Here is a 55,619-nt window from a genome sequence, read left to right as displayed (position 1 = left end):
CGGACTTCCACAATCCCACCGGGTTCTGCCTGGACGACGCGGGCCGCGCCGAGCTGGTGCGGATCGCGGGTGACACCCGGATGACGCTCGTGATCGACGAGACGATGACCGATCTCGGCCTGGACGCCCCGACGCCGACGCCGGTGGCGCGGTTCGCGATCGGGGCTCGCGCCGACGTCGTCACCATCGGATCGATGTCCAAGGCGTTCTGGCCCGGGCTGCGGATCGGCTGGATCCGGGCGGACGCGTCGACGATCAACGGGCTGCTCGCCGTCCGTGCCGCCCTCGACCTGGGGACCGCGGTGCTCGAGCAGCTCGCCGCCGCGGAACTGCTCTCCGAGCCGGACCGGGTGCTGCCGGCGCGACGACACCGGCTGTACGGGCAGCGGGCGGCGCTGCTCGACGCGCTGGCCGCCGAGCTGCCCGACTGGCGCTGCGATCCCGGCCCGGGCGGGATGGCGCTGTGGGTGCAGATGCCGCAACCGCTGTCCACGGCGGTCGCCGCGACCGCGCCCGCGCACGGCGTGCAGCTGGCCGCGGGGCCGCGGTTCGGTGTGGAGGGCGCCTTCGAGCGGTACCTCCGGTTGCCGTACGCCCTGGACGAAGGCGAACTGCGGGTCGCGGTTCGAGGTGTCGCCGCGGCCTACCACGCGCTCAGCGGCGGGGCCCGAGTCGCCGCCGCGGTCCCCGTCGTCGTGTGACGGGGCGCGCGGGCTCACGGGTCGCCATCGAATGCGTGACGACCCGTGAGCTCCCCGCCGGTGTTGTCGGTCAGACGCGACCGAAGTACGCGTCCTTGAGGACCGCGATGTCGTCGATGTCCGATGCCGGTGCGTCCATGACGACCTTGCCGATGTCGAGGACGGTGACGTGATCGGCGACGCTCATCGCCGCCTCGACCGCCTGCTCGACGAGGAGGACGGCCAGGCCGGTCTCCTTGAGCAGCTGGACGCGTTCCATGACCTCGTTGACGATGACCGGGGCCAGACCTCCGGACGGTTCGTCGAGAAGCAGCAGCGTCGGGTTGGCCATCAGGGCCGCGCCGATCGCCAGCATCTGCTGCTGGCCGCCGGACATGGAGCCCGCCAACAGGTTCCGCTTCTCTCCGAGGATCGGGAACATCTCGTAGATACGGTCCACGTCGGCCCGGAGGGCGCTGCGACGCTTCTTGCGGGTGTAGCCGCCGAGCAGCAGGTTCTGCTCGATGGTCTGCTTGTGGAAGACCCGCTTGCCCTCCTGCACGTAGGCCATGCCGCGACGCACCCGCTGGTGGGCGGACACTCCGGAGATGTCCTGGCCGTCCATCTCGATGCTGCCGGAGTGGATCTTGTTCAGGCCGGAGATGGCGCGCAGGGTGCTCGTCTTGCCTGCACCGTTGCGTCCGAGCAGTGCGGTGACCTGGCCCGGGAAGACGTCGAACGAGACGTCCCACACCACCCGCAGGTCCCCGTAGCCGGACTGCAGATTCCGTACGCTCAGAACCGGTTCCATCACTTCACCTTCTCCAGCTCCACCGCGGCTCCGCCGTCGGGGTCGATGCCGAGGTACTCGCTGAGCACTCGCGGGTGATGCTCGATCTCCTCGGGCGGACCGGACGCGATGACCTGACCCTGCGCCAGCACGACGATGGTGTCGGCGAGCGAGAGCACCAGGCGGAAGTTGTGTTCCACCAACAGGACGGTGGCGCCGGCGTCGCGCAGCGCCCGGATGAGGACAGCGAGCCGGACGAGCTCGTCCTCGTCCATGCCGGAGGCGATCTCGTCGAGCAGCAGCACCCGGGGCTCCGCGATCACGGCACGCGCGACCTCGAGCATGCGCCGCATACCGAGGGGCAGTGAAGTCGCGACCTCGCCCTTCAGGTGCGACATCCCGACGAGTTCGAGGACCCGCTCGGCCTCGTCGACGTCCGCCTTCGAAACCTTCCGGAAGCTCGGCAGTCTCAGCACGGCCGAGAGCATCGAGGCGCGGTCGGTCATGTACCGGCCCGACGCGACCGCCTCGAGGACAGTGACGTTCTCGGGGATGTTCGGGGTCTGGAACGTGCGCGCCACGCCCTCACGGGCGACCTTGTGCGGAGCGAACGTCTGGACCTCGGTGTTTCCGATGACGATGCGACCCGCGTCCGCGGTGTAGAAGCCGCAGATCATGTTCAGCATCGTCGTCTTGCCGGAACCGTTGGGGCCGATCAGCGCGGTGACCTGGCCTGCTTCGGCGCGAAGCGTCGCCGACTCGAGGGCCTGGTTGCCGCCGAACGCCTTCGAGATGCCGTCGACCTCGAGCGTGGATCCGGCGATCGGCGCCACGACGGGCACCTCGTTCGGATCCCGCGGTGCCCCCCGCTCCGCCACCCCGATGCCGGCCTTGCGGTCGAGCCTGGCCGCCAGATTCCGGAACACCTTGGTGAGGCCGCCCGAGAGCAGCACGCCACCGAGGATGAGGAAGCCGCCGTAGAAGATCAGCGAGTATTCCTGGAACGCGGTCGACTGGTTGGGGCCGAACTGCATGACGGCCGCGCCGATCACCGCGCCGTAGACACTCGCCGACCCACCGAGGATCGACGCCGCCAGCACCGCGGTCGCGAACGTGAACCCGAACGCCTCGGGGGAGATGAACAGGTCGGTGTTCGCGAACAACGCACCCGCGAGTCCGGCGGGCAGGGCGCCGATCGCATATCCGAGCAGCTTCATCCGGTACACCGACACGCCCTGCGACTGGGCGAGGACCGGCGACTGCTTGAGCGTGCGGAACGCGATGCCGTGGCGGGAGACCACGAGATTCCGCATCACCACGAACCACAGGATCGTGACCGCGACGACGACGTAGTAGAAGTCCTTGTCGACGTCCTGCCCGAACAGCGTCGGAGGCTCCATGCCGGACAGGCCGTTACGGCCGCCGGTCTTGCCGCCGAAGATCGCGAGGATGTCGGGCACCAGCAGGATCAGGAAGAACGACGTCATCGCGAGCGACCAACTGCCCAGTCGCAGACCGGGAACGCCGGTCACGATGCCCACCACCAGTGCAACCGCACCCGCGGCCACCAGTTGCAGCAGGATCTCGGTGTGCCCGGCCTGCGACATCAGACCGGCCGTGTACGCACCGGCCGCGTACATCGCGGCCTGACCGAGCGCGAGTTCACCCGCGTACCCGAGGCTCAGGTTGAGGCCACTGACCACCAGGGCCAGGATGCACGCGAGCTGGAGCTGACGCGTGTTGGTCGCGTCCAAACCGAGGATCGGCGCGAGGAACACCACGGCGCCGAAGACGAGCGCGAAGATCCAACTGGGGATTGCGCGGAGAGTCCGCCAGATCTGCATGGCTACACCACCCGTTCTTTCACCGTGCCGAACAAGCCGGCCGGTTTCACCATCAGGATGACGATCAGCACCAGGAACACCGCGATGTTGCTGTACTGGCTACCCGCCCACAGCGCCGTGAACGACTCGACCAGGCCCACGGTCAGGCCGCCGATCAGCGCACCCGGCAGTGACCCGAACCCGCCGATCGCGAGTGCCACGAACCCCTTCAGCGCCAGCGCGGCACCCAGCGTCGCAACCGCAAAGGTCTTGGGGCCCACGAACAGTCCCAGCACACCGGCGAGCGCGCCGGAGAAAGCGAACGCGCCCATCGCGATGCGGCGCACGTTCACACCGCGAAGCATCGCGGCCTCGCGGTCCTCCGAGACGCCCATCAGAGCCAGTCCCGTCATGGTCCGCTTGCTCAGCTGACCCAGCACGATCACCAGCACGATCGACAGCACCAGCAGGGCGATCTCGACCGGGTAGGTGCGCCCACCGAGGAGAGTGATGGGGTCGTTGGAGCCGAAGAACGGAACCGTCAACGGTTCACTGCCCCAGATCAACTGCGTCGCACCGTTGAGCAGCGTCGCCACACCCAGTGTCGTGACGAGTTGGTTCTGATGGTCCGCGACCGGTCTGATCGCCACCACTTCCTCGATCGCCGCGAGGATCATGACGGTCACGGTGGCCATGACGGCGACCACCAGGACGGGCAGTTTCAGCGTCACCAGACCCGTGTATGCGACGAACGTGCCGACCATCATCAACTGCGCCTGAGCGAAGTTGAACGTGTTCGACGAGACGAACACGATGTTGTACCCGATCGCGACGAGCACGTAGACAGCGCCGAGGGCGAGCCCCGACCACAGAATCGTCACCGCGAGTACCTCTTCCGCGTCGAACGGGGAACGACGATCCTCGAACTCATGCCTGCGGGTTTCCGAACTGACCGTTGACCACCTTGGTGGGCGCGATGAACTTCATCTCGTCCTGCGCCGGGTTCGGGCCGTGGTTGTCGGCGGTGAAGTTGTAGCGCGACAGGAAGGCGGTCTTGGCGCTCTCCTGGACCTCTTCGGTCTCGAGTGCCTCGGCGAGCTTCTCGGCGTCGGTCGTGGTGCCCGCCTTCTCGGCTGCGGCGGCGACGAGCGGGAACGCGTCGTAGTTGTCGGCGATGATCAGGGTCGACGAGATCGTGCCGAGCGAGGCCATCGTGTCGACCATCTGGTTCACGGCCGCGTTGTCCGGGTCGTAGACGGTGCTCGTGAAGACCTGCGAGACAAGGTTCTTCACCTCCGGCGTGCCGAGGACGCCGTTGGGCGGCTCGTTGGCGACGAGGCTGGTGCTTGAGACCGAGGTGTTGCCGATCAGCGGGACGTCCCAGCCCAGTCGCTGCATGCTCTGCAGGACGTAGCCCAGCGGTGCGCCGTACGCGTCGAGCGCGATGGCCTTGGCGCCGGCGTTCTTGAGCGACTGCAGCTGCGCGGTCATGTCCAGCGCGGTGGCTTCGTACTCCTCGTTACCGGCCTGCTTCAGGCCCGCCTTCTCCAGCGCCGAAGTCATCTCCTCGCCGAACAGCTCGCCGTACGCGGTGCTGCCGTGGATGACGCCGATGTTGTCGTAGCCCTTCTCCTTCGCGTGGCCAACGATGCCGCGAGCGTTGTCGGTGGCACCGGGAGCGAGGTCGAAGTTGAGCGGGAACTTCGACGGGTCCGTCGAATCCGGCGTGGGTGCGACGTTGAACGAGAGGATGTCGTTCTGCTTGAGGATCGGCAGCACGGCGGCGCCCACGGAGGACGGACCGGAGTTGAGGACCAGGTCGGGCTTCTGCTTGTTGATGGCCTCGCGCACCTTGGTGACCGCGATGGTGGCGTCACCGGCATCGTCGACGACGGTCAGCTCGATCTGGCGACCGCCGATGCCGCCGACCTGGTTCTGCACCTCGACACCGGCCTTGGTCGCCAGGATCGACGTCTGCGCGTTGGCCGCGAGCACGCCCTGCGCGCTGATGCCGCCGGTGACGAGGACGCGGTACGGCTGATCGGCACCGCCGGACTCGGCGGAGTCGGCACTGCCGCACCCCGCGAGAGTCAGAACGGACGCTGCAGCAACCGCTGCGACGACAACTGGACGCCGATTTCCCATGACTGCCCTCCTAGGACACCCGAAAAACGCCGAACCAAGCATTTGCTTGGTTCGGTTGGATATGTTGTGGCCAGGACGGAAGCGATCCTCTGACCGGTTCCGCCTCCCGGCTGTGAAACAAGCTGATTTATCGAACGCTCGCTCAGGCGGCAGCGTATTTGCGAGACGCGAGGGGCGTCAACAGGACTCGCCGGTTCACTCGAGGCGACCGGGGACCGGGTAGCTGCGCAGGGACATGCCGATCTGCCCGGACAGGATCAGTTCGTCGATCGTCTCCTGCAGCCTGCGGCACGTGGGGACACAGGCGCGCCCGTTCGTGGTTCGTGACTCGGCGAATTCGGGACACGCGCTGTCAGCGTCCTCGAGCCACTGGATGCTGGTGTGTGCCTCGCTGTACTTCTCGACGAGGACGCGGTTGCTGCAGCTGTTGCAGCGGACGCTTTCCATGATCGGACCTCCCTGGTTCGATTCGTGACGGTAGTCACAGTTCGGCGATTCGCGCGCCTTCGATTCCGTGGAGTGGGACAAGTTCTCCCGGTGAGCGGGTCGAAGTCGCCGAGCCGCCGGCGGCACCGACCTGGGCTGTTAGTCTTCGGTCATGTCCGAGACCGATTCCGCCGCACCGGCTGCCGACGACGGCTACCCGTCGCTGCCCGCCACCAGTTGGGCGGTTCTCGGCATGCTGACGTACGGCGAGGGGCTCACCGGATACGACCTCAAGAAGTGGGCGGACTGGAGCATCGGCTACTTCTACTGGAGTCCGTCGATCAGTCAGATCTACGCCGAGCTGAAGAAGCTCGAGAAGCTCGGTCTGGTCGAGTCGGAGATGGTCTCGGAGCCGGGCGAGCGCGGCCGGCGGATCTACCGCATCACGGCACGGGGGACGCGTGCGGTGCGGAACTGGTCACGCGATTCGCCGGTGGAGCAGCCCGTGCTCAAACACGGTCTGATGCTGCGGTTGTGGATGGGGCACCTGAACGAGCCCGAGCAGCTCAAGGCTCTGGTCCGGTCGCACATCGAGAACATGGAGTCGATGCGCGAGCAGGCGAAACTGCACGGCGACCACGCGACGCGTGAACCGTCCTGGGCGTTCTCGAAGATGAGCCTGATCTGGGCGGAGCGCTACTTCCAGGCGGAGATGGACCTGGCCCGGCAGATCCTCGACGACATCGACGATGCCGCCGAGACGTACTCCCGGGTGCGGGAGCGTGACGAACTGGGCAACCCGATCCCGGAGGTGGCCGGGTCCTGGCGTGATGTCGAGGATTTCGTCCAGGGCCTCGAGCGGCGCGAGCGGAACTGACCGCCCAGCACCACTCGAGGCGGGCAATCACCGACCGTCGGCGCCCAGCACGTCGGTCAGGTCCTCCCACAACTGTTTTCGCGCCACCTGCGTGACCGACAGTGCTGCGACCGTCATGAACCCGTGGAACAGGTCGTCGTACCGACGATGGGTGGTGGGTACACCCTCTGACGTGAGCCGCGCGGCGTAGGCGTCGCCCTCCGAGCAGAGCGGATCGCGACCGGCGGTGACGATGACGGCGGGGGGCAGTCCGGCGAGGGTCTCGGCGCGGGCGGGGGAGACCAGCGGGCTGTCGGCGCCGCCCGGCGCGTACTGCTTCCAGTACCACTGCATCGCCGCGCGGGTGTTGAAGTGGCCCTCCGCATAGGTGCGGTACGAGTCGGTGTCGAAATCGTCGTCGATGACCGGGTACAGCAGGGCCTGCGCGGCGAGCGCCGGACCGCCACGATCACGCGCGGCCAGCGCGACGGTGGCGGCGAGGTTGCCGCCGGCGCTGTCGCCCGCGACGACCAGCCGGGACGGATCCCCGTCCAGTGCCGCACAGTTCGCCTTCGTCCACATCAGTGCGGCATATACGTCCTCGAGTGCCGCCGGCGCCGGGTGCTCCGGTGCGAGGCGATAGTCGACGGACACCACGACGGCGCCCACGCCGTTCGACAGGGCGCGACACAGGCCGTCGTGGGTGTCCAAGTCGCAGAAGACGAATCCGCCGCCGTGTGCGAACACGACCACCGGACGCGGTTCGGTGGCTTCGGCTTCGGGCTGGTAGACACGGGCCGGGATCGGCCCAGCGGGTCCGTCGATGTCGATGTTCCGGACCGATGCCACCGGTTCGGGGTTCGGGACCGGCTGGAGACGGGCCCGGATCGCGGCCCGCGCCTGGGAGCCGGTCATCTGCTCGACGCGCGGGAATCCGGTGTCGAGGATCTCGAGCATCGACTGGACCTCGGGGTCGATCGGCATGGTGTTCCTCGATCGGTTGGGGTGGTCAGGCGGACCGCACGCGCTGGCGGAGCGCGGCGGTGGGCAGGCTCTGGAGCCGGTTACGGTGCGTGATCGGTGCCGCGCCGCTGCTGTGCCCGTTGAGTGTCTGCAGGATCGCGTTGGCGGCCATCCGAACCGGGGCGGTGTGACGGTGATCGAACTTGAGGTGGCTGGAGGGGCCGCAGATCGACAGGGCCGCGACCACATCCCCCGCCAGGCCGATGGGGACGGCGATGACGCTGATGCCGCCGGCGATCTGGCTGACCTCGTACGCGACACCGACCTCCCGAACCTTGCGGAGTTCGGGGGTGAACCCGGCGAGGTCGTCGGTGCGGCTCGGGGTGAAGGCGAGCAGGGCCTTGCCGATCGCGGAGCTGCGCGCCGGGTAGCGGCTGCCGACCCGGGTCGGCAACTCGGTCGCGAGTCGGCCGCCGATCTTGTCGAGGTAGAGCACGTCGTTGCCGGCCAGGACGCCGAGATGTACGACGTACCCGGTGACGCGGTGGAGTTCCTGCACGATGGGTCTGGCCGCGGCATGCAGGCGGTTCTGGTGCACCGCGAGCGAGCCGAGCTCCATCAGTCGGGTGCCGAGCTCGTAGTCGCTGCCCTCGCGGCGTAGCCACCGCATCTCGACGAAGCGTTCGAGCATTCGATGCGCCGACGACCGCGGCAGGCCGGTCCTCTCGACGACTTGGGCAAGGGTGAGCCGGCCGGGGCCGTCGAAGGTGTCCAGGACGAGTGAAACCCGTTCGAGGATCGAGGTCGGGGTGGCGTCCGCGGTGGTTGCTGCGGTCATCGATGTCTCCCTCACTTCTGTCGAACATCGCTGCTATACCCACCTGACATGGGTATTTCGATTAGAAATAATGACACAGGTTCGACGATTTGTGAAGTGGATCACCTGCGCTCGGGAAATGCCGAAAGGGGGAACCCTCCGTCCGCGGCAGGACGGGGGGTTCCCCCTGGTGGGAGAGAGTGCGGTTGTGGATGCGGTTCGCTACATCGCGGCGAGCGGTTCGCTGCCGGACCAGTCGTGGCCCCAGTAGCTGTCGGCGGTGATCTCCTCGGCCGTGTAGAAGGTCTCGTCGACCAGCTTGCCGTCGGTGCCGAACTCGATGTCCCAGCCGCCGGGTGCGCGGACGTAGAAGGACACCATCTTGTCGTTCGTGTGGCGGCCCAGCGTCGACGACACCGAGAAGCCGTCCTTCACGACACGATCGAGTGCCTGGCCGACGGCGTCGAGCGTGTCGACCTCCACCATGAGGTGGATCAGGCCGGGGGCGCCACCGTGCGGTGCCGGGATCAGCGCGAGGCTGTGATGACGCTGGTTCACGCCGAGGAAGCGCAGGCGCACCGGGCCGAACTCCGGGGGAGCCGGCAGACGGAACGCGCCGCGCGGCAGGAAGCCCAGGACCTCGGTGTAGAACTCGAACGTGCCGTTCACATCGGTCACCGGCAGCACGACGTGGCCGAGACCCTGCGCCCCCGTCACGAACTTCGCGCCGAACGGGGTGACGACCGGACTGTGATCGAGGACGGGGCCGTGGAAGACCTCGAGCGTTGCGCCACTGGGGTCTTCGAAGGTCACGACCTCCTCGACGCGGCGGGCGTCCGCCTCCTCGACCGAGAGCGGCTTGACCGCAACGCCGGCGGCCTCGACGGCAGCCTGGACGCGGACCAGTGCGGCGTGGTCACGAACCTCCCAGCCGACGGTGACGACGCGGTCGTCGTCCCCCGGCACGACCACGATGCGTGCGCTGCGCTCGTCCAGGCGCAGGTACAGGGCGTTCTCGTCCGGTCCGGTGCCCTCGGCGAAGCCGAGGACGTCGAATGCGAACGTGCGCCAGCGCTCGATGTCGTTGGTCTGGATCTTCACGTAGCCCAGGCCGCGGACGTCTGTTCCGAAGCCGCCGACATTGGGGTTGGTCATCCGTTGTCTCCGTACTTGATTCGAGTTGTGTTGGATCCGGCGGATCAGATCATCGCCCGGAGCGGACCCTGCGGGTCCACGCCCAGGCCGCTCAGGGTCGCGGCGTGGTAGACGGTGCCCGGGACGTGGATCGCGTGGTGCAGACCGGCGTGTGCGTCACGCCAGAAGCGCTGCATCGGCTTGTCCATACGCAGTGCGTTGCCACCGCAGCGCGCGTAGACCTGGTCCATCGCGGTGACGGCCTGCCAGGCCGCGTTGACCTGGGTCTCGCGACCGGCCGCGCGCTGCTCGAAGGTCGGGGTCTTCCCTGCGTCGACGAGGTCCCACATGCGATCGACGTTGGCCAGCAGTGAATCCCGGGCCGACCGCAGCTTCGCGGCGGCCTCGCCGATCGCGAACATCGTGTACGGGTCGTCCTTGACGGCGGTGCCCTGCGGGTTGATCCGCTCACGCTGGTACTCGTTGGCGTGATGCAGCAGACCCTCACAGATGCCGATCGTGGCCGAGGTGATGCCGAGCGGGAACATGGTGGACCACGGCATCAGGTACACGGTCTCGGTGCGGCCGTACTTGCGGACGGCGGTGCCGTCGATGACCTCGTCACAGTCCATGACCCGGTAATCGGGCACGAACGCGTCCTTGACGACGACGTCCTTCGAGCCGGTGCCACGCAGGCCCATCACGTCCCACGAGTCCTCGATGATCTCGTAGTCGGTGCGGGGAATGATCACGTGCAGCATGCGGGGCGGCATCTCCATGCTGCCGTCTGGGTTGCACGCCATCGCGCCGAGGAACGCCCAGTCGCAGTGATCGGTACCGGAGGAGAACGACCACTTGCCGGAGAACTTGTAGCCGCCGTCGACGGGAACACACATGCCGCCGGGCATGTACGGGGAGGCGAGCCACGTGTCCTGGTCCTCGCCCCAGACCTCCTGCTGCACCTTGGGATCGGCGAACGCGAGCTGCCACGGGTGCACACCGACGATGCCGTGCACCCAGCCGGCCGACGGGTTCAGCGACGCCATCCGCATGACGGTTTCCGCGAACTCTCGCGGATGGACCTCGAGACCGCCGTGCTCCTTGGGCTGGAGCATCCGGATCGAGCCCGCCTCCTTCATGCGCTTGGCGGTCGCGTCGGCGACCTTGCCGATGCGCTCGGCCTCGACGCCCTCGACGAAGATGTCGTCGGCGGCGGCCTCGATGCGGGCCAGAACTTCGTAGCTCATGTTGTGTTTCCTTCTGGTGGTGGGGTTCTACGGCCGACTACGAGGTCGCCGCGGAACCTTCGGACTGCTTCGCGAGGTTCTCCGTGACTTCCTTCTGCCAACTCGCGATCGCCCGGGTGGTGTCGATTTCGAACTCGAAACGCTTGGTCATGTCCTCGGTGACGTTCTCGACGTCCGTGTAGAACTGCTGGTACCAGCGGCGCAGCTGGTACACCGGGCCGTCCTCCTCGGACAGCAGCGGGTTGTCGATGGGGGCCTTGTTCTTCCAGATCTCGACATCCTGCTCGAAGCCCATCTCCACGCCCTCGGCGAACTGCGCGGCCATACCGGCCGCCTCCTCGTCCGACAGGCCCGGCAGCTTCTTGACGATCGCGCCGTACTGCAGCACGAACTCGTTGTTCGACACCGGGTAGTGGCAGTTGATGAGGACCGTCTCGATGGTCACGCCGTTCGCGTCCGATTCGAGCCAGTCGATCATGTACGAGGGGCCGAAGTACGTTGCCTCCGAGCGCAGCTCGGCGTTCGGGTCGTCGTAGTTGGTGCCGGAGATGACGTCCTCGCGACCGGTCGAGTGCATGTACTGGGTCGCGGTGTGGCCCTCGAAGACGTTCTTGAAGTAGCGCGGGAACGAGTAGTGGATGTAGAAGAAGTGCGCCATGTCCACGACGTTGTCCACGATCTCGCGGCAGTGCGAACCCTTGATGCGCAGGGTCTTCCAGCTCCAGTCCGTCCACTCGTCGCTTCCGTAGCCTGCGATCTCGGGAATCGTCACGTCGGCAGGCGGGGGGTTGCCCTGCGGGTCGTTCCACACGTACAGCTGGCCGTTGCGCTCCAGCGTCGTCCACGCACGGGTCCTCGCCAGCGGGGGCACGCGGCGGGCATACGGGATGTCCGTGCACTTGCCGTTACCGCCCCAGCGCCAGTCGTGGAACGGGCACGCGATCGAGTCGCCCTTGACCTCGCCCCGGCTCAGATCGCCACCCATGTGCCGGCAGTACGCGTCCAGGACGTTGAGCTTGCCGTTGCTGTCGGCGAACACGACGAGCTTGGTGCCGAACGCCTCGATCGGATGAGGCTTCCCGTCCTGGAAGTCCCGGAGGAGTCCGATGCAGTGCCAACCGCGGGCGAACCGCGTGGGGGCGGCCGCGGCCTCGATCTCGCGGATCTCGTTCTGGTCGGCCGAGCCGTTCGTGGAAGTGGTGTCGAGTGACATGGGGGTCCTCCGTGCCATCAGGGGGCTGTCCTGTGATCCGCCTCATAGAACTCGGCGGCGGTGTCCGGCGGAAGGGGGTTCTCCCGCTGGATGGAACCGCCCGGGCATCGTCGGCGAAGGGCAGGTCCGTGTGGCGAGCACGCCCTCGCGGGCCGGTCCGCGGCACCGGGGTCGGGCCTCCCATCACGCGGGAGGACCTCTGCCGCCGCTCCCGATGCGGTGGCAGCGTCGCGACTCGGCGAAGGGAGTGACCATGACACGAATGTCCGGCAAGGTTGTGCTCGTCACGGGCGCGGGGAAGGGGATGGGCCGCACACACTCGGTCCGTCTCGCTGAGGAAGGCGCGGACATTCTCGCGTTGGACCTGCCCGGGCGGCAGTCCGAGGCCGATCTGGCCGAGACGGCCCGCCTGGTGGAGGAACTGGGGCGGCGCGCGGTCGTCGGCACCGCCGACATCCGTGAATTCGACGCCGTCACCTCGGCGGTGCAGGCGGGGGTGCGTGAACTCGGTCCGCTCGACGTCGTCGTCGCCAACGCCGGCATCTGCGACAACCCCGGGCCCTCATGGACGATCGATGACGCGGTCTGGAACCGGTCGATCGACGTGAACGTCACCGGAACGTGGCACACCGTCAAGGCGGGTGTCGCGGAACTGAATCCGGCGGGAGGATCGGTGGTCATCGTCAGTTCCACGGCCGCGATCAAGGCGGTTCCCGGCGCGTCGCACTACTCCGCGGCCAAGCATGCGATCACCGGACTGGCGAAGACGCTCGCGAACGAGTTGGGCAAGCGGTCGATCCGCGTCAACACGATCCATCCCGGTGCCGTCGCGACGCCGATGACGATCAACCCGACGACGTTCGCCCGTCTGCGGCCGGACCTCGAGAACCCCACCGAGGCCGACGTCGCCGAGGTGCTCTCGCAGCGGATGCTGCTGCCCGTGCCGTGGGTGGAGTCGATCGACGTGAGCAATGCAGTGCTGTTCCTGGCATCGGACGAATCCCGGTACGTCACAGGCCTGCAGATGGTCATCGACGCCGGTCAGACCCAGAAGGTGGCGTGATGAGCGGACGTCTCGAAGGCAAGGTCGCGCTGATCACCGGTGCGGCAAGGGGGATGGGCCGCGCACAGGCGGTGCGGTTCGCCCAGGAGGGCGCCGACGTCATCGCCGTCGACGTGTGCGCGCCCGTCGAACACTCGACGACCCCGGGTGCGTCGCCGGAGGACCTCGCGGAGACGGTGCGTCAGGTCGAGGCGCTCGGCCGCAAGATCTGCGCGTTCGAGGCCGACGTCCGGGACCAGCAGGCGCTCGACGCCGCGGTGTCGGAGGGCGTCGAGGCGCTCGGGCGTCTGGACGTCATCTGCGCGACCGCAGGCATCAGCTCGTCGGGGCCCGCCGTGGAGATGGGGTCCGAGCGCTGGCAGACCATGCTCGACGTCAACCTCACCGGCGTGTGGCGCACCTGCAAGGCCGGCATTCCGCACATCGTCGACGGCGGCCGCGGCGGCTCGATCGTGCTGATCAGTTCCATCGCGGGTCTGCGCGGGCTGGTCAGCGTCGGGCACTACACCGCCGCCAAGCACGGTGTGGTCGGGTTGATGAAGTCGCTCGCGAACGAGCTCGCGCCGCACAGCGTGAGGGTCAACACGATCCACCCGGCGAACACGCGGACCCCGATGATCCAGAACCCGTCCACGATGCGGACTTTCTGCCCGGGCGTCGAGGAACCGACGCAGGAACAGTTCGAGGCGGGAACGCAGTCGATGCACCTGCTGCCGGTCGCAATGATCGAACCCGAGGACATCGCCAACGCGAGCCTGTTCCTCGCATCCGACGAGTCCCGCTACATCACCGGCGTCACGCTGCCGGTCGATGCCGGCCACTGCGTGAAGTAGGAGGAGCCCTGTGAGGCTCGAGGATCTGCGGGGCCGTACGGCGGTCGTGACCGGCGCAGGCAGCGGGATCGGGGAGAGCGCCGCGCGGCATGCGGCCTCGCTCGGAATGAACGTGGTGCTCGCCGACGTCGCGGCCGAACGGTTGGACGCGGTCGCCGCGGATCTGCGGGCCGGTGGCGCCGCCGTGCTCGCGGTACCGACCGACGTGCGCGACGCGGCCGCCGTCGATGCGCTCGCCGATTCCGCCTATGCCGAATTCGGCGAGGTGACGGTGCTGCTCAACAACGCGGGTCTCGAATCGCTCGGTTTCACGTGGGAGGTGCCCGCCGACGAGTGGCGCCGGGTGATCGACGTGAACCTGCTCGGTGTCTTCCACGGCATCCGGTCGTTCGTGCCGCGGATGGGTGCCGACCCGCGCCCGTCGCACATCGTCAACACGTGCTCGGTCGGCGGCATCGCGATCACTCCGCGGATGACGGCGTACGCGGCGTCGAAGCACGGCGTGCAGGCGCTCACCGAAAGCGTGTATCTCGAGTGCGCCGAGGCGTTCCCGCAGATCGCGGTGTCGGTGTTCAGCCCCGGACAGGTGGCGACCCGGATCTTCGAGGACGCGCCGGTGCACGAGCAGACCGCCGCCGACGCCGGATTCTGGCGCGACCAGATCCGGGAGGGCATGGGTCCGGACGAGGCCGCGAAACTGCTGTTCGACGGCATCGCCCGCGACGACTTCTGGATCCTGACGCACCCCGAGGCGTTCGAGCGTCTCGCGTCCAAACGCGCCCGGGTGCTGAGCGAGAAGCTGCGCCCGGATGCGCTGTTCGACGGGCGGAACTGACCACCTGGCCCCGGGAAACAGCGAAGGCCGTGTTCGGGTGAAGTGCCCGAACACGGCCTCGATCTGCGTCAGTACCAGTGGAACCAGCTGCGGTCGCGTCGAACCGCCGCCTCCGGCCGGTGCACGTTCCGCCATCCGGGCGGTGTGCGTCGATACCGCACCGTGTAGTGGCCCGCCACGTGTGCGCGCCGCGTCTCGGTGTCGGTGGAGGACGGCGAGGGTGCCAGCGGGAGGACGGCGACGGTGTCAGCGCCCCCGTCGGCGTTCGACGACGGGGGCGCTGACACTTTTGCCGGCCGAGCGCCATCACTCGTGGATCACGAAGCCCTTGTATCCGGATTCGGCGACTTCACCGATGATCTCGCGGTAGGCGGAGAAGCCTCCGAGGAACGGCATGAAAACCCTTGGGCGTCCGGGGATGTTGGCGCCGAGGTACCAGGAGTTGGCGGTGTTCAGCAGGGATGCCTCGGCGCGGGTGCGGCATTCCTCGACCCAGCCGCTGACCGCTTCGGGGGTGCCCTCGATGGCGGTGGCCCCGCGGTCGTCGAGGTGGGCGATCGCGTCGGCGACCCAGTCCACGTGGAGTTCGGAGTGCAGGACCATGTTTGCCAGCACCGACGGGCTGCCGGGTCCGGTGAGGTTGAAGAAGTTGGGGAAGCCGTCGATGCCGAGGCCGAGGTAGGTCTCGGGGCCGGCGGCCCACTTCTCCTTGAGGCTCTGTCCGCCGCGGCCGACGATGTCGAGCTTCTCGAGCGAGCCGGTCATGGCGTCGAATCCGGTGGCGAGGACGATCGCGTCGAGGTCGTAGTGGCCGGCGGTGGTGTTGATGCCGGTCTCGTCCATGCCGACGATCGGCGCGGCCTTGAGGTTGACCAGTTCGACGTTGTCGCGGTTGTAGGTCTCGTAGTAGCCGCTGTCGGTGACGATGCGCTTGGCGCCGATCGCGTGATCGTTCGGGATGAGCAGTTCGGCGATCGCGGGGTCGTCGATGACGGTGCGGACCTTCTCCTCCCAGAACTCGCGGGCGGTGTCGTTCGCTGCCCGGTCGGTGAGCTGGTCGGCGAAGGTCTTCGAGTAGAGGACGCCGCCGAGCTTCCAGCGCTCCTCGTAGGCGGCGCGGCGCTCTTCCTCGGATGCCTCGAGTGTCAGTTTGGGGTGCGCGCGGTGCGGGGAGCCGCCACCGGATTCCCAGGACAGACGGCGGCGCTCGGCGTAGGTGGCCTTCTGCTCGGCGCGGGTGGCGTCGTCGAGGGCGGCGTTGCCGGCGGGGACGCTGTAGTTCGCGGACCGCTGGAAGACGAACAGCTTCTCGGCCTGTTCGGCGATGTGGGGGATCGACTGGATGCCGGACGAGCCGGTGCCGATCACACCGACGCGCTTACCGGTGAAGTCGACGCCCTCGTGCGGCCACTGCGCGGTGTGGAAGACGTCGCCGGCGAAGGTGTCGAGGCCGGCGAAGTCGGGGGTGTTGGCGTTCGACAGCGGTCCGGCGGCGACGACGAAAAAGCGCGCGGAGACGACGTCGCCGCGGTCGGTGCGCACGGTCCAGCGCAGGGTGTCCTCGTCGAGGGTGGCGGAGGTGACGCGGGTGTCGAACTGGATGTCGCGGCGCAGGTCGAAGCGGTCGGCGACGTGGTTGATGTAGGCGAGGATCTCGGGCTGGGTGGCGTACTTCTCGCTCCAGTCCCACTCCTGCTCGAGTTCGGGGGAGAACGAGTACGAGTAGTCGACGGACTCGACGTCGCAGCGCGCGCCGGGGTAGCGGTTCCAATACCAGACGCCGCCCACGCCGGAGGCGGCCTCGAACGCGCGGACCGTCAGGCCCTGCCGACGGAACCGGTGCACGGCATACACGCCGGCGATGCCTGCGCCGACCACGACGACGTCGAACCGGGCGGTGACGTCGCGTTCCGAATCCTGTCCGTTCACTTCAATGTCCTTCCACGAGCGTGAATCGTCCGGGCCCGGAATCGGACCGGATGTCACGGTTCTCGTGACGAATTCACGCTATGGCGGGGTGAACTGCCAGGTCACCGGGCCATCCCACCCAGCGGGTCGCCACCTGGGGCGGGAACCGCCGCTGTGTGGCGAAATCGGCGTCTTGCTGGGGAGATGCGTCAGAGGCGCCGAAGGGCGGGCTCCCACCACGGGGGACTACGCCGCGGCGTGGGCGTCGGTGCGGGTCGAACCCGGAGACGGGTCCGCGGCGGTGTCACTGCGGAGGACGCCCGAGAAGTGTCCGGTGCGCCGAAGGGTGCTGAGACCACAATTCGCGCAACAGGATTGGCCGAGATCGGTTGGAAATCCGTGGTGCACTCACGGACGCCCGGGCATCCGTGAGTGCACCATGTCAACGCCAGAGGGTGTCGACGTCGGTGGCCTCGCCGGCCGGCGGGGTCGGCAGACCCGGCTGGGTGCGGGAGAACCGCGGCGCCGGGCGGTGCTGGACCACGTTGTCGAGTTCGACGAGGGAGCCGCGCGCGGCGATGTGCGCGTTGTCGGGGGCCTCGGCGAAGGTGAGCACCGGGGACGTGCAGGCGTCGGTGCCGTCGAAGATCGCCGCCCACTCGTCGCGGGTCTTCGACAGGAACGTCTCGGTGAGGACCTTCCGCAGTTCCGGCCACCCGTCCCGGTCGTTCTGGCCGGGCAACGACGCGGGATCCAGTTCGAGCAGCCGCACCAGTTCCGCGTAGAACTGCGGCTCGATCGCGCCGACCGCCATGTACTTGCCGTCGGCGGTCTCGTAGGTGTCGTAGTAGGGGGCGCCGGTGTCGAGCATGTTCACGCCGCGCTCGTCCGACCACAGTCCGGTGCCCCGGAAGCTCCAGATCATGTGCGAGAGGGCGAGGGTGCCGTCGACCATCGCGGCGTCGATGACCTGGCCCTGGCCGGAGGTCTGGCGCTCGACGAGGGCGGCGAGGATGCCGAACACCAGGAACATCGAGCCGCCACCGAAGTCGCCGACCATGTTCAGCGGCGGCACCGGGCGCTCCCCGTTGCGGCCGATCGCGTGCAGCACCCCGGTCAACGAGATGTAGTTAATGTCGTGGCCGGCGGCCTGCGACAGCGGGCCCTCCTGGCCCCAGCCGGTCATCCGGCCGTAGACCAGCCGCGGGTTGCGCTCGAGGACGACGTCCGGGCCCAGGCCCATCCGCTCGGTCACACCGGGACGGAAGCCCTCGATCAGCACGTCGGCCCGCTCGAGCAGCCCGAGGACCTTCTCGATGTCGGCGGGGTCCTTGAGGTTCGCCTCGACGACCCGGCGACCACGCTGGATCTGGCTGCGGCGGCCGCCCGCGGGCGGAATCTGTCCCGGTCGCTGGACGCACACGACGTCGGCGCCGAGGTCGGCGAGCAGGGTCGCCGCGTGCGGTCCCGGCCCGAGGCCCGCGAACTCGACGACCCGGATTCCGGCGAGCGGGCCGCTCTTGCTGGTGTGGTTCTCTGCGGTCACGATTCTCCTAGATTCGTCGGGGCGTCCTACCGTGCTTAACTCCCGCTAAGTTAACGCGTGGCGGGCGCGAGGTGTGCCCGGGGTCACCCCTGATGCGATGCTTGCTCTCACCGGGCGGGGGGCGCACAGTGAATCCATGACGTTTCCCGGTTCCCTCGTGGCCTTCGTGCCCAGCACCGACCTCGACGTCTCGGCGATGTTCTACGTCGAAACCCTGGGCCTGACCCTGCGGGAGCGGACACCGTTCGCGCTCGTCCTCGACGGTGGGGGTGGTGTGCCGCTGCGCGTGACGCTGGTGCAGTCGACGCCCGACATCGGGTACACGGTGCTCGGCTGGCAGTGCGAGGACCTCGACGCCACCGTCGACGACCTGCGCAGTCGGGGCATCGAGTTCGTCGACTACCTGGGCATGGACCAGGACGCGCACGCCGCGTGGCGGGCCCCCGACGGCACCCGCATCGCCTGGTTCCGCGACCCGCACGGCAACGTGCTGTCGCTGCACCAGGAGTCCTGACGGGCCGTGCACCGTTCCGGTGGCCCCGGCCACCGACAAGGCGGCAGTCGCCTACACCTGCCCGGCGACGAAACCCGCAAGCAGGACGGCGAATCCGCCGACCTCGCCGACGATCAGCGCCCCCATCGCCAGGTGTAGTGGTGCGCCGGCGTGCGCGAACTGGTTGTCGGTGTCGCGCCGGACGCCGTGCAGGACGTAGCTGCCGATCGCGGTCACGAAGAAGAAGACCACCACTGCGGCGGCCGTCAGGTTCACCCACGTCGCCCACGCGCTGAGTTCGACGAACACCGCGATCAGCAGGGTCGCGAACGAGTACAGCAGCGCCGCCCGGTGCGCGATGTCGACGTACGGGTGCGCGAGATGCGATGGCGACGTCGCCATCTGCCTGTACTTCCACACCCCGAGCCCGAGTGCCCACAGGAAGATCAGCCCGGCGGCCAGCAGCGTCAGGGTGGTGTCGATCCCGATTTCCATGGGCGCCATTGTGGCGTGGCCCCACCGGCCGTCGTCCGATGCGGCCGGATCGCGGTGTGGCACAGTGACGCCCGTGAGCATGGGCGGAGAGATCCTGGTCGGACTGGCGATCGTGGTCGGGCTGGTGGGCATCGTGCTGCCGATCCTTCCCGGGGCGCTGCTGGTGCTCGGCGCGATCGCGGTGTGGGCGATCGCCGTTGGCACCGCCACCGGGTGGATCGTGTTCGGTGTCGCCGCGCTGCTTCTCGTTGTCTCCGGCGTGGTCAAGTACACGTGGCCCGGGCGCCGGATGCGCGACGCCGGGGTGCCGAACCGGTCGCTGGTGATCGGTGCGCTCGTCGGCATCGTCGGGTTCTTCGTCGTCCCGGTGATCGGTCTGCTGCTCGGGTTCCTGCTCGGCACCTACCTGTCCGAGGCGCAGCGGCACCGCACGCACGCCGACGCCTGGCGTTCGACCGTGCACGCGACCAAGGCCGTGGGACTGTCGATCCTCGTCGAACTGCTTGGCGCGCTGCTGGCGGCCGGGGTGTGGCTCGGCGCGGTGATCCTGGTGTGAGATGTCGCCGAATGCGGTGGGATGCATCGGCGTTCCGAAGTTCGGCCATCGTGGGCGGGGCGATGTGTCGCCGACATCCGTCGGCACGAGACCGCGGCGTCCGCGATACTGGTACCGCAGGTGCCAACCGTCAACCGAGCCCTCAGGAGGCACTCGATGGCCCGCAGGATCGCGACGACGACGCGTGTGGAGCGTGACGAGATGCTCGGCTTTCTGCGGGGCCGCAGCAACGCGGTGCTGCTGACAACGCGTGCCGACGGCTCACCGCAGCTGAGCCCCGTCACCTACGGCGTCGATGCCGCGGGCCGGGTGCTCGTCTCGACCTATCCCGATCGTGCGAAGGCGGTGAACCTGCGGCGCCGGCCGGCGGCGTCCCTGATCTCGCTCGGAGCCGATTTCGACGACGCGTGGATTCAGGTCGACGGCACCGCCGAGGTCGTCGATCTGCCCGACTCGGTCGAACCGCTGGTGGAGTACTACCGGTCGATCGCGGGTGAGCACCCGGACTGGGACGAGTACCGCGAGGCGATGACGCGTCAGGGCAAGTCGCTCGTGCGTCTGACGATCACCCGATGGGGGCCGATCGCGACCGGCGGGTTCCCGCCGCATCTCGCTGCGGGCTGATCGCCTCAGATGCGGTAGAACGTGCGGGCGTTGCCGCCGAGGACCGCGTCGAGACCGTCGCCCACGGCCTCGGTGATGATCTCGAGGTCATTGCGTTCGAACGCGCGACGGGCGCGGGTACCGGGCAGGTCGGTGCCGAACATCAGCGCGGTCGGGTTGACGGCGTGGATGCGGCGCAGCGCGTCGCCGACGTCGTCGATGGTGGCGCGGCCGAAACCGGTGGCCTTCACCTTTGCCCCGCGGTCGACGAGGTTGAGCAGGTACGGCAGCCCTCGGGTCGACATGCCGAGGTGGTCGATGCTGACGGCGGGCAGCTTCTTGAACACCGGCTCCAGCGACAGCAGCAGCGAGGCGTCCACGTAGAACTCGGCGTGCCAGCCGACCAGCTCCCAGGCCCGAAGCGCCTGGGTGGTCAGCAGTTTCACGTCGGTGGCGCTGCGCCGCAGGTTGAACCGCACCGCCCGGACCCCCGCCCGGTCGAGCGCGAGGATGTCCTCGTCGGTGGCGTCCGGTTCGAGATGCGTGACGCCGACCCAGCCGGGACCGAGTTCCTGCAACGCCGCGATCAGGTAGTCCTGGTCGGTGCCCTGGTACGACGCCGTCACGACCGCGCCGCCGTCCACCCCGAAGCCGGCGACCCGGGCGCGGTAGTCGGCGATGGTGAACGGCTCCGGCAGGTAGCCGTGATTCTCGACGAGCGGGAACCGCGGGTCGATGATGTGCACGTGGGCGTCAAACACAGGTGAAGAATGCCTTGCCGATCACACGAGCGTGGCGCCCGGGTACCCGGACGCCACGCTCGTGAAGGTGTGGACTACTGCTGGGACGCGCGGAGCATGTCCTCGCGTTCGACGACCTTGATGCGCTCGCGGCCGTGCGGCTCGCCGAGGCTGCGCTCGTGGGCGTCGAGCCGGTACCAGCCGTCCCAGGTGGTGTACGGCAGCTTCTTGGCGTCGAGGAACTCGATGACGGCGCTCTCGTCGGGGCTGGCGGCGCCGGCGAAGGACGGGGCGTCGGCGAGGAGGTTCGCGACCGTCTCGTTGGCGTCGCCCTTGGTGTGGCCGATGAGGCCGACCGGCCCGCGCTTGATCCAGCCGGTGACGTAGGTGCCGGCGATGTGCGTGCCGTCCTCGTCGATGACGCGGCCCGCCTCGTTGGGGATGGTCCCGGCCTGGTCGTCGAACGGCAGCTTGGCGATGTTCTGCGACAGGTAGCCGACCGCGCGGTAGACGGCGGTCACGTCCCAGTCGTTGAACTTGCCGGTGCCGCGGACGTTGCCGGTGCCGTCCAGTTCGGTGCGCTCGGTGCGCAGGCCGACGACCTTGCCGTCCTCGCCGAGAACCTCGTGCGGGGACTCGAAGAAGTGCAGGAACAGCTTGTGCGGGCGGTCGCCGACGTCGCGGATCGCCCAGTCCTGCAGGGTGTTGGCGACCATGTCGACCTGCTTGGACGCGCGGCGGGCGGCCTCGGAGCCCTCGTCGTAGTCGATGTCCTCGGGGTCGACGATGACCTCGATGTTGGGGGAGTGGTCGAGTTCGCGCAGTTCGAGGGGCGTGAACTTGGCCTGGGCGGGACCGCGGCGACCGAAGACGTGGACCTCGACGGCCTTGTTGGCCTTGAGGCCCTCGTAGACGTTGGCCGGGATCTCGGTGGGGAGCAGTTCGTCGCCGGTCTTGGCGAGCACGCGCGCGATGTCGAGGGCGACGTTGCCGACGCCGAGAACGGCGACCTTCTCGGCCTCGAGGGGCCAGGTGCGCGGGACGTCCGGGTGGCCGTCGTACCAGGACACGAAGTCGGCGGCGCCGTAGCTGCCGTCGAGGTCGATGCCGGGGATGTTCAGGGCGCGGTCGGCGTTGGCGCCGGTGGAGAAGATGACCGCGTCGTAGAAGGTGCGCAGGTCGTCGAGCGTGATGTCGGTGCCGTAGTCGATGTTGCCCAGCAGACGGACCTGCGGCTTGTCGAGGACCTTGTGCAGGGCCGTGATGATGCCCTTGATGCGCGGGTGGTCCGGGGCGACGCCGTAGCGGATGAGTCCGAAGGGAGCCGGCATGCGCTCGAAGAGGTCGATGCTGACGCCGCGACCGGCGGCGGTGTCGGACTTCATGAGGGCGTCGGCGGCGTAGATGCCGGCCGGACCGGCGCCGACGATGGCCACCCGGAGCGGACGATTCTGGTCAGTCATCTCGAAAGAACTACCTTTTCGACTAGCGGACGGACGGTTCGGTGTGCGGGCCGTATCGCGGAGCGTGCGCCGTGGGACGAACCGGTGCCCACCCAGTTTACTGAGCCGTACCTAACCCATGTGTGCAGGACCTCTACCGGACCCTCGATTGTCGATACTCCGCCCTTACGCCGTTCTTCGCTAGGGCACCCTTCCTTGAGGGGCCACAAGGCTCGTTTGTGCCCCGTCATTCTCGTCGGGGCCGCCTGCCCCGGCAACCATTGCACTCACGCCGGATCGGAACCCTGGTGGGGGCGAGCTCGTCGGGGTCGAATGCACCCCATGTCCGCGACGCTCGATCGGGGCGCGCCGGTCACCGCAGCGGCCCGACCCCGCGAATTCGACCCGTCCTCCGCAGCCCGCGGCCGGCGCCTGGCCCGCACCTTCGGGCTGCCGCTGCTTTCGGTTCTCGTCTTCCTCGCGGTGTGGCAGGTCGCCGCGGCGAGCGGGTGGTGGAGCGAGGTGTTCGTCCCCTACCCGGCCACGGTGTGGCGGGCCGCCGTCGACGCCTCCACCACGCACGACGGCGTCCGCGGCTACCAGGGCCACCTGCTGTGGGAGCACATCTACATGACCCTGCGCCGGGTGGCCGCCGGTGTGGTGATCGGCGTCGTCGGCGGGGTCGCGCTGGGGCTGGCGATGGGCACCGTCGGCTGGTTGCGGCGCGTCCTCGAACCCTGGCTGACGTTCCTGCGGGCACTGCCGCCACTGGCCTACCTGTTCCTGCTCGTCATCTGGCTCGGCATCGACGAGGCGCCGAAGATCGCGCTGCTCGCGCTCGCCGCACTGCCCCCGACCGCCGTCGCCACCACCACCGCCGTGCTCGCGACGCCGGTCGGGCTGATCGAGGCGGCCCGAGCGCTCGGCGCGTCCCGGCCGCAGACGGTGAGGGACGTGGTGCTGCCCGCCGCCCTGCCCGAAACCCTCACCGGCATCCGGCTCGCCGTCGGCATCGCCTACTCGTCGGTGGTGGCCGCCGAACTGTTCAACGGCCTGCCCGGTATCGGCGGCATGGTCAAGGACGCCTCGAACTACAACAACACCCCGGTCGTGCTGGTGGGGATCTTCGCCATCGGCCTGTCCGGGCTCGCCATCGACGCCCTGCTCCGTGCCGTCGAACGGCGCGCGGTCCTTTGGCGGGGCAAGCAATGAGAGAGGAACACATGAAGACGATCGGTCGTGTCCGCCGGGCCCTGACCGCGGCGGCGACGGTGACGCTCGCCGCGCTGTCGGTCGTGTCGTGCTCGGTGGACGGCAACTCCGACGGCGGCGACAGGCCCGTGATTCGTGTTGGCTACCAGACCTTTCCGAGCGGCGACCTGATCGTCAAGAACAGTGGCTGGCTCGAGGCGGAACTGCCCGACTACACGATCAAGTGGACGAAGTTCGACTCCGGCGCGGACGTGAACACCGCGTTCGTGGCCGGCGAACTCGACTTCGGGGCGCTCGGCTCGAGCCCCGTCGCTCGCGGGCTGTCCGATCCGTTGCGGATTCCCTACCGGGTCGCGTGGATCCTCGACGTCGCCGGTGACAACGAGGCCCTCGTCGCCCGCAACGGCACCGGTGTCGCGAAGGTCGAGGACCTGCGCGGCCGCAAGGTCGCCACCGCGTTCGCCTCGACCGCGCACTACAGCCTGCTCGCCGCCCTGGACCGGGCCGGGCTGTCGGCGGCGGACGTCCAGTTGATCGACCTGCAGCCGCAGGCGTCGCTGGCGGCGTGGCAGCGCGGCGACGTCGACGCCGTCTACACGTGGTTGCCGACGCTCGACGAGATCCGCGAGGGCGGCACGACCCTGGTCACGAGCCGGGAACTCGCCGAGGCCGGGAAGCCGACGCTCGATCTCGCGGTCGTCGCCACCGGGTTCGCCGCCGAGCACCCCGACGTCGTGGACACCTGGCGTCGCGCACAGGCCCGCGCGCTGACGACGATCGCGGCGGATCCGGCCGCTGCCGCGAAGGCCGTCGCAGCGGAGGCGGGGATCACCGCGGACGAGGCCGCGTCGCAACTGACGCAGGCAGTGTTCCTCACCCCCGAGCAGGTCGCGTCGCCGCAGTGGCTGGGCACCGACGGCGCACCCGGCAACCTGGCGAACAGCCTGCACTCGGCGGCGCAGTTCCTCGCCGAGCAGAAGCAGATCCCTGCCGCCCCTGGCCTCGCGGATTTCCAGGCCGGGCTGTACGTGACGGGGCTGCCAGGTGTCCTCGAACGGTGAGCCGCGGATCCGGTTGACCGACGTCCGGCACGCGTACGGGTCGGTCGCCGCGGTCGGGCCGCTGTCGCTGGACGTGCCCGACGGGGAGTTCCTGGTGCTCGTCGGGGCGTCCGGCTGCGGAAAGAGCACCCTGCTTCGGCTGATCGCCGGGTTCGAGGAGCCCACCGAGGGTCGGGTTCTGGTGGCCGGTGCCGCCCCCGCCCCGGGTACCGGCGCCGGTGTGGTGTTCCAGCAGCCGCGGCTGTTCCCCTGGCGGACCGTCGGCGGCAACGTCGACCTCGCCCTCGACTACGCGGGTGTGCCGCGGGCGCTGCGCGCCAGGCGTCGGGCCGAACTGCTGGCCCGGGTGGGACTCGACGGGCTGGCCGACCGGCGCATCTGGCAGATCTCCGGCGGCCAGCAGCAGCGGGTCGCGATCGCCCGTGCCCTCGCCGCCCCGACGACGTTGCTGCTGCTCGACGAGCCGTTCGCCGCCCTCGACGCGCTGACTCGCGAGCAGCTCCAGGAGGACCTGCGGGCCGATGCCGCCCGCTCCGCCCGCACCAGCGTGTTCGTCACCCACAGCGCGGACGAGGCGGTGTTCCTCGGGTCGCGGATCGTCGTCCTCGGTGCCCGCCCGGGTCGGATCGCGCTGGACCTGCCCGTCGATCTGCCGCGCACCGGTGTCGACACGGACGAGCTGCGCGGCTCGGCGCGGTTCGCCGAATTGCGTTCTCGGGTGGGGCAGGCGATCAAGCAGGCAGCCGCGCCGTCGGCCCGCTCCGGCTCTTGTGAAAAACTGGGTTCATGAGCTACGCAGGCGACCTCACCCCCCAGCAGGCATGGGACCTGCTGCGCGAGCATCCCCGGGCTGTCCTGGTCGATGTCCGCACCGATGCCGAATGGCGCTTCGTCGGTGTCCCCGACACCGCCGAACTCGGTCGCGAACTGCTGACGATCGAGTGGGTGTCCTACGACGGCACCCGCAACGCCGACTTCGTCACCCAGCTCCAGGAAGCCGGCGTCACCGGTGGCGAGGACGCCGAGGTCATCTTCCTGTGCCGGTCGGGGCAGCGTTCCATCGGCGCCGCGGAGGCGGCGACCGCGGCGGGCATCGGCCCGGCCTACAACGTGCTCGACGGGTTCGAAGGTGGCCTCGACGAGAGCGGTCACCGCGGCGGTGCCGGCTGGCGTGCCGTCGGACTCGGGTGGAGGCAGTCGTGAGCAACATTCCCAGCGGCGGCGCGTTCTCGCGGTCCCTGCCAGACTCGGTGCGACCGGCGACGCTCGGTGTCCGCGGCGGCACCCTGCGCTCCGGTTTCGAGGAGACGTCCGAGGCGATCTACCTCAACTCCGGGTTCGTCTACGAGTCCGCGGAGGCCGCGGAGCAGGCGTTCACCGGCGAGGTCGACCACTTCGTCTACTCCCGGTACGGCAACCCGACGGTGAAGATGTTCGAGGAGCGGCTGCGGCTGCTCGACGGCGCGGAGGGCTGCTACGCCACCGCGTCCGGCATGTCTGCGGTGTTCACCGCGCTGGCCGCCCTGCTCGGCAACGGCGACCGCCTCGTCGCGGCCCGCAGCCTGTTCGGTTCGTGCTTCGTGGTGTGCAACGAGATCCTGCCGCGCTGGGGCGTCGAGACGGTGTTCGTCGACGGCGAGGACCTCGACCAGTGGGAGCAGGCGCTGTCGGTGCCGACCACCGCGGTGTTCTTCGAGACGCCGTCCAACCCGATGCAGACCCTCGTCGACGTCCGCAAGGTCTCCGAGATGGCGCACGCCGCGGGCGCGAAGGTGGTGCTGGACAACGTCTTCGCCACCCCGCTGCTGCAGCGCAGCCTCGACCTCGGCGCCGACGTCATCGTGTACTCCGGCACCAAGCACATCGACGGCCAGGGCCGCGTCCTCGGCGGCGCGATCCTCGGCCCGCAGGACTACATCGACGGACCGGTGCAGCAGCTGATCCGCCACACCGGTCCGGCGCTGAGCCCGTTCAACGCGCACACCCTGCTCAAGGGACTCGAGACGATGCCGCTGCGCGTCCGGCACTCCGTCGACAGCGCGCTGCGGATCGCCCGGTTCCTCGAGGCCGACGACGCGGTCAGCTGGGTCAAGTACCCGTTCCTCGAGTCGCACCCGCAGTACGACCTCGCGACGTCGCAGATGAGCGGCGGCGGCACCGTGGTGACGTTCGAGCTGGCCGCCGCCGACGGCGAGGGCAAGAAGAAGGCGTTCGAGCTGCTGAACAAGCTGCGGGTCGTCGACATCTCCAACAACCTCGGCGACGCCAAGTCGCTGATCACCCACCCGGCGACCACCACGCACCGCGCGATGGGACCGGAGGGGCGTGCCGCGATCGGGCTGTCCGACGGTGTCGTGCGGCTCTCGGTCGGGCTCGAGGACTCGGAGGATCTGCTCGAGGACCTCGCGCAGGCGCTGCGCTGACGCGCTCGCACCGTGGGCTAGGCTGCGGATGCCCTGACCGTTCGTCGGGGTATCCGCAGCGTCACGCTGAAGCCGGTGCGAGACCGGCGCTGTCCCGCAACTGTGAGCCCGGCCCGGCCCGGGTGAGCCAGGTCAGCCGGCGCCGCGGGCACGAACTGGTCCTCGGACGAAGGACGGTGTCGGGCGGCAACCTTCGCGGTTCGCGGCCGTGCTGCCCTCGTCCTCCGAGCCACGGAGGATGGCTGTGATCCACACTTCCCGCCGGTTCCTCACCGCAGGAATCGCCGCGTTCGCCCTGCTGCTCGCCGGCTGCGGCAGCAGCGACGAGGGCACTTCCGGTGACGCCGCGGCGGACACCCCGCAGGCCATCGTGTCGCTGAGCCCGACCTCCACGGAGATGCTCTACGCGGTCGGCGCGGGCGATCAGGTGGTCGCGGTCGACGACCGGTCCGACTACCCGGCGGGGGTGCCCGTCACCAACCTGTCCGGCTACACCCCGAACGTCGAGGCGATCCTCGGGTACGAACCGGACCTCGTCGTCGCGACCGACGACAACGGCGGCCTCGTCGCCGGGCTCGAGAAGGCCGGCGTCCCGACGCTGCTGCTGCCCGCCGCCCGCACCCTCGACGACACGTACGCGCAGATCGAGCAGGTCGGTGTCGCGACCGGCCACGTCGCCGAGGGCGCCGAGCTCGTCTCCCGGATGCGGACCGAGATCGACGACATCGTCGCGTCCGTGCCCCCGCGGGAGGTTCCGCTGCGCTACTACCACGAACTCGACGACACCTTCTACACCGTCACCGACGACACCTACATCGGCCAGATCTACTCGATGCTCGGCGCGAAGCGCAGCGGAGCCGCCCCTCAGCCAGGTCTGACGTCCATCGCCACCGGTGGTGACGGCTATCCGCAGCTGTCGGCCGAGTACATCGTCGAACAGAACCCCGACGCGATCTTCCTCGCCGACGGGGAGTGCTGCGGCGTCACGCCCGACGCGGTCGCGAAGCGGGCGGGCTGGGGCGAGCTCACCGCGATCCGCGACGGGCACGTCCACGTGCTCGACGAGGACCTCGCCAGCCGGTGGGGACCACGCGTGGTGGACCTGGTGCGTGAGCTCGCCGGGATCGTGAACGGCATCCCCGCGGACCGGCCCGCCGCCCCGCCCGCCCGGTGATCACCGCGCCGCGCAGCCGCGCGCTCCTGCTGGGTGGCGCGGCGCTCGTCCTCGTCGCGGCGATGCTCGTGGGCATCCTGGTCGGTCCCGCCGGGCTCACGCCGCGCGGCGTGCTGCTCGACATCCTCGACAGGGTGCCGTTCGTCGACGTCGACTCCGGGCTGACCACCCGGCAGCAGGCCATCCTGTGGAACATCCGAATGCCGCGTGTCGTGCTCGGTGCGCTGGTTGGGGCGATGCTCGCGATCGCAGGCGCCGCCTACCAGGGCGTCTTCCGTAACCCGCTCGCCGATCCGTACCTGCTCGGCGTGTCCAGCGGCGCCGGGCTCGGCGCGACCCTCGCGATCGTCGTCGGCGGCGCCGCGGGGTTCGCCGGAGTGCCCCTCGCCGCGTTCGCGGGTGGCCTGATCGCCGTCGCAGCGACCTACGCGCTGGGGCGCACGGTGGGCAGCGGACGCACCGAGGTCGTCGTCATCCTCGCCGGTGTCGCGGTCGCGGCGTTCGCCAACGCCATCCAGACGTTCTTCATGCAACTGCACGACGACACGTTGCGTCAGGTGTACTCGTGGATGCTCGGGCGGCTCTCGACCGACGGGTGGTCGGAGGTGGTGACGGTGCTGCCGTACGTCGTCGTCTCCGTCGCGATCATCGCGCTGCACCGCCGCACCCTCGACGTCATGGCCGTCGGTGACGTCGAAGCGGGGAGCCTGGGAATCAACGCCGCCCGGGTGCGGATGGTCCTGGTGTGCGTCGCGACGCTCGGCACTGCCGCGGTGGTCTCGGCGAGTGGACTGATCGGATTCGTCGGCATCGTGATCCCGCATGCCGTACGGCTGCTGGTCGGTCCCGGGCACCGTCTGCTGTTGCCGTTGTCGCTGATGGTGGGTGCGGCGTTCCTGGTGCTCGCCGACGTCCTCGCGCGGACCGTGATGGCGCCGGCGGAGCTGCCGATCGGCGTGGTCACCGCCGCGATCGGCGCCCCGTTCTTCCTACTGGTGCTGAGACGGGGGCGGACGACGTGATCACTTGCCGCGGCCTGCGAGTCGACCTCGGCCGGACGACCGTCCTCGACGGCGTGGATCTGACGGTGGCGCAGGGGGAATGGGTCGCGATCGTCGGCCCGAACGGTGCCGGCAAGACGACCCTGCTGCACGCGCTGGCCGGGCTGGTGCCCGCGACCGGCGAGGCGAGGGTCGACGGTCACGACCCGGCCCGGACGCCGCGGCGGGTGATGTCGCGGACGGTGGCGCTGATGCCACAGCGGCCCGTCGTCCCGGAGGGGGTGAGCGTGCAGGAGCTGATCACGCTCGGCCGCACCCCTCACCTGTCCCGGTTCGGCACCGAAACCCCCCACGACCGCGAGATCGTCGACGACCTCCTGGACCGACTCGAACTGCGCGCGCTGGCCTCCCGGGCCGTGACCGCGCTCTCCGGCGGTGAACTGCAGCGAGTGGTGCTGGCCCGGGCGCTGGCGCAGCAGCCGCGGGTGCTGCTGCTCGACGAACCGACCAGCGCCCTCGACATCGGGCACCAGCAGCAGGTGCTCGACCTCGTGCAGGCGCTGCGCCTGGCGGACGGGCTGACGGTGGTCGCGGCGATGCACGACCTCACCCTCGCGGGCCAGTACGGGCGGCGGGTGGTGATGCTCGCCGACGGCGGCGTCGTCGCGGACGGCACCCCGGCCGAGGTTCTGACCGCGGAGCGGATCGGCGCGGTGTACGACGCGCGGGTCGAGGTCCTCGACCGGCCCGGCGGCCCGGTGGTGCTGCCGGTGGGACCGTCAGCGGGAGCGTCCTGATGGAGGTCGTGCTGCTCGGCACCGGTGCCGCCGACGGGTGGCCCAACCCGTTCTGCCGCTGCGCGTCCTGCCTGACCGCATTGCGGCGCGGCGAGGTTCGGGCCCAGACCGCCGCGCTCGTCGACGACGTGCTGCTGCTCGACTGCGGGCCGGAGGTACCGCGCGCCGCCGCGCACGCGGGGAGGTCGCTGTCCGGGGTGCGGCATCTGCTGCTCACCCACTCGCACCCCGACCACACCGGACCGCTGGCGCTGCTGATGCGGTCCTGGGTGGTGCGCGAGGAACCGCTGGACGTGATCGGGCCGCCGGAGGCGCTGGACCTGTGCCGGGACTGGGTCGGCCCCGACGACCCGGTGCGGTGGATTCCGATCGCGCCGGGGGAGGCGCTGCGGGTCGGCGAGTACACGGTGCGGGCGCTGCCTGCCGCGCACCGGGTGTTTCGCGACGGCGACGCGGTGCTGTACGAGGTCGCGGGTCCGGACCGTCGGAAACTGTTGTGGGCAACGGACACCGGACCGCTGCCCGCCGCGACCCTGGACGCGGTACGTGGCGCCCGGTACGACGCGGTGTTCCTCGAGGAGACCTTCGGCGACCTCGTCGACCACGAACCCGACCACCTCGACCTGCGCACCTTCCCGCGGGCGCTGGCCGCGCTGCGCGAGGCCGAGGCGGTCGTCGAGGGCACCGACGTGATCGCCGTCCACCTGAGTCACCACAACCCGGTCGACCTGCCGGACCGGTTGCGGCCCTGGGGTGTTCGGGTGCTCGACGACGGCGCAACCGTCGTGGTGGGTGCGGTGACGGCGCGTCCGGACCGACCTCGACGGACCCTCGTGCTCGGCGGCGCTCGCGCGGGCAAGTCCACCCACGCGGAGCGTCTGCTCGCCGACCGTGACGACGTCACCTTCCTGGCCACCGGCGGTCCGCCCGGCGACGACGCGGAGTGGGCGGCCCGGATCGCCGCGCACCGGGCGTCGCGTCCCGCCTCCTGGCGCACCGTCGAGACCGACGACCTCTGCGGGGCGCTGGGGTCCGCTACCGGTCCGGTCCTCGTGGACTGCCTCGGTACCTGGCTCACCCGCCGGATCGACCGCCACGGCGCGTGGGACGACGAATCCGGTTGGGTGGCAGTGCAGGCCGACGTCGAAGCCCTACTCGTCGCGTGGCGCACGGCGACGGTGCCCGTCGTCGCGGTGAGCAACGAGGTCGGCAGCGGCGTCGTCCCGGCGACGCCCTCCGGCCGCCGCTTCCGCGACGCCCTCGGCCGGCTCAACGCCGCCGTCGCCGCCGAGTCCGAGTCGGTGATCCTCGTCGTCGCAGGACGCCCGCTCCCGCTCCGCTGACCCCCGCCCCTGGTTCCCTGATGTCACATTGGGGATCGCTGAGTGAGCGAATGTGACATTAGGGAACCTCAGGCGAAGGGGTCCTGGGTGCGGCCGACGAGTTCGGCAACCGAGTTCAGCACCAGGGTCGGGCGGTAGGGGAACGCCTCGACGGTCTCGCGGCTGGAGATGCCGGTGAGCACCAGGATCGTCTGCAGGCCCGCCTCGAGGCCGGAGACGATGTCGGTGTCCATCCGGTCGCCGATCATCAGGGTGTGCTCGGAGTGGGAGCCGATCGCCCGCAGCGCCGAGCGCATCATCAGCGGGTTCGGCTTGCCGACGTAGTACGGCTCGCGGCCCGTCGCGCGGGTGATCAGCGCGGCCACCGAACCGGTCGCGGGCAGCGAGCCGTCACGCGAAGGGCCGGTGGCGTCCGGGTTGGTCGCGATGAACCGGGCACCGCGCTCGACGAGGCGGATCGCGGTGGTGATCGCCTCGAACGAGTAGGTGCGCGTCTCGCCGAGCACCACGTAGTCGGGATCGTTGTCGGTGAGCACGTACCCGATGTCGTGCAGCGCGGTGGTCAACCCGGACTCGCCCACGACGTAGGCGGTGCCGTTCGGCCGCTGATTGTGCAGGAAGGTCGCCGTCGCGAGGGCGGACGTCCAGATCGACTTCTCCGGGATGTCCAGGCCGGACTGCAGGAGTCGTGCCCGCAGGTCACGCGGGGTGCGAATCGAGTTGTTGGTGAGCACGACGAACGGAGTTCCGGACTCCTGCAGTTCCGAGAGGAACGCGTCGGCGCCCGGTACCAGGTGCTCCTCGTGCACCAGGACCCCGTCCATGTCCATCAGATACGTCCAACCGGGGGTCTTCTCGTCGGTGTTCGCCATGGCCCCATTGTGCGCGCCCGGAGACCCGCACGTCGGCTCGGACGCGCCGGATGTCGCACGGCACACAGTCGTCTTCGCCATTCGGATCAGCTCGAACGCAATAGGTGACCGCGGGATCTGGTTGCGGGACAGTACAGCTCGAGTGTTGACCATCAAGAGCGACCGAGAGACCCGGATCGACGACGTCGCAGCAACCCCCCCCGAGTGTGGGTGCGGGTGCTACCGCCGGGACCGATGGACTCCGCGACAGGGCTGCGACGAGCGCCCGGTCCCGACCCGTGAAAGGCTTCTCGATGTCCGACTCCGGAGTGCGCTCGTGAGCGCCCCGGCCACGAGTCCGCCGCAGGCGGCAGTGGCCGAATCGTCCGACGACGCCGACCTGCGCGTCGCTCCCACCCGCCATCCCTGGCGTTGGGTCGTCGCAGCGGCGGCGCTGGTCCTGGTCGCGCAGTTCGTGCACGGACTGGTGGTCAACCCGGGCTGGGACTGGGCGACGTTCGCGCGGTACTTCACCGCCCCGTCGGTGCTGTCCGCGCTGTGGACGACGATCGAACTCACCATCTGGGGCACCGTCCTCGGGTTCGGGATCGGCGTGCTGCTCGCCGTGGCGAGGCTGTCGAACAACCCGGTACTGCAAGTGATCTCGTGGATCTACGTCTGGGCGTTCCGCTCGATTCCACTGATCGTGCAGCTGCTGTTCTGGTTCAACATCGCCTACCTCTACCAGACGATGTCCCTCGGCATTCCCTTCGGCCCGGGATTCCTCGAGTTCAACGTCACCGGCGTGATCTCCGGGTTCACCGCCGCGGTCATCGGCCTCGCGCTGCACCAGGCGGCCTACTCCGCCGAGATCATCCGCGCGGGCATCATCTCCGTGGACCACGGCCAGATCGAGGCCGCCAACGCACTCGGTATCCCGCGGACCCGTCAGCTGTTCAAAATCGTTCTGCCGCAGGCGATGCGGTCGATTCTTCCGAACGCGGCGAACGAGGTCATCAGCCTCTTCAAGGGCACCTCGATCGTGTCGACGATGGCGATCGCCGAGCTGTTCTACCAGGTCCAGGTGATCTTCGGTCGCAACGGCCGGGTGGTGCCGCTGCTGATGGTCGCGACCGTCTGGTACATCGTCCTGACCACCGTGCTGTCCGTCGGCCAGTACTACATCGAACGGCACTACGCCCGCGGATCCGCCCGAGCGCTGCCACTCACGCCGTGGCAGAAGGTCGTCGCCAAGTACCGGGAGATCCGTGACGGCAGTACCGGCGCGCCGAGAGGGGCCACCCGATGACCGCCATCGGTGGCCCATACGCCGTCGACGTGCGGGGCGTGCACAAGGCCTTCGGCGCGCTCGAAGTGCTCAGAGGCGTGGATCTGTCGGTTCGCACGGGGGAGGTGACGGTGATCCTCGGGCCGTCGGGCTCCGGGAAGTCGACCCTCCTGCGCACCCTGAACCACCTCGAGAAGGTCGACCGCGGCACGATCCGAATCGACGGAGAACTGATCGGGTACCGCCGCCGCGGCAACACCCTGCACGAACTGTCCGACCGAGAGGCGCTGCGACAGCGGTCCCGGATCGGGTTCGTGTTCCAGAGTTTCAACCTCTTCCCGCACCTGACCGTCCTGGAGAACGTGATCGAGGCTCCGGTGTCCGCGCAGCGCCGCGACCGCGCCGAGGTGACGGCCCTGGCGCGGCAGCTGCTCGAGCGGGTCGGGGTCGCCGACAAGGCCGACCGGTATCCGAAGCAGCTGTCCGGGGGACAACAACAACGTGTCGCGATCGCGCGTGCACTCGCGTTGCGCCCCAAGGTGATCCTGTTCGACGAGCCCACCTCGGCGCTGGATCCCGAACTGGTCGGTGAGGTCCTCGAGGTGATCCGTGACCTCGCCGTCGGCGGTGCGACGCTGGTGATCGTGACCCACGAGATCGGGTTCGCTCGCGAGGTCGCCGACACCGTCGTGTTCATGGACGACGGTGTGATCGTCGAGCAGGGCCCGCCGGACGCGGTGCTGGACCGACCCACTCACGAACGCACCCGGGCCTTCCTGGCCCGAGTGCTCTGACCCCTCATCCATCGCGAAAGACCCTGGAAGGAAATGATGTCCGCCCTCACCCGCCACACGAGGCTGTTCGCCTCGGCACTGACCGCCGTCGCCCTGCTGGCGGGCTCCGCGTGCAGTTCGAGCGATGCCGCCGAGACCGACGCGGCCACCGCCGCCGGCTACAACCTGACGGCCGAGCAGAACCGCATCACCACCGACGAGGTCCCCAAGATCGCGGCACAGGTGCCGCAGGCCATCCGGGACCGGGGGAAGCTGATCGTCACCGGGTCGGCAGGCACGGCACCGCCGCTGCGCTTCTACGCCGACGACGACAAGACGATCATCGGATCGGAGACCGACTTCGCCCACCTGATCGGTGACGTCCTCGGCCTCGACGTCGAACTGACAGCCGCGGACTGGGCGCAGAACTTCGTCCGGATCGACTCCGGTGAGGCCGACACGTTCATCTCCAACGTCACCGTCACCGAGGAGCGCAAGGAGAAGTACGACTTCGCCACCTACCGGCTCGACAGTCTCGCCGTCGAGGTGAAGAAGGGCAGCGGCATCACGTTCTCCGGTCCGAAGGACATCGCGGGCCTGAAGATCGGCGTCGGCTCCGGGACCAACCAGGAGGCGCTGCTCGTCGCGTGGAACGAACAGAACGTCAAGGCCGGGCTCGAACCCGCCGAGATCCTATACTACCAGCAGGCAACCGACTATTACCTCGCACTCGGCTCGGGCCGGATCGACGCGTACGTCGGCCCCAACCCGTCGTCGGCGTTCCACGCCCTGCAGACCGGCGAGACCGAGGTCGCAGGCACCTTCTCGGGAGCGGGCTACGACCTGCAAGGGGAGATCGCCGTCCTGACGAAGAAGGACAACGGCCTGATCGGCGCGATCCACGCCGCCGTCAATCATCTCATCGACAACGGCACCTACGCCCAGGTTCTGGACCGCTGGGGCATCAGCAGCGAGGCGGTCGAATCCTCGCAGATCAACCCACCGGGCCTGCCGAAGAAGCAGTAGTCCCGATACCAGCGGCGAGAAGACGAGCAGGGAGAGAACATGACCCAGGTGCAGGGCCCGGTGGACGTCGTGGTCGTCGGTGGTGGCGTCATCGGTTCGGCCTCGGCGTGGCGGTCGGCCGCGCGGGGCCGGTCGGTGGTGTTGCTCGAGCAGTTCGAACCGGACCACCGGCGCGGGGCGTCCCACGGCACCTCCCGGATCTACCGGCAGGCGTACGACGACGAGTTCCACACCGTGCTCGCAGGGAGTGCGTTGCCGCTGTGGCGGGAACTGGAGGAGATCAGCGGTACCGATGTGCTCACCCTCACCGGGGCAGTCGACCACGGCAATCCCGTGGCGGTGGCGGCCCGTGCCCGAACGCTCTCGGAACTGGGCGTCCCACACGAACTTCTCGGACCGGCGGAAGCGGAGAAACGCTGGACCGGAATGCGATTCGACACCGCCGTGCTCCACCATCCCGGGGCGGGACGGCTGCACGCGGATCGGGCGGTGCGTGCGCTGCAGCTGGCGGCGCAGCGGGCCGGCGCCGACGTCCGGTATCGCCACGCGGTCCGCGAGATCCACGGCACCGGATCGGGCGTCGACGTGGTCACCGACGTCGGTGTTGTCCGGGCTCGGCACGTCGTCCTCGCGGCGGGTGCCTGGACCCGAACCCTGCTCGCCGGTGCCGGCATTCGGCCCGCCCCGACCTTGCCGGCGCTGCGCACCACGCAGGAACAGCCCGCCCACTTCGCACCCGTGACCGGTGCGGAGTGGCCGAGCTTCGTCCACCACCCCGGTGCCGAGCTGGCCGGCGAAGGCATCTACGGACTCGGCTCCGCGTCCGGCATCAAGATCGGTGAGCACGGCACCGGGCCCGAGGTGCACCCCGACACCCGCGACTTCCGGCCCGATCCGGCCGGGGTGCAGCGCCTCGTCGACTATGCCGCGGCATGGCTGCCGGGTGTCGATGCGGCCTCCGCGGTCGCGGACACCTGCCTCTACACCACCACCCCGGACAGCCGATTCGTCGTCGATCGGCTCGGGGGCGTGACGGTCGCGGCGGGATTCTCCGGGCACGGATTCAAGTTCGCGCCTGCCATCGGCGATCTGGTTGCGGGACTGGTCGCGGGCGACGTTCGTGCGCCCGAGCCGTTCCGGTTCGGGACGCGGCGGGCGGAGGTCGCGTGACGGGCCGGACGCGGCGCCTGCAGGTGCACACGGTGACGCAGGACGACCCGCTCGCCGCCCCGCTCCTCGCGGAGCTGGCCGTCGAGTACAGCACGCGCTACGAGCGCCCGCTGGAGGAGCAGTTCGAGGCGCTGACCACTCATCCCGGGGACGAGTTCGCGCCGCCGGACGGGGTGCTGCTGGTCGTCGTCGAGAACGGGGAACCGGTGGCGGGCGGGGCCTTCCGCCGTTACGACCAGGCGACGGCGGAACTCAAGCGGATCTGGACCTCGAGCAGGCACCGGCGCCGGGGGCTGGGGCGCATCGTCCTCGAGGAACTCGAGGTGGAGGCGGCGCTGCGGGGCTACACCCGCATCTACCTGACGACCGGCTGGCGTCAGCCGGAGGCGGTCGCGCTGTATCTGGCGGCCGGCTACACCGCACTGTTCGACCCGACGCGCCCGTCCGAGGAGATCGGGCCGCACCCGTTCGAGAAGTACCTGATCCGAAAGGCCGACTCCGCGTGAAGTTCCTGCTCCTCAGTCTGATCACCCACCAGCCCGACCCGGTCACGGGGGAGTGGCTCGATCCGGCCGCCCGCCTGAAGGAGGTCGTCGATACCGCCGTTCTCGCGGAGGAGCTCGGCTTCGAGGGCTTTGCCGTCGGTGAACGCCACGAGCGGCCGTTCCTGGCGTCGTCGCCGCCGGTCGTGCTCAGCAACATCGCCGCCCGCACGAACACGCTGGAACTGTGGACCGGGGTGACGACACTGAGTCTGCTCGACCCGGTCCGCGCCTTCGAGGACTACTCCACGCTCGACAACCTGTCGGGCGGCCGACTGCAGCTGATGATCGGAAAGGGCAACGGCACCGCGCAGGCGGACCTGTTCCACGTGAGTCCCGAGGACCAGTGGGAACGCAATCGTGAAGGCTACGAACTGTTCCGGGCGCTGTGGGAGAACGAGACCGTCACCTGGGATGCACGATTCCGGCCCGCACTGACCGATGCGGTCACCGTGCCGCGCCCGCTGCAACCGCGCCTGACCATCTGGCACGGCAGCGCGACCAGCCGGGAATCCGTCGATCTCGCAGCGAAGTACGGCGATCCGGTGTTCTCCGCGAACGTCACCAATCCGATCGAGCCCTACGCCGAGCTCGTCGAGCACTATCGCGAGCGATGGCAGGCGTACGGGCACGACCCCGCCGACGCCCGCGTCGGTGCCGGGACCGCGGGACTCCATGTCGCGCGCACGTCGCAGGAGGCGGTGCAGCGCTACCGCCCGCTGTTCGAGGCGCGACTGCGGTTCGCCCGGGACAGCGGCCTGCCGGTGGTCTTCGAGACGGTCGAGGACTTCGTGGAGCGCAGTTCCGCCCTGATCGGCAGTCCACAGCAGGTGATCGAGAAGGTCCTTCGCTACCACGACCGTCTCGGACACGAGGTCACGCACGTCACCGCAGACCGGGGCGGGCTGTCGATCGCCGAACAGCGCGCGAGCCTCGAACTGTTCCAGGCGGAAGTGGCTCCGGTGCTGCGCCAGGTGATCCCGCACCGCGACTCCGTCGCGGTGGCCTGAGATCGCCGCCGAATGTGCCCCCACCACGCTTCGCCGGTTTCGTCGGAGCCCCACACACCACCGACCACAGGAGTTCACCCCATGTCCCCGACCCACCCCGTCCACCTCGGCGTCGCCCTCGACGGCGCCGGCTGGCATCCTGCAGCCTGGCGGGAGCCGAATTCCCGCCCCCGGGAGCTCTTCTCGGGTTCCTACTGGACAGACCTCGCCGCGACTGCGGAGCGTGGACTGCTCGACTTCGTGACCATCGAGGACAGTTTCGCCGTGCCCGCCAACCCATACGTCGCCGAGGACCCGGATGCGGTGGACGTCGTGCGCGCGCGGCTCGATGCCCACCTCGTCGCCGCGCGGATTGCCCCGCGGACGCGGCGCCTCGGACTGATCCCGACGATCACCGCCACCCACACCGAGCCGTTCCACGTGTCGAAGGCGGTCGCGACGCTGGACTACACGTCACGCGGCCGCGCGGGCTGGCAGGTCAAGGTGTCGTCGTCGGAACAAGAGGCGGCGCACTTCGGGCGCCGGGACGTTCCCGGACTGGACAAGCGGGACAGGGAGGCGCTGGCGACCGGGGCGCTGCCCGCGTTCGCCCTGGAACTGTTCGACGAGGCCGCCGACGTCGTCGAGGTCGTCCGTCGCCTGTGGGACAGCTGGGAGGTCGACGCGGAGATCCGCGAGGTCGCCACGCGCCGGTTCATCGACCGGGGCAAGCTGCATCACGTCGACTTCGAGGGGCGCTTCTTCAGCGTGCGTGGGCCGTCGATCACCCCCCGCCCGCCCCAGGGGCAGCCGGTGGTCACAGCTCTTGCACACCGGGACGTCGCGTACGAACTGGCCGCGCGCACGGCGGATCTGGTGTTCGTGACACCCACGGACACCAACGGCCCCGCGGTGCTCGCCGACGTCTCGGCGGCCGCCGAGCGCGTTGGGCGCCCAGGTGTTCCGCTGCAGGTGTACGCCGACGTCCTCGTCTTCCTCGACACGGACCGGGAGTTCGGTGCCGACCGGCTGCGGCGGCTCGACCGCCTCGCGGGCCGCGAGCTGGTCACGGACGCGACGGTGTTCACGGGCAGCGCGGGCGAGCTCGCCGATCGACTCGAGTCGTGGCAGCAGCAGGGCTTCGACGGATTCCGGCTTCGCCCGGGCGTCGCGGTGGACGATCTCGAGGCCGTCACCACGGTGCTGGTGCCGGAACTGCAGCGGCGCGGACTCTTCCGCACCGAGTATCCCGACACCTCGCTGCGCGGGCTTCTTGGTCTGCCCACCGACGTCCCCAACCGCTACGCGGCCGGAACTCCGGCAGCCTGATCCCAGGAGAGACGGACCCATGAGCGCACCCAAGAAGCAGGTCATCCTCGGTGCCTACCTCGGTGGCGTCAACCACCACACAGCGTGGTGGCATCCGGAGGCGGGCAGCCAGATCGAGTTCGACTCGTTCGAGCACACCGCCCGCACCGCCGAACGCGGCAAGTTCGACTTCTTCTTCCTCGCGGAGGGTCTCGTGCTGCGCGAACGCGCCGGCGAGATCTTCGACCAGGACATCATCGGCCGCCCGGACACCTTCACGGTGCTCGCGTCCCTGGCTGCGGTCACCGAACACCTCGGCCTCGCCGGCACCATCAACGCAACGTTCAACGAGCCATACGAACTCGCGCGTCAGTTCGGGACCCTCGATCAACTCTCGGGTGGGCGTGCCGCGTGGAACGTCGTCACGTCGTTCGACGCGTTCACCGGCCGGAACTTCCGTCGTGGGGGATTCCTGCCGCACTCGCAGCGGTACATCCGCGCCGAGGAAGCCGTCGAAGCCGTGCGGCAGCTGTGGGATTCGTGGCGGGAAGACGACATCGTCGCCGACCGGGGCAGCGGCCGATTCCTGAACCGGCCGGACGCCGGTGCGTTCGAGTTCCACGGCGACCAGTTCGACATCCGTGGCCGTTTCACGGTTCCGCGCAGCCCGCAGGGCCGGCCGGTCCTCCTGCAGGCCGGGGTGTCGCCGCAGGGACGCGACTTCGCTGCCGCCAACGCCGACGCGATCTTCTCGCCGTACGGGAGCCTGCCGGAGGCGGCCGAGTACTACCGGGACGTCAAGGCTCGCGCCGTCGCCGCCGGCCGCAGCGCGGACGATCTGAAGATCCTGCCGTCGGCGAGCTTCGTGATCGGCGACAGCGAAGCCGACGCCCGCGAGAAGTACCTGGAGATCCGCGACCAGCAGGTCACCGGCCAGACCGCATTGATCCTGCTCGAGCAGTTGTGGAACCGAGACCTGTCGGCGTGCGACCCGGACGGGCCGATCCCCGACATCGACCCCGACCCGGAGGCACCGCCGATCATCCAGGGCCGCGCGTTCATCCACCAGGACCGCTTCGACACCGTGGCGAAACTCCGTGCGGTGTCGGAGGAGAAGAAGCTGACACTGCGCGAGACCGTGGCCGATCAGTTCGAGCGCGGCCCGATCGTCGGGACCGCCGCACAGATCGCCGAGCAGATCGACACCTTCGTGCGCAGCGACGGATCCGACGGCTTCATCATCGGTTCGCACCTGGTACCCACGGGCCTCGACGAGTTCGTCGATCAGGTCGTGCCGCACCTGCAGGATCGCGGCGTCCTGCGTACCGAGTACACGGGCACGACACTGCGCGACAACCTCGGTCTGCCTGTTCCGGCGCACCCCGTCACCGTCGGATAGCCGGTTCCGCTGGGTGACCGTTGCTTCCGCCCGGAGTGGGCGACCTCGGGTCACGGCGCGTCGTCGTCACCTCCACCATCGTCAACACCGCTCATCCCGTAGCGGTGCCAGCGGTGGTGATGTTCGCGCACTTCGGCTTCGCGGCGGGCGCGGGCGTGTTTGACGGACTCGGCGATGATCTCGTCGAGGTGGTGTCTGTGATTGACCCTCGGTCTTTGTTCCGGGTCGATGTGTCTCGGTGCGATCCACTCGGTACGCCCGGCGTGCTCGGTGCCGTCGGGTGCGGTGCGGGTCTTCCAGCCGCCCGGTCCGTCGTGGACGAGGGCGTGGCAGGCATCGCAGGCGAGGTCCTCGTTGGTGATGTCGGTGCGCCCGTCGTCCTTCCACTCACGGATGTGATGGACGGCGGTCATCGAGGCGGGTGCGTCGCAGCCGGGGCGGGTGCAGCCACCGGACGCTGCGATCAATGCCAACCGCTGGTCGCCGGATGCGAGTCGCTTCGACCGCCCCAGGTGCAGCGGCCGGCCTCGATGGTCGAACAACACGAGCACCGGGTGTGCGTTCTCTGCCATACGGAGGGCGTCGGCGATCGGGACGATGCCACCGGAGGCGGTGGTCACGATCCCGGTCGCTTCTTCGAGTTGCCGCAAGGTCATGGTGATGATCGCGGTCACCGGCAATCCGCGATGAGCACCCAGCACACCCGATGACAGTAGTTGTCGTAGTGCGACTTTCAGTGCGTCGTGGTTGCGTTGCACCGTGGTACGGGTGTCGCGTGCAGCGGCTTTCGCGAGTGCGGTGCGATCGAGATCCGGCGAGTCCACTTCGCCCCTGGGCGACTCGGGATCGTCGGGGTTGTTCATGCCGGGTCGTGCGAGTTTCGCCAGCACCGGCTCCAACAACGCCCGCAACTCCGGATCGAGCAGTCCGGAGACCGGCGTCATGAGATCGGGGCCCTGCTTCCCGATCCGCAGCCCGCGGCGTCGTTTGCGATCCTTCTCGTCGGGAACGTCGCCGTCGGCCGCCAGGTGCGCGAGCAGATGGACGCCGATCTTCGTCACGTCTTCGGGAGTGGTGGAGCGGGCGGTGTCGGCGAGGATCCGTTCGGCGACCTCGATCTTGTCGACGTCGGTTCCGTGCGGAACCTTGCGCATCACCTGCGCGATCACCCGGACATGATCGACACCGATCGCGCCGTCGGTCAGTGCGGCGGAGGTTTCCGGCAAGGTGGGTGTCATCGGCTGTCCGGCGACGGTGTGCCAGATCCCGGTCTTGCGGGCCCGTTTGACTCGTGCCGCCGCGTCCCCACCCGAGATCCGCAGCGTCTGGACCAGAAAGTCGTTGACCGATCGGCAGGCCAGGGTTCCCGGAAGTGAGCGTTCGCCGGCCTCGACGACGAGCCGGTTCCCGACCGAGGAGGCCTTCCTCAGCGACGTCTCGAACCGCTGCATCACTTCTACAACGTCACCGTCCGACAGTCCGACCAGTCCCACCCCGAGCAGGCCGTCGACGGCGGCATCGAGGGCGGCCAGGTGGTGTTCCACCTGGCCAACTCCCCCGCCCCCGATTGTCGAACTCATGTTCGAATTCTACTTCGGGTGTCCGACAGATTGACCAGATTCGTGGATCTGCTCGGCCTGCTCGTTTCGTTTCGCGGGTCGAGCGTGGGGTTCAGGCCCAGTCGCCGGGAACACCGGCGACGGCCATGTACCGAGACATCGGTGACAGCCGGATGCGATTTCCGAAGGTGACGTCGCGCAGATGCGCGCGAGGCGCACACCCTCGGGCGATCAACCGACTCCAGCGTATCGACATGGCATCTCGGAGAAGTGTTTCGATCGCGCTGACGTTAAGGCTTTGTCAGGGACAGGTGGATCATTAACATCGGCACCGACCATCCAGAGCGACCGAGAGACCCGGCTCGACGACGTCGCAGCAACCCCCTGTCCGCAGGTGAGGGTGCTACTGCCGGGAACGATGGAGGAGTCGGCGTGACCGGATTCGTGACCGCATGGGCGCGGCTGCACATCGACCTGTGCCGTGTCGCTTCCGGAACCTGTTCGTCCACAGCCTCGTTCGCCCTGAAGTCCTGATCGGATCAGCCCCCGTTTCGGTGCCGGGGCACCGCACACGCGGTGCCCCGGCGCCGTGCAGCGATCTGTGCGTGTAGAGAAAATGGAGCCCTCGGTGTTCTTGTCGTCAACTTCTGCCCTTCCCCGGCGTCGAGCCGCGCTCGCGTTGGCCGCATCCGCGGCGCTGACCGCGGGCCTGACCGCGTGCGGGTCCGCCGACGCGGCCGGCGGGACCGATGCCGGTACCCCACATGCGGGCGGCACCCTGCGGTACGGGCTTTCGGGCGCCCCGACCTGCGCGGACCCGGCCCAATCCGGTTCCAACCAAACGATCTACGTGGCCCGGCAGGTGGTCGATTCGCTCACCGACCAGGACCCCGAGACCGGAGAACCGAAGCCGTGGCTCGCGGAGAGCTGGGACGTCAATGCCGACGCGACCTCGTTCACGTTTCACCTGCGCGACGGGGTGACCTTCAGCGACGGCTCCGCGTTCACCGCGGAGTCGGTCAAGAAGAACTTCGACTCGATCCTGAACGCACTGACCGGGGCGAAGGCGCCTCTGGCTGCCAGCTACCTGTCGGGCTACACCGGCGCCACCGTGGTGGACCCACGCACCGTGCAGGTCGGCTTCTCGTCGCCGAATTCGCAGTTCCTGCAGGCCACTTCCACGGTGCAGCTCGGCTTCCTGTCCGATACCGACGTCGCGAAGACCGCGGAGCAGCGGTGCGCGGGCAACCTGTCCGGTACCGGCCCGTTCGTCTACGAGAGCTACGTCCAGGACAAGTCGGCAACCCTCGCCAAGCGCGCCGGCTACGCCTGGGGTTCGGACGTGTTCGCGCACGACGACGAGGCCTATCTCGACAAGATCGAGTTCACCATCGTGCCCGAATCCGGCGTGCGCAGTGGATCGCTGGCGTCCGGCCAGCTCGATGCCGTCTCGGATGCGCTTCCGCAGGACGCGCCGCAGATCGAGGGCGCAGGCGGCCGCATCCTCACCGCACCGAACCCCGGCATCCCCTTCGGCTTCCAGCCGAACGTGACCCGTGGCGTGCTCACCGACCCGGCCGTCCGCGCCGCGATCGTGCCCGCGATTAACCGGCAGGAGCTCGTGGACACGGTGCTCGGCCCGGACTTCCGGCCGGCCACCAGCTCGCTCGCCTCCCGCACTCCCGACTACGTCGCACTCTCCGACGTCACCTACGACCCGGATGCCGCGAAGAAGATCCTGGACGAGGCCGGCTGGAAGCCCGGCCCGGACGGTATCCGCGCCAAGGACGGCACCCCGCTGAGCTTCTCGGTCACCTTCAGCTCCGTGTTCGCCGGCAACCAGGCCATCCTCGAGCTCGTCCAGCAGCAGCTGCGGGCCGTGGGCATCGACCTGCGGCTCGAGCTCGTCTCGACCGCGGAGCAGACGGCCCGGCAGACGAGCAAGGACTACGACTCCACCTACTACAACAGCACCCGGGCGGACGGTGACATCCTGCGCACCGCCTTCGGGATCGACGGCCGAAACCTCAACGCCCGCGGCCCGATCCCGGAGCTCGACGAGGTGCTGGCCGCCCAGCTGCGGACCACCGAGCCGGCGCAGCGGGGAGAGCTGATCGAGAGGGCGCAGCAGTTGGTCCTCGACAACGGATTGTGGCTTCCCACCGTCGAGCTGTCCCAGGCCATCGGTGCCGGTGCCACCGTGCAGGACCTCAAGTTCGAGGCATCCGCACGCCTGCAGTTCTTCGACACCTGGCTCAGCGAGTAGCCGATGACTCGATATCTCGGATCCCGTGTGCTGCAGGCGATCGGCGTGCTGTGGGCGGCCTTCACCGTGTCGTTCGTCGTGCTGTACCTGTTGCCGTCCGACCCGGTGAGCATGGCGGTGGACTCCGCCGCAGCGAGTGGTGCCTCGATCGATGGCGATGCGGTCGCGCAGCTGCAGGCCCGATACGGGTTGGACCAGCCGGTGTGGGTGCAGTACTGGAACGCGCTCTCGGGTGCGGTCCGGGGTGACTTCGGTACGTCCATCTCCACCGGACAGTCGGTGACCGATGCGATCGCCTCGGCCGTGCCCAACACTCTGGCACTGGCGTTCACCGCTCTGGTGCTCGCCGTCGTGTTCGGCACGACGGTCGCGTTCCTCGCCACCTACACGCGATCGACCCGGTTGCGCAGCGTGCTGTTCTCGCTGCCGCCGCTCGGTGTCGCGGTCCCCACATTCTGGGTCGGATTGATTCTGCTGCAGGTGTTCTCGTTCCGCCTCAAGCTGTTCCCCGCGTTCGGCGACGGTGGCCTCTCCCACCTGGTGCTGCCCGCGATCACCCTGGCGCTGCCGACGGGTGCGGTCATCGCGCAGGTGCTCGCGGCCAGCCTGCAGACCACCTGGCGGCAGCCGTTCATCGAGGCAGCACGGGCGAAGGGAGCGTCCCGCCGGCAGATCCAGACCCGGCATGCGTTGCGGCTGTCGAGCATCCCGGCCTTCACCATCGCCGGCGTGCTGGTCGGGACGCTGCTCGCGGGGTCAGTGGTCGTGGAGACGGTCTTCTCCCGCGCCGGGCTCGGCCGGCTGACCCAGACGTCGGTGATGGCCCAGGACATTCCGGTGGTGCAGGGCGTCGTCGTGTTCAGTTCGCTGGTGTTCGTGCTCGTCAATCTCGCCGTCGATCTGCTGTATCCGCTGATCGATCCGCGGATCGTCGACGGCGGCCGCCGAGCGGCAGGCAGGCGAGGTGCGGCCGCCGTCGGCGCCGCCCCGAACGCCACGTCCCCGAACGCCACGAACCCGAATGCCACATCGCAGGACGAGACCGTGGAGGTGAAGGCCCATGTCTGACACGTTGATCCGGGAACCGGTCGGGGTCGCGGCCGCCGGCGCGGTACCGCGCCGTGGATCCGCGGAGGTGCCTGCACCCGGTCGTAGCGCGGCGCTCCGTACCGCCGTCCGCGGGCTCCGCCGCAACTGGGTGGTGGCGCTGTCCGCGGTTGTGCTGCTCCTCGCGATCGGGTTCGCGCTGTTCCCGTCGGTGTTCGCGTCCGGCGACCCGCTGCGGGGCGTGCCCGCGGACAAGCTGCAGGGCCCGAGCGTCGCGCACTGGTTCGGCACCGACAACATCGGCCGCGACGTGTACACGCGGGTCGTGCACGGGGCCGGGCTCTCGCTCACCGCGACGCTCCTCGCGGTCGGGATCGCCCTGGTGGTCGGCTCGATGGTCGGCCTGCTGTCCGGTGCGGCGGGGGGAGCGGTCGACGCGGTGCTGATGCGCATCGTCGACGTGCTGCTGTCGATTCCGGCACTGCTGCTCTCGCTCGCCCTGGTGACCGCACTCGGCTTCGGCACCATCAACGTGGCGATCGCCGTCGGTGTCGGACTCGTCGCGAACTTCGCTCGCGTGATGCGCTCGGAGGTGCTGAGGGTGCGGCGGGCGCTGTACGTCGAGGCCGCCCTCGCATCCGGCGTCCGGTGGCCCACCGTGCTGTACCGCCACGTGCTGCGCAACGCCTATGCCCCGGTGATAGCGCTGGCGGCAGTCGAATTCGGGATGGCCGTGCTCGCGGTCTCGTCATTGAGCTTCCTCGGCTTCGGTGCGGTACCGCCGACACCCGAATGGGGGTCGCTGATCTCCGAGGGCCGCAACTACCTGGCCACCGCGTGGTGGATGACGACACTGCCCGGTCTCGTCATCATCGCCGTCGTCCTCGCGGCGCACCGCATCGGTCACGCGATCGACGATCGGAGCGGAAGATGAGCCTCGACACCGGGGCACCGCTCCTGCGGGTCGACGACCTCCGGGTCGAGTACGGCGACGCGAACGACCCCGTCGTCGCGGTCGACGGGGTCGGCCTCAGGGTCTCCCGCGGCGAGGTCGTCGCCGTCGTCGGCGAGTCGGGCTCGGGCAAGTCGACTACCGCGCACGCGATCCTCGGTCTGCTCTCCGGCAGCGGCCGTGTCACCGGCGGCACCGTCACGTTCGACGGGGAGCGTCTGGACACCCTGTCCGACCGGGCGTTCGAGAAGGTGCGCGGCGCCCGCATCGGGCTGGTCCCGCAGGACCCGACGACGTCGCTGAACCCGGTGATCCGCATCGGGGACCAGATCGCCGAGGCGCTGCGCATCCACGGCCTCGCGGACCGCCGCTCCGCGAAGGTCGAGGCGCTGCGGATCCTCGAGGAGGCCGGCCTCGACAATCCCGAACTGCGCGCCGGTCAGTACCCGCAGGATCTGTCCGGCGGCCAACGGCAGCGTGTGCTCATCGGCATCGCGCTGGCCTGCCACCCCGACCTGGTCATCGCCGACGAACCCACCAGCGCGCTGGACGTCACCGTGCAACGTCGCATTCTCGACCACCTCGAGGCACGTATCGCCGAGCGTGGCACCGCGGTCCTGCTGATCACCCACGACCTCGGTGTCGCCGCCGACCGTGCCGACCGCATCGTCGTCATGCAGCAGGGCCGGGTCGTGGAGACGGGACCGGCCTCGCAGGTCTTGGACAACCCGCAGCACGAGTACACGCGGTCGCTGCTCGCCGCCGCACCGAGTCTCGCCGACGGGCCGGTGCGCCCGGAGCGAGGTGCGGCCGAACCTCTGCTCAGTGTGTCCGGGGTGTCGAAGACGTTCCGGATCGACCGCCGCCACTCGCTCGACGCGGTGCGCGGCGTCTCCTTCGAAGTTCCGCGCGGGCGGACGCTGTCCCTGGTCGGCGAATCGGGGTCGGGGAAGTCGAGCGTCGCGCGGATCGCGATTCGGCTCGAGACCGCCACGTCCGGGACGGTCCGGTTCGACGGGCGGGACATCACCGGGCTGCGGGGACGGGACCTGCGGGCCCTGCGGCGGCGGGTGCAGATCGTGCACCAGAACCCGTACGCGGCACTGGATCCGAAGCTGCGGATCCGGGACCTCGTCGCCGAACCGCTCGGTGCCTTCGGCATCGGCACCAAGCGTGACCGAGCCCGCCGAGTGGAGGAACTGCTCGACCACGTGGCGCTGTCCGCGGCGCATCTCGACCGTCGCCCGGCCGAACTCTCCGGCGGCCAGCGCCAGCGGGTGGCGATCGCCCGTGCACTCGCCCTGCAGCCGGAACTTCTGGTCCTCGACGAGCCCGTCTCCGCACTCGACGTGTCGGTACAGGCACAGATCCTCGACCTGCTCACCGACCTGCAGGACGAGTTGGGGCTGAGCTACCTGTTCATTTCACACGACCTGGCGGTGGTCCGGCAGATCAGCGACAACGTCGCCGTGATGCGGTCCGGTGAGATCGTCGAATCCGGCTCCACCGCAGATATTTTCGACAACCCGCAACACGAGTACACCAGGGTGCTGCTCGATGCGATCCCCGGGAAGGTTCGACATGTCCGATAATTCAGAACTGCCCACCTCGGAACTGCTGGTGGGAATCGAGTTCGCCGGTACCGGCGCGCATCCCGCCTCGTGGCGTCGTGACGACTCGCGCGCCGAGGATCTCTTCACAGGCGGCTACTGGTCCGACCTGATCGGCGCCGCCGACCGCGCGGGAGCGGACCTGGCGTTCCTGCCCGACCGGTTCGGGGTGACCACCGCCCGGGACACCGTCCGCGGCAGGCTCGAGGCCGTCGGGGTCGCCGCCCGACTGTCCGCCGTCACCTCCCGGATCGGCCTGATCCCCACCGCGACGGTGACCCACACCGAGCCGTTCCACGTGGCCAAGGCGATCCAGAGCCTCGATCACACCACTCGTGGTCGCGCCGGGTGGCAGGTCGCGGTGTCCAGCGGGGAGGACCAGGCAGCACTGTTCGGGCGCAAGCAGTCCCAGGACCCGGTATCGCTGTGGGAGGAAGCGCACGAGGTCGCCGAGGTCGCCGTCCGGCTGTGGGACAGCTGGGAGGACGACGCCGAGATCCGGGACGTCGCCACCGGGCGCTTCGTCGACCGCGACAAGCTGCACTACATCGACTTCGAAGGCGAGTACTTCTCGGTCAAGGGTCCGTCCATCACGCCGCGCTCCCCGCAGGGGCGGCCGGTCGTGGCGACCACGATCGACGGCGAGGACTCCTTCGAGTTCGCCGTGACACGAGCCGATCTCGTGCGCATTCGCGCCACCGACCCGGCGGCGGCGGCAGGTCTCGCCGACCGCGTTCGTGTCGCCGCGGGCAACCGTCGTGTGCACATCCTGCTCGACGTCGACGTCCTGCTGGCCGCCGACGACGCCACGGCCGCCCAGGACCTGGACCGGCTCGACCGCTGGTCCGGCACCCCGTACGTACCGGACACCGTCCTGCACGTGGGCACGCCGGACGGCCTCGCCACGCGTCTCGGTGACATCCGCGCAACCGGCGTCGACGGCGTCGTCCTACGGCCGCTCGCGCTGGCCTCGACGGCGCACCTGCTCGTCGAGCGGGTCCTCCCGGCGCTGCGGCCCGCGCGCACGGACAGGGGAACCCTGCGCGAGCGACTGGGCCTGCCCCGTCCCGCCAGCCGCTACGCCACCACTCACTGAAGGGATCGATCACGATGTCACGCACCACTGCCCGCAAGCAGGTGCACCTCGCCGCGCACTTTCCCGGCGTCAACAACACGACTGTGTGGGCGGACTCGGAGTCCAAGAGTCAGATCGACTTCGACTCGTTCCTGCATCTCGCCCGCACCGCCGAACGCGGACTGTTCGACTTCTTCTTCCTCGCCGAGGGACTGCGCCTGCGGGAACACCGCGGCCGGATCCACGACCTCGACGTGGTGGGCAGGCCCGACACGCTGACCGTCCTCGAAGCGCTCGCCGGCGCCACCACCCACCTCGGGCTGGCCGGGACGATCAACACCACCTTCAACGAACCATACGAACTGGCAAAGCAGTTCGCGACGCTGGACCACCTGTCGGGTGGCCGTGCCGCATGGAACATGGTGACCTCGTCGGACGCGTTCACCGGCGAGAACTTCCGCCGCGGTGGCTTCCTGGACCACTCCCAGCGGTACGTGCGCGCCAACGAGATCATCGACGCCACCCGAACCCTGTGGGACAGCTGGCGCCCCGGCGCCCCGCTCGTGGACCGGGAACGCGGGATCTTCGCCTCCGACAACGACGTCGCCCCGTTCGACATCCACACCACCCAGTTCGACATCGCCGGACGCTTCGAGGTGCCGCGCAGCCCACAGGGACACCCGGTGCTTCTGCAGGCCGGGGACTCGGACGAGGGCCGCGAGTTCGGCGCCGCCAAGGCCGACGCCATCTTCACCGGGCACGGGACGATCGAGGACGCGCGGGCGTTCTACGCCGACGTGAAGGGCCGTCTCGCCCGGTACGGGCGGCGCCGCGACGACCTGAAGATCCTGCCCGCGGCCACGTTCGTCCTCGGCGACGGTGCCGAGGACGCCGCAGAACGTGCCCACCACATCCGGCTGCAGCAGGTCGGTCCGCAGACCGCGATCGCCTTCCTCGAACAGGTCTGGGGCCGCGACCTGTCCGGCTACGACCCCGACGGTCCGCTGCCCGACGTCGAGCCCGAGGACAACGTCGACATAACCCGCGGACGCGTCCGGCACGCCAAGGACCCTCGAGCCGTCGCGGTGGCGTGGCGGCAGAAGGCGGAGGCCGAGAACCTCAGCATCCGCGAACTGATCATCGAGGTCACCGCCCGCCAGCAGTTCGTCGGCACCGCGCAGCAGGTCGCCGACGAGATCGACACCTACGTGCAGACCGACGCCAGCGACGGCTTCATTCTCGTCCCGCACCTCACGCCGGGTGGTCTGGACGAATTCGTCGACACAGTGGTGCCGCTGCTGCAGGAGCGCGGCAGCTTCCGCACCACATACGAGAGCACGACCCTGCGAGGCCATCTCGGTCTCGACGCACCGCGTCCCGCGACCCAAAGCGACACGCACACCCACACCGAAGGAGTTCGAGCCTCATGACCACCGCATCGGAGCAGGACCGGTTCCACGAGGACTGGCAGCGTTGGCGCGCGGCCCGCGAGGCAGCACTGTCGGACCCCGACGGCTGGCTCGGCCTGACGGCACTGCACTGGCTGGACGAGCACCCGGCCGTGCTCGACGAGGTTCCGGGCCTGTGGCACGTCGACGGCGACACCGTGGTGCACAGCGGCACATCCGGTGCCGGGATCCTCACACCCGCCGAGGGCGCACCCGGTGTGCGGATCCGCCTCGGCGACCGGGACGCCGAGATCATCCGCCGCACCGGCCGATTCGCGGTCCGCATCCACGATCCGAAGGCGCCCGCCCTCGCGGAGTTCACCGGGATTCCCACGTACGAGCCGGATCCCGGCTGGGTGGTCCCCGCCCGGCTCGCCCCGTTCCCCGAGCGTCGCACGGTCACCACCGGCGCCGTCGTGGACGGGCTCGAGCACCACCACCCGGCGGTCGGGACCGTCAGCTTCGATCGTGGGGGCGCCGAGCACACCCTCACCGTGTTCGGCGACGGCAGCGGTCCGACCCGGGTGCTGTTCACCGATGCCACCAGCGGCGTCACCACCTACCCGGCGGCCCGCATCCTGCAGATCGCGGCGCCGGCCGGGGACGGCACGGTGATCCTCGACTTCAACCGGGCCGAGAACCTGCCCTGCGCGTTCACCGACGCCGCGACCTGCCCGATCGCGCCGGCAGACAACCGACTGCCCTTCGCCGTCGAAGCGGGGGAGCGCAACCCGCGCATCCCGAGTCGTCCCGAGAGCCAGGAGCTGACCGCATGAGCCGCGTTCCCCTGTCGGTACTGGACCTGTCGCCGATCAGCGCGGGCAGCACCGCCTCACAGGCCCTGCGCAACACCATCGACCTCGCGCGCCACGCCGAACAGTGGGGCTACCGCCGCTACTGGGTCGCCGAGCACCACTTCGTCGCCGTCGCGTCGTCGTCCCCGGCGGTGCTCATCGGTGCGATCGCCGCCGCCACCGACACCATCCGGGTCGGCGCCGCCGCCGTGCAGTTGGGGCACCACACCGCCGCCGCGGTGGTCGAGGCGTTCGGCACCCTCGACGCCCTGCACCCGGGTCGGATCGACCTCGGGATCGGGCGGTCCGGGCAGCGGCGCGCCGATGCTCTGAAGGCGGCGCAGGGCGGACCGGCGGCGCCGGTGCGACGCACCACCACGGAAGTTCGTGACGGACTGGTCATTCCGCCGCCGTTCTCCCCGGACGCACTGCTCGTGTCGCCACGACTGGTGGCAGGATTCGCGGCCCTGCAGCAGCCGGGCGCGCAGTCACCGGACTTCGGCGAGCAGGTCGACGAGATCCTCGCCCTGCTCGACGGCACCTACACCACGCCCGACGGCATCGATCTGCACGCCGTCCCCGGTGCGGGCGCCCGCGTGCAGACCTGGGTGTTCGGTTCGAGCGCAGGGCCGTCCGCCGAACTCGCCGGCCGCCTCGGACTGCCGTTCGGAGCGAACTACCACGTCAGCCCGGGCACCACGGTCGAAGCGGTCGAGGCGTACCGGGCCGCGTTCCGGCCGTCCGCGGTGCTCGACGAGCCGTACGTGGTGGTCTCCGCCGACGCGGTGGTGGCCGACACCGACCGGGACGCGCGGAATCTCGCCTCCACGTACGGGCACTGGACCCACAGCATCCGCTCGGGGCAGGGCGCGATCCCGTACCCGGACCCGGCCACCACCCCCGCACTCACCGACAGCCAACGCGAACTCGTCGAGGACCGGTTGGTCACGCAGTTCGTCGGCGCCCCTGACACGGTCTCCGACCGGCTCGCGGCGCTCCAGCGGGTCACCGGCGCCGACGAACTCGTCGTGACGTCGGCGACCCACCGGCACGAGGACCGGCTGCGGTCGTACGAGCTGCTGGCGCGGGAATGGGGACTCGGGCTGCGCGCGGCCTGACGCGCCCGGTCGCAGCGCGCCGGGATGGGCGTGCACACACCCTTTCGCGCTCGCACAGGGGCGTTCGACCTCGATCGCCTCTGCGGACGCGCGAAAAGGTGTGTGGCTTCGCCTACTCGCCGTCGTATGCCTTCTGCAGCACCCCGATGTCGATCTTGCGCATCTGCATCATCGCGGCGACCGCGCGCTGCGCCCCGGCCGGGTCGGGGCCACCGAGGATGACGGGCAGTGCCGACGGCACGATCTGCCACGACACCCCGAACTTGTCCTTGAGCCAACCACATTGGGATTCCTGCCCGCCGTCGGCGGTGAGGGCGTCCCAGTACTCGTCGACCTCGGCCTGATCGGCGCAGTCGACCTGGAACGAGATCGCCTCGGTGAACGAGAACTCGGGTCCGCCGTTGAGCGCGGTGAAGTCCTGACCGTTCAGGGTGAACGCCACCGTCATCGCGGTACCGGCGGGCTTGGGCATGCCCTCGCCGTACCGGCTGATCTCACCGATGGACGAGTTCTTGAAGATGCCGGTGTAGAAGGCCGCGGCGTCCTCGGCCTGCGAGTCGAACCACAAACAGGGCGTGATCTTCTGCATGACGGATCGGTCCTCCATGACGTGTCGGTCTCTCGGGTGGATGTCCTCACACGTACAGACCAGGGTCGTCGCCCGAACTCATCGCGTCCAGTCAGAATCGCGTCCAGTCAGAAGCGACGGATCTGGTTGATCGGCGGCATCTCCGACAGCGGTGTCAACCCGATGGGCACCCCGGCGCCGTACGCGTTGAACACCTGACCGAAACCGGCGTAGATGCCGACGTGATCGTTCTCGGGACGGAAGGTGATGATGTCGCCGGGCGCCATCGCCGCGAACGGGATCGGCGTTCCCACCCAGGCCTGCTGCTGACTGACCCGCGGCAACTGCACGCCGGCCTGCCGGAACGCCCACTGGGTGAGCCCGGAGCAGTCCCAGGAGTTCGGGCCGGTCCCACCCCACAGGTAGGGCTTGCCGGTCTGGGTGGTCGCCGCCGCGAGTGCGGTCAGCCCGGCGGGCGACGAGATCGGCAGCGGAATCGCCGAACTGCCGGCGCTGACCGAACCGGTCGAACTGCCTGCACTGCCGACGGCGAGCGCGGGCGCCGCGGGGAGAGTGACGGCGCAGACGGTCAATGCGCCGGCCACGAGGGCGCGGCGCAGACGGGGTGTTCGCTGGTCGCGTGCGGTCGATGAGTTCACGAGCGTGGTCCTCCTGGTCGGCCTCGGGCAGCGGTCGGAGGTTAGATCACGATTCGAGGGAAAAGTGTTACAGATCACTTTCCGTTACGGCTCGAACCGGGCCCCTCGCCAGGTAAAGGGGTTTCAGAACCGTTGCACGTTGTGGATCGGCGGCAGGTCCGCGAGCGCCGTCAACCCGATCGGGACGGTGTCGTCGTAGGCGTTGAACACCTGCCCGTCACCGGCGTAGATGCCGACGTGGTCGGCGGCGTCCCGGAACGTGATCACGTCGCCCGGTGCCATGTCGGCGACCGAGACGGGGTCGCCGACCAGTGCCTGATCCTCGCTGACCCGCGGCAGTTCCACCCCCGCCTGCCGGAACGCCCACTGCACCAGCCCGGAACAGTCCCAGGTGTCGGGTCCGGTGCCGCCCCACTCGTACGCCTTGCCGGCCTGGGTGTACGCCGCGGCCAGCGCGATCAGGCCCGCGGGGCTCGGCTCGGGTGGCGGCACCTCCGCGGCTGCCGGGACGACCGGCTCGGTCGCGGCGAACCGGTGGAGCCGATCCGCCGTCGACTTCGACAGCATCGGGGGCAGCGCGACCGCGCACGCGACCAGGGCCGTCAGTCCCGCCCCGCCGAGAACGGTTCCGACGCGGACCCGACTGCGGGCCGCCGGAATCGTGGAGGGCATCGGCGGTGTCCTTCCCGGCGGGCAGCGGTGGTGGAGGCAGGTCGACAGGAGGTTACCTTTCGGACACCGAACGGTCTCCGTGGCGGTGGACACGACGTCCGGCCCGATTGCGCCTGCCGGACATCGCCGCCTCGCGGTGTGAGGATGAGTCCGTGGCCGACCCCGAAGATCGCCCCGACGAACGATTCACCCTGGCCAGTGAGCGGACCTTTCTCGCGTGGATTCGCACGTCCCTGGGTCTGCTGGCGGGGGGAATCGCGATGGTGCATCTGGTCCCCGAGTTCAGCACCGGATGGGTGCGGACCCTGTTGGGGCTCACGCTGATCCTGCTCGCCGTTGCCGCCCCGATCGCCGGCCTGCGCCGCTGGCTGCAGGTGCGCCGCGCGCTCGAATCCGGTGCACCGATGCCCGAGGAGCGGGACCTGTGGGTGTTCGCCGTCGCGATCACCCTGGTCGCCGCATTCGCCGCCGTCGTCACCGTCCTCGGGGCGTGAGGGACCTGCGGCGCCCGGGCAACCCCGCCGCACCACGAGGCGCCCATCTCGTTTAGCGTCGCGAGGGACGGTCTGCAATCTGCATCACACCCAGGAGGAACGGTGGCACTCAAGCTCGGGTACAAGGCGTCGGCGGAGCAGTTCGGTCCGCGGGAGTTGGTGGAGCTGGCGGTGCTGGCGGAGGAGCGGGGGATGGATTCGGCGACGGTGTCGGATCATTTCCAGCCGTGGCGGCACAACGGTGGGCATGCGCCGTTCTCGTTGGCGTGGATGACGGCGGTGGGGGAGCGCACCAGTCGGTTGCAGTTGGGGACGTCGGTGTTGACGCCGACGTTCCGGTACAACCCGGCGGTGATCGCGCAGGCGTTCGCGACGATGGGGTGCCTGTATCC

At 69.4% G+C, this 55,619-nt stretch carries 56 protein-coding genes and 3 riboswitches (1 of these 59 running past the window's edge); of the genes, 36 read left to right on the top strand and 20 right to left on the bottom strand.

What is annotated here, in order from left to right; translation table 11 throughout:
- On the top strand, positions 1 to 701 hold the 3' end of the coding sequence (yczR, locus tag ACWEPG_RS24015; protein ID WP_450114677.1) for a MocR-like transcription factor YczR. The gene continues 778 nt to the left of window position 1, outside the view; only the last 701 of its 1,479 coding nucleotides appear in the window; the start codon falls outside the window, past its left edge; it ends in the stop codon at positions 699 to 701.
- Between the two features lie 70 nt (positions 702 to 771).
- Here the strand turns inward: yczR and ACWEPG_RS24010 are convergent, their stop codons facing one another.
- From ACWEPG_RS24010 to ACWEPG_RS23990, 5 genes are all read right to left on the bottom strand, one after another.
- Entirely contained in the window at positions 772 to 1,491 is a 720-nt protein-coding gene (locus ACWEPG_RS24010) for an ABC transporter ATP-binding protein (protein WP_450114678.1), read from the bottom strand.
- Positions 1,491 to 3,314 (bottom strand): branched-chain amino acid ABC transporter ATP-binding protein/permease, encoded by a 1,824-nt coding sequence (locus ACWEPG_RS24005; RefSeq protein ID WP_452595508.1) that lies wholly within the window; start codon positions 3,312 to 3,314, stop codon positions 1,491 to 1,493. The genes ACWEPG_RS24010 and ACWEPG_RS24005 overlap by 1 nt, the downstream gene beginning before the upstream one ends.
- Before the next feature lie 2 nt (positions 3,315 to 3,316).
- Positions 3,317 to 4,174: a branched-chain amino acid ABC transporter permease gene (locus ACWEPG_RS24000; RefSeq protein WP_450114680.1), complete on the bottom strand. Its 858-nt coding sequence runs from the start codon at positions 4,172 to 4,174 to the stop codon at positions 3,317 to 3,319.
- A 46-nt stretch (positions 4,175 to 4,220) separates the two neighbouring features.
- Positions 4,221 to 5,438 carry an ABC transporter substrate-binding protein gene (locus ACWEPG_RS23995; protein WP_452595507.1) on the bottom strand — a complete coding sequence of 406 codons (1,218 nt, stop codon included), beginning with the start codon at positions 5,436 to 5,438 and terminating at the stop codon, positions 4,221 to 4,223.
- A gap of 195 nt (positions 5,439 to 5,633) precedes the next feature.
- Positions 5,634 to 5,885 (bottom strand): hypothetical protein, encoded by a 252-nt coding sequence (locus ACWEPG_RS23990; RefSeq protein WP_452595506.1) that lies wholly within the window; start codon positions 5,883 to 5,885, stop codon positions 5,634 to 5,636.
- A 151-nt stretch (positions 5,886 to 6,036) separates the two neighbouring features.
- Here ACWEPG_RS23990 and ACWEPG_RS23985 point away from each other — a divergent pair, with 151 nt between their 5' ends.
- Complete coding sequence (locus ACWEPG_RS23985) at positions 6,037 to 6,741, top strand: PadR family transcriptional regulator (RefSeq protein WP_450114683.1); 705 nt, start codon at positions 6,037 to 6,039, stop codon at positions 6,739 to 6,741.
- 27 nt (positions 6,742 to 6,768) lie between these two features.
- Here ACWEPG_RS23985 and ACWEPG_RS23980 read toward each other — a convergent pair whose 3' ends face one another.
- From ACWEPG_RS23980 to ACWEPG_RS23960, 5 genes are all read right to left on the bottom strand, one after another.
- Positions 6,769 to 7,704, bottom strand: a complete 936-nt coding sequence (locus tag ACWEPG_RS23980) for an alpha/beta hydrolase (RefSeq protein WP_452595505.1) — start codon at positions 7,702 to 7,704, stop codon at positions 6,769 to 6,771.
- 25 nt (positions 7,705 to 7,729) lie between these two features.
- Positions 7,730 to 8,521, bottom strand: a complete 792-nt coding sequence (locus ACWEPG_RS23975) for an IclR family transcriptional regulator (RefSeq protein ID WP_450114685.1) — start codon at positions 8,519 to 8,521, stop codon at positions 7,730 to 7,732.
- Positions 8,522 to 8,722: 201 nt separating this feature from the next.
- Positions 8,723 to 9,655, bottom strand: coding sequence for a biphenyl-2,3-diol 1,2-dioxygenase (gene bphC / locus ACWEPG_RS23970; protein ID WP_450114686.1), 933 nt, complete (start codon positions 9,653 to 9,655; stop codon positions 8,723 to 8,725).
- Between the two features lie 44 nt (positions 9,656 to 9,699).
- Complete coding sequence (locus tag ACWEPG_RS23965) at positions 9,700 to 10,881, bottom strand: acyl-CoA dehydrogenase family protein (protein WP_450114687.1); 1,182 nt, start codon at positions 10,879 to 10,881, stop codon at positions 9,700 to 9,702.
- Positions 10,882 to 10,918: 37 nt separating this feature from the next.
- Positions 10,919 to 12,094: a Rieske 2Fe-2S domain-containing protein gene (locus tag ACWEPG_RS23960; RefSeq protein WP_452595504.1), complete on the bottom strand. Its 1,176-nt coding sequence runs from the start codon at positions 12,092 to 12,094 to the stop codon at positions 10,919 to 10,921.
- Positions 12,095 to 12,347: 253 nt separating this feature from the next.
- Between ACWEPG_RS23960 and ACWEPG_RS23955 the strand changes: the two genes are divergently transcribed.
- The 3 genes from ACWEPG_RS23955 to ACWEPG_RS23945 are packed head-to-tail and all read left to right on the top strand — an operon-like array spanning position 12,348 to position 14,825.
- Entirely contained in the window at positions 12,348 to 13,157 is an 810-nt protein-coding gene (locus tag ACWEPG_RS23955) for a mycofactocin-coupled SDR family oxidoreductase (RefSeq protein WP_452595503.1), read from the top strand.
- Positions 13,157 to 13,990, top strand: a complete 834-nt coding sequence (locus tag ACWEPG_RS23950; RefSeq protein ID WP_450114690.1) for a mycofactocin-coupled SDR family oxidoreductase — start codon at positions 13,157 to 13,159, stop codon at positions 13,988 to 13,990. The genes ACWEPG_RS23955 and ACWEPG_RS23950 overlap by 1 nt, the downstream gene beginning before the upstream one ends.
- A 10-nt stretch (positions 13,991 to 14,000) precedes the next feature.
- Positions 14,001 to 14,825, top strand: a complete 825-nt coding sequence (locus tag ACWEPG_RS23945; protein WP_452595502.1) for an SDR family NAD(P)-dependent oxidoreductase — start codon at positions 14,001 to 14,003, stop codon at positions 14,823 to 14,825.
- A gap of 306 nt (positions 14,826 to 15,131) precedes the next feature.
- Here the strand turns inward: ACWEPG_RS23945 and ACWEPG_RS23940 are convergent, their stop codons facing one another.
- Entirely contained in the window at positions 15,132 to 16,754 is a 1,623-nt protein-coding gene (locus ACWEPG_RS23940; protein WP_452595501.1) for a flavin-containing monooxygenase, read from the bottom strand.
- A 421-nt stretch (positions 16,755 to 17,175) separates the two neighbouring features.
- Positions 17,176 to 18,279, bottom strand: a complete 1,104-nt coding sequence (locus tag ACWEPG_RS23935; RefSeq protein WP_452595500.1) for a CaiB/BaiF CoA transferase family protein — start codon at positions 18,277 to 18,279, stop codon at positions 17,176 to 17,178.
- 136 nt (positions 18,280 to 18,415) lie between these two features.
- Between ACWEPG_RS23935 and ACWEPG_RS23930 the strand changes: the two genes are divergently transcribed.
- Positions 18,416 to 18,793: a VOC family protein gene (locus tag ACWEPG_RS23930; protein ID WP_450114694.1), complete on the top strand. Its 378-nt coding sequence runs from the start codon at positions 18,416 to 18,418 to the stop codon at positions 18,791 to 18,793.
- 51 nt (positions 18,794 to 18,844) lie between these two features.
- Here ACWEPG_RS23930 and ACWEPG_RS23925 read toward each other — a convergent pair whose 3' ends face one another.
- Positions 18,845 to 19,267, bottom strand: a complete 423-nt coding sequence (locus tag ACWEPG_RS23925; RefSeq protein WP_452595499.1) for a hypothetical protein — start codon at positions 19,265 to 19,267, stop codon at positions 18,845 to 18,847.
- Between the two features lie 73 nt (positions 19,268 to 19,340).
- On the opposite strand from ACWEPG_RS23925, the gene ACWEPG_RS23920 reads away from it, so the two are divergent.
- Both ACWEPG_RS23920 and ACWEPG_RS23915 read left to right on the top strand, forming a co-directional pair.
- On the top strand, positions 19,341 to 19,823 hold the full coding sequence (locus ACWEPG_RS23920) for a DUF456 domain-containing protein (RefSeq protein ID WP_452595498.1): 483 nt from the start codon (positions 19,341 to 19,343) through the stop codon (positions 19,821 to 19,823).
- Between the two features lie 156 nt (positions 19,824 to 19,979).
- Entirely contained in the window at positions 19,980 to 20,447 is a 468-nt protein-coding gene (locus ACWEPG_RS23915; RefSeq protein ID WP_452595497.1) for a PPOX class F420-dependent oxidoreductase, read from the top strand.
- Positions 20,448 to 20,452: 5 nt separating this feature from the next.
- Here the strand turns inward: ACWEPG_RS23915 and ACWEPG_RS23910 are convergent, their stop codons facing one another.
- Both ACWEPG_RS23910 and ACWEPG_RS23905 read right to left on the bottom strand, forming a co-directional pair.
- Complete coding sequence (locus ACWEPG_RS23910) at positions 20,453 to 21,187, bottom strand: amidohydrolase family protein (protein WP_450114698.1); 735 nt, start codon at positions 21,185 to 21,187, stop codon at positions 20,453 to 20,455.
- Positions 21,188 to 21,261: 74 nt separating this feature from the next.
- A complete protein-coding gene (locus ACWEPG_RS23905) occupies positions 21,262 to 22,629 on the bottom strand; it encodes an FAD-dependent oxidoreductase (RefSeq protein WP_452595496.1) in 1,368 nt (455 codons plus the stop codon).
- 321 nt (positions 22,630 to 22,950) lie between these two features.
- Between ACWEPG_RS23905 and ACWEPG_RS23900 the strand changes: the two genes are divergently transcribed.
- The 9 genes from ACWEPG_RS23900 (at position 22,951) to ACWEPG_RS23860 (ending at position 31,619) form a co-directional block, all read left to right on the top strand.
- Positions 22,951 to 23,820 carry an ABC transporter permease gene (locus ACWEPG_RS23900; RefSeq protein WP_452595495.1) on the top strand — a complete coding sequence of 290 codons (870 nt, stop codon included), beginning with the start codon at positions 22,951 to 22,953 and terminating at the stop codon, positions 23,818 to 23,820.
- An 11-nt stretch (positions 23,821 to 23,831) separates the two neighbouring features.
- Positions 23,832 to 24,881: a taurine ABC transporter substrate-binding protein gene (locus ACWEPG_RS23895; RefSeq protein ID WP_452595494.1), complete on the top strand. Its 1,050-nt coding sequence runs from the start codon at positions 23,832 to 23,834 to the stop codon at positions 24,879 to 24,881.
- Positions 24,865 to 25,671 (top strand): ABC transporter ATP-binding protein, encoded by an 807-nt coding sequence (locus tag ACWEPG_RS23890; protein WP_452595493.1) that lies wholly within the window; start codon positions 24,865 to 24,867, stop codon positions 25,669 to 25,671. The genes ACWEPG_RS23895 and ACWEPG_RS23890 overlap by 17 nt, the downstream gene beginning before the upstream one ends.
- Complete coding sequence (locus ACWEPG_RS23885) at positions 25,668 to 26,084, top strand: rhodanese-like domain-containing protein (protein ID WP_450114703.1); 417 nt, start codon at positions 25,668 to 25,670, stop codon at positions 26,082 to 26,084. The genes ACWEPG_RS23890 and ACWEPG_RS23885 overlap by 4 nt, the downstream gene beginning before the upstream one ends.
- Positions 26,081 to 27,304: an O-succinylhomoserine sulfhydrylase gene (locus tag ACWEPG_RS23880; RefSeq protein WP_452595492.1), complete on the top strand. Its 1,224-nt coding sequence runs from the start codon at positions 26,081 to 26,083 to the stop codon at positions 27,302 to 27,304. Before ACWEPG_RS23885 ends, ACWEPG_RS23880 begins: the two co-directional genes overlap by 4 nt.
- Positions 27,305 to 27,372: 68 nt before the next feature.
- A riboswitch (cobalamin riboswitch) is annotated at positions 27,373 to 27,439 on the top strand.
- Positions 27,440 to 27,542: 103 nt separating this feature from the next.
- On the top strand, positions 27,543 to 28,478 hold the full coding sequence (locus ACWEPG_RS23875) for a helical backbone metal receptor (RefSeq protein WP_452595491.1): 936 nt from the start codon (positions 27,543 to 27,545) through the stop codon (positions 28,476 to 28,478).
- A gap of 62 nt (positions 28,479 to 28,540) precedes the next feature.
- Positions 28,541 to 29,500, top strand: coding sequence for a FecCD family ABC transporter permease (locus ACWEPG_RS23870; RefSeq protein ID WP_450136435.1), 960 nt, complete (start codon positions 28,541 to 28,543; stop codon positions 29,498 to 29,500).
- Positions 29,497 to 30,276: an ABC transporter ATP-binding protein gene (locus ACWEPG_RS23865; protein WP_452595490.1), complete on the top strand. Its 780-nt coding sequence runs from the start codon at positions 29,497 to 29,499 to the stop codon at positions 30,274 to 30,276. The genes ACWEPG_RS23870 and ACWEPG_RS23865 overlap by 4 nt, the downstream gene beginning before the upstream one ends.
- On the top strand, positions 30,276 to 31,619 hold the full coding sequence (locus tag ACWEPG_RS23860; RefSeq protein ID WP_452595489.1) for a bifunctional adenosylcobinamide kinase/adenosylcobinamide-phosphate guanylyltransferase: 1,344 nt from the start codon (positions 30,276 to 30,278) through the stop codon (positions 31,617 to 31,619). The genes ACWEPG_RS23865 and ACWEPG_RS23860 overlap by 1 nt, the downstream gene beginning before the upstream one ends.
- A 68-nt stretch (positions 31,620 to 31,687) precedes the next feature.
- Here the strand turns inward: ACWEPG_RS23860 and ACWEPG_RS23855 are convergent, their stop codons facing one another.
- Complete coding sequence (locus ACWEPG_RS23855) at positions 31,688 to 32,491, bottom strand: HAD-IIA family hydrolase (RefSeq protein ID WP_450114708.1); 804 nt, start codon at positions 32,489 to 32,491, stop codon at positions 31,688 to 31,690.
- A gap of 146 nt (positions 32,492 to 32,637) precedes the next feature.
- A riboswitch (SAM riboswitch) is annotated at positions 32,638 to 32,732 on the top strand.
- Positions 32,733 to 32,807: 75 nt separating this feature from the next.
- Here ACWEPG_RS23855 and ACWEPG_RS23850 point away from each other — a divergent pair.
- From ACWEPG_RS23850 to ACWEPG_RS23815, 8 genes are all read left to right on the top strand, one after another.
- Positions 32,808 to 33,779, top strand: a complete 972-nt coding sequence (locus ACWEPG_RS23850; RefSeq protein ID WP_450136343.1) for an amino acid ABC transporter permease — start codon at positions 32,808 to 32,810, stop codon at positions 33,777 to 33,779.
- Entirely contained in the window at positions 33,776 to 34,552 is a 777-nt protein-coding gene (locus ACWEPG_RS23845) for an amino acid ABC transporter ATP-binding protein (protein ID WP_452595488.1), read from the top strand. The genes ACWEPG_RS23850 and ACWEPG_RS23845 overlap by 4 nt, the downstream gene beginning before the upstream one ends.
- Positions 34,553 to 34,588: 36 nt before the next feature.
- A complete protein-coding gene (locus ACWEPG_RS23840; protein ID WP_452595487.1) occupies positions 34,589 to 35,557 on the top strand; it encodes an ABC transporter substrate-binding protein in 969 nt (322 codons plus the stop codon).
- 39 nt (positions 35,558 to 35,596) lie between these two features.
- Entirely contained in the window at positions 35,597 to 36,727 is a 1,131-nt protein-coding gene (locus ACWEPG_RS23835) for an FAD-dependent oxidoreductase (protein WP_452595486.1), read from the top strand.
- Positions 36,724 to 37,233 carry a GNAT family N-acetyltransferase gene (locus ACWEPG_RS23830; RefSeq protein ID WP_452595485.1) on the top strand — a complete coding sequence of 170 codons (510 nt, stop codon included), beginning with the start codon at positions 36,724 to 36,726 and terminating at the stop codon, positions 37,231 to 37,233. Before ACWEPG_RS23835 ends, ACWEPG_RS23830 begins: the two co-directional genes overlap by 4 nt.
- Positions 37,230 to 38,279, top strand: coding sequence for an LLM class flavin-dependent oxidoreductase (locus ACWEPG_RS23825; protein WP_452595484.1), 1,050 nt, complete (start codon positions 37,230 to 37,232; stop codon positions 38,277 to 38,279). The genes ACWEPG_RS23830 and ACWEPG_RS23825 overlap by 4 nt, the downstream gene beginning before the upstream one ends.
- Before the next feature lie 81 nt (positions 38,280 to 38,360).
- Positions 38,361 to 39,587, top strand: a complete 1,227-nt coding sequence (locus ACWEPG_RS23820; RefSeq protein WP_452595483.1) for an LLM class flavin-dependent oxidoreductase — start codon at positions 38,361 to 38,363, stop codon at positions 39,585 to 39,587.
- Positions 39,588 to 39,606: 19 nt separating this feature from the next.
- Positions 39,607 to 40,965, top strand: coding sequence for an NtaA/DmoA family FMN-dependent monooxygenase (locus ACWEPG_RS23815; protein WP_452595482.1), 1,359 nt, complete (start codon positions 39,607 to 39,609; stop codon positions 40,963 to 40,965).
- Positions 40,966 to 41,015: 50 nt separating this feature from the next.
- Here the strand turns inward: ACWEPG_RS23815 and ACWEPG_RS23810 are convergent, their stop codons facing one another.
- Positions 41,016 to 42,545, bottom strand: coding sequence for a DUF222 domain-containing protein (locus tag ACWEPG_RS23810; protein ID WP_452595481.1), 1,530 nt, complete (start codon positions 42,543 to 42,545; stop codon positions 41,016 to 41,018).
- Between the two features lie 311 nt (positions 42,546 to 42,856).
- Positions 42,857 to 42,949, top strand: a riboswitch (SAM riboswitch).
- Positions 42,950 to 42,956: 7 nt separating this feature from the next.
- On the opposite strand from ACWEPG_RS23810, the gene ACWEPG_RS23805 reads away from it, so the two are divergent.
- The 9 genes from ACWEPG_RS23805 to ACWEPG_RS23765 all read left to right on the top strand — a co-directional run bounded on the left by ACWEPG_RS23805 (position 42,957) and on the right by ACWEPG_RS23765 (position 52,834).
- A complete protein-coding gene (locus tag ACWEPG_RS23805; protein WP_452595480.1) occupies positions 42,957 to 43,058 on the top strand; it encodes a putative leader peptide in 102 nt (33 codons plus the stop codon).
- Positions 43,059 to 43,140: 82 nt separating this feature from the next.
- The gene (locus tag ACWEPG_RS23800) at positions 43,141 to 44,790 is read left to right on the top strand and encodes an ABC transporter substrate-binding protein (RefSeq protein ID WP_452595479.1); all 1,650 of its coding nucleotides are present in this window, start codon (positions 43,141 to 43,143) and stop codon (positions 44,788 to 44,790) included.
- Between the two features lie 3 nt (positions 44,791 to 44,793).
- The gene (locus tag ACWEPG_RS23795; RefSeq protein WP_452595478.1) at positions 44,794 to 45,858 is read left to right on the top strand and encodes an ABC transporter permease; all 1,065 of its coding nucleotides are present in this window, start codon (positions 44,794 to 44,796) and stop codon (positions 45,856 to 45,858) included.
- Positions 45,851 to 46,771, top strand: coding sequence for an ABC transporter permease (locus ACWEPG_RS23790; RefSeq protein WP_452595477.1), 921 nt, complete (start codon positions 45,851 to 45,853; stop codon positions 46,769 to 46,771). The genes ACWEPG_RS23795 and ACWEPG_RS23790 overlap by 8 nt, the downstream gene beginning before the upstream one ends.
- The gene (locus tag ACWEPG_RS23785; protein WP_452595476.1) at positions 46,768 to 48,381 is read left to right on the top strand and encodes a dipeptide ABC transporter ATP-binding protein; all 1,614 of its coding nucleotides are present in this window, start codon (positions 46,768 to 46,770) and stop codon (positions 48,379 to 48,381) included. The genes ACWEPG_RS23790 and ACWEPG_RS23785 overlap by 4 nt, the downstream gene beginning before the upstream one ends.
- Complete coding sequence (locus ACWEPG_RS23780) at positions 48,371 to 49,495, top strand: LLM class flavin-dependent oxidoreductase (RefSeq protein ID WP_450114720.1); 1,125 nt, start codon at positions 48,371 to 48,373, stop codon at positions 49,493 to 49,495. The genes ACWEPG_RS23785 and ACWEPG_RS23780 overlap by 11 nt, the downstream gene beginning before the upstream one ends.
- Before the next feature lie 14 nt (positions 49,496 to 49,509).
- Positions 49,510 to 50,904 (top strand): NtaA/DmoA family FMN-dependent monooxygenase, encoded by a 1,395-nt coding sequence (locus tag ACWEPG_RS23775; protein WP_450114721.1) that lies wholly within the window; start codon positions 49,510 to 49,512, stop codon positions 50,902 to 50,904.
- Positions 50,901 to 51,698, top strand: coding sequence for a DUF1684 domain-containing protein (locus tag ACWEPG_RS23770; protein WP_450114722.1), 798 nt, complete (start codon positions 50,901 to 50,903; stop codon positions 51,696 to 51,698). Before ACWEPG_RS23775 ends, ACWEPG_RS23770 begins: the two co-directional genes overlap by 4 nt.
- On the top strand, positions 51,695 to 52,834 hold the full coding sequence (locus tag ACWEPG_RS23765; protein WP_450114723.1) for an LLM class flavin-dependent oxidoreductase: 1,140 nt from the start codon (positions 51,695 to 51,697) through the stop codon (positions 52,832 to 52,834). The genes ACWEPG_RS23770 and ACWEPG_RS23765 overlap by 4 nt, the downstream gene beginning before the upstream one ends.
- A gap of 112 nt (positions 52,835 to 52,946) precedes the next feature.
- Here ACWEPG_RS23765 and ACWEPG_RS23760 read toward each other — a convergent pair whose 3' ends face one another.
- From ACWEPG_RS23760 to ACWEPG_RS23750, 3 genes are all read right to left on the bottom strand, one after another.
- Positions 52,947 to 53,423, bottom strand: a complete 477-nt coding sequence (locus tag ACWEPG_RS23760) for a VOC family protein (protein ID WP_450114733.1) — start codon at positions 53,421 to 53,423, stop codon at positions 52,947 to 52,949.
- Between the two features lie 107 nt (positions 53,424 to 53,530).
- Entirely contained in the window at positions 53,531 to 54,022 is a 492-nt protein-coding gene (locus ACWEPG_RS23755) for a C40 family peptidase (RefSeq protein WP_450114734.1), read from the bottom strand.
- A gap of 162 nt (positions 54,023 to 54,184) precedes the next feature.
- On the bottom strand, positions 54,185 to 54,733 hold the full coding sequence (locus tag ACWEPG_RS23750; protein WP_450114724.1) for an NlpC/P60 family protein: 549 nt from the start codon (positions 54,731 to 54,733) through the stop codon (positions 54,185 to 54,187).
- A gap of 152 nt (positions 54,734 to 54,885) precedes the next feature.
- On the opposite strand from ACWEPG_RS23750, the gene ACWEPG_RS23745 reads away from it, so the two are divergent.
- Both ACWEPG_RS23745 and ACWEPG_RS23740 read left to right on the top strand, forming a co-directional pair.
- Positions 54,886 to 55,227, top strand: coding sequence for a YidH family protein (locus tag ACWEPG_RS23745; RefSeq protein WP_450114725.1), 342 nt, complete (start codon positions 54,886 to 54,888; stop codon positions 55,225 to 55,227).
- A gap of 102 nt (positions 55,228 to 55,329) precedes the next feature.
- Positions 55,330 to 55,619 (top strand): LLM class flavin-dependent oxidoreductase (locus ACWEPG_RS23740; protein WP_452595475.1); only part of this gene is annotated, 290 nt, incomplete at its 3' end.

The organism is Rhodococcus sp. NPDC004095 (assembly GCF_053604015.1).
Note: the sequence above shows the minus strand (reverse complement) of the source record. Positions and strands in the feature narration are given on the sequence as shown.

Bases quoted from the DNA above. Each gene is read 5' to 3' on its own strand.
- ACWEPG_RS23750 (WP_450114724.1), bottom strand. From the start codon at position 54,733: ATGCCCTCCACGATTCCGGCGGCCCGCAGTCGGGTCCGCGTCGGAACC.
- ACWEPG_RS23855 (WP_450114708.1), bottom strand. From the start codon at position 32,491: ATGGCGAACACCGACGAGAAGACCCCCGGTTGGACGTATCTGATGGAC.
- bphC (WP_450114686.1), bottom strand. From the start codon at position 9,655: ATGACCAACCCCAATGTCGGCGGCTTCGGAACAGACGTCCGCGGCCTG.
- ACWEPG_RS23770 (WP_450114722.1), top strand. From the start codon at position 50,901: ATGACCACCGCATCGGAGCAGGACCGGTTCCACGAGGACTGGCAGCGT.
- ACWEPG_RS24005 (WP_452595508.1), bottom strand. From the start codon at position 3,314: ATGCAGATCTGGCGGACTCTCCGCGCAATCCCCAGTTGGATCTTCGCG.
- ACWEPG_RS24010 (WP_450114678.1), bottom strand. From the start codon at position 1,491: ATGGAACCGGTTCTGAGCGTACGGAATCTGCAGTCCGGCTACGGGGAC.
- ACWEPG_RS23860 (WP_452595489.1), top strand. From the start codon at position 30,276: ATGGAGGTCGTGCTGCTCGGCACCGGTGCCGCCGACGGGTGGCCCAAC.
- ACWEPG_RS23815 (WP_452595482.1), top strand. From the start codon at position 39,607: ATGAGCGCACCCAAGAAGCAGGTCATCCTCGGTGCCTACCTCGGTGGC.
- ACWEPG_RS23875 (WP_452595491.1), top strand. From the start codon at position 27,543: ATGGCTGTGATCCACACTTCCCGCCGGTTCCTCACCGCAGGAATCGCC.
- ACWEPG_RS23790 (WP_452595477.1), top strand. From the start codon at position 45,851: ATGTCTGACACGTTGATCCGGGAACCGGTCGGGGTCGCGGCCGCCGGC.
- ACWEPG_RS23775 (WP_450114721.1), top strand. From the start codon at position 49,510: ATGTCACGCACCACTGCCCGCAAGCAGGTGCACCTCGCCGCGCACTTT.
- ACWEPG_RS23760 (WP_450114733.1), bottom strand. From the start codon at position 53,423: ATGCAGAAGATCACGCCCTGTTTGTGGTTCGACTCGCAGGCCGAGGAC.
- ACWEPG_RS23785 (WP_452595476.1), top strand. From the start codon at position 46,768: ATGAGCCTCGACACCGGGGCACCGCTCCTGCGGGTCGACGACCTCCGG.
- ACWEPG_RS23950 (WP_450114690.1), top strand. From the start codon at position 13,157: ATGAGCGGACGTCTCGAAGGCAAGGTCGCGCTGATCACCGGTGCGGCA.
- ACWEPG_RS23820 (WP_452595483.1), top strand. From the start codon at position 38,361: ATGTCCCCGACCCACCCCGTCCACCTCGGCGTCGCCCTCGACGGCGCC.
- ACWEPG_RS23900 (WP_452595495.1), top strand. From the start codon at position 22,951: ATGTCCGCGACGCTCGATCGGGGCGCGCCGGTCACCGCAGCGGCCCGA.
- ACWEPG_RS23895 (WP_452595494.1), top strand. From the start codon at position 23,832: ATGAAGACGATCGGTCGTGTCCGCCGGGCCCTGACCGCGGCGGCGACG.
- ACWEPG_RS23795 (WP_452595478.1), top strand. From the start codon at position 44,794: ATGACTCGATATCTCGGATCCCGTGTGCTGCAGGCGATCGGCGTGCTG.
- ACWEPG_RS23985 (WP_450114683.1), top strand. From the start codon at position 6,037: ATGTCCGAGACCGATTCCGCCGCACCGGCTGCCGACGACGGCTACCCG.
- ACWEPG_RS23915 (WP_452595497.1), top strand. From the start codon at position 19,980: ATGGCCCGCAGGATCGCGACGACGACGCGTGTGGAGCGTGACGAGATG.
- ACWEPG_RS23870 (WP_450136435.1), top strand. From the start codon at position 28,541: ATGCTCGTGGGCATCCTGGTCGGTCCCGCCGGGCTCACGCCGCGCGGC.
- ACWEPG_RS23980 (WP_452595505.1), bottom strand. From the start codon at position 7,704: ATGCCGATCGACCCCGAGGTCCAGTCGATGCTCGAGATCCTCGACACC.
- ACWEPG_RS23765 (WP_450114723.1), top strand. From the start codon at position 51,695: ATGAGCCGCGTTCCCCTGTCGGTACTGGACCTGTCGCCGATCAGCGCG.
- ACWEPG_RS23810 (WP_452595481.1), bottom strand. From the start codon at position 42,545: ATGAGTTCGACAATCGGGGGCGGGGGAGTTGGCCAGGTGGAACACCAC.
- ACWEPG_RS23960 (WP_452595504.1), bottom strand. From the start codon at position 12,094: ATGTCACTCGACACCACTTCCACGAACGGCTCGGCCGACCAGAACGAG.
- ACWEPG_RS23925 (WP_452595499.1), bottom strand. From the start codon at position 19,267: ATGGAAATCGGGATCGACACCACCCTGACGCTGCTGGCCGCCGGGCTG.
- ACWEPG_RS23975 (WP_450114685.1), bottom strand. From the start codon at position 8,521: ATGACCGCAGCAACCACCGCGGACGCCACCCCGACCTCGATCCTCGAA.
- ACWEPG_RS23885 (WP_450114703.1), top strand. From the start codon at position 25,668: ATGAGCTACGCAGGCGACCTCACCCCCCAGCAGGCATGGGACCTGCTG.
- ACWEPG_RS23835 (WP_452595486.1), top strand. From the start codon at position 35,597: ATGACCCAGGTGCAGGGCCCGGTGGACGTCGTGGTCGTCGGTGGTGGC.
- ACWEPG_RS23845 (WP_452595488.1), top strand. From the start codon at position 33,776: ATGACCGCCATCGGTGGCCCATACGCCGTCGACGTGCGGGGCGTGCAC.
- ACWEPG_RS23930 (WP_450114694.1), top strand. From the start codon at position 18,416: ATGACGTTTCCCGGTTCCCTCGTGGCCTTCGTGCCCAGCACCGACCTC.
- ACWEPG_RS23995 (WP_452595507.1), bottom strand. From the start codon at position 5,438: ATGGGAAATCGGCGTCCAGTTGTCGTCGCAGCGGTTGCTGCAGCGTCC.
- ACWEPG_RS23840 (WP_452595487.1), top strand. From the start codon at position 34,589: ATGTCCGCCCTCACCCGCCACACGAGGCTGTTCGCCTCGGCACTGACC.
- ACWEPG_RS23905 (WP_452595496.1), bottom strand. From the start codon at position 22,629: ATGACTGACCAGAATCGTCCGCTCCGGGTGGCCATCGTCGGCGCCGGT.
- ACWEPG_RS23955 (WP_452595503.1), top strand. From the start codon at position 12,348: ATGACACGAATGTCCGGCAAGGTTGTGCTCGTCACGGGCGCGGGGAAG.
- ACWEPG_RS23965 (WP_450114687.1), bottom strand. From the start codon at position 10,881: ATGAGCTACGAAGTTCTGGCCCGCATCGAGGCCGCCGCCGACGACATC.
- ACWEPG_RS23800 (WP_452595479.1), top strand. From the start codon at position 43,141: ATGGAGCCCTCGGTGTTCTTGTCGTCAACTTCTGCCCTTCCCCGGCGT.
- ACWEPG_RS23990 (WP_452595506.1), bottom strand. From the start codon at position 5,885: ATGGAAAGCGTCCGCTGCAACAGCTGCAGCAACCGCGTCCTCGTCGAG.
- ACWEPG_RS23780 (WP_450114720.1), top strand. From the start codon at position 48,371: ATGTCCGATAATTCAGAACTGCCCACCTCGGAACTGCTGGTGGGAATC.